The following is a 56523-nucleotide window of genomic DNA, read 5'->3' as shown; positions in this document are numbered from 1 at the left end:
GCGAACGCATGGTGCACCGGCGACCGGCGGACGTGGCCGATCTCCGTGTAGTACAGGCACGGCGCGGTCACGATCCGCTCCCGCGGAGATGCGCCGCCGCGCGCAGGCCGGATGCCGCACCGTCCTCGTGGAAGCCCCAACCGTGATATGCGCCGGCGAATGCGATTGCGGGCGTGTTCAGTTCGCCCAGCCGACCCACGGCCGACACCGACCTCGTGGTGAACGCGGGGTGTTCGTAGTCCAGCTCGGCGATGATGCTGTCGGCTGCGACGAGACCGGCGCCGCCGAGGGTCACCAGTACCCGCCTGCCAGCGCTCGGCAGGCCCATGAGCCGGGTGAGATCATAGGTCACCGCCGCTCTGCCGTCGATGCCGGAGGCCAGATAGTTCCATGCGCCGCAGGCGTTCTCGTGCCGCGGCAGAAGCGACGTGTCGGTGTGCAGCAGGCCGGGATTCGGCGTGTAGCCGATGGCGCCGAGGACGGCTCGCTCGGCATCGGTCGGCCGGTCGAGCAGGGCCAGTGCCTGGTGCGGGTGGACGGCGACGACGGCACCGTCGAAGGCGTCGACGCGTCCGGCACCGTCGGTTACGCGCACGCCCCCGTCGCCCCGGCTCAGGCGACGCACCGCGACGCCGGTGCGGACGTCGGCGACGCCGGCGGCGATCCGCTCGACGTAGCGCACGGACCCGCCGATCACGGTGCGCCACCGCGGTGAGCCGCCCACGGACAGCATCCCGTGGTTGTCGAGGAACCGGAACAGGTAACGGGCCGGATAGGATCCGACCTCGTCGGGTGGACACGACCAGACCGCGGCCACCAGGGGTCGCAGGAATCCGTACAGCAGCCGGTCGCTGAAGCGCTCGCGCCGGACGAAGCCGTCGAGGGTGGTCTCCTCGTCGGTAGTGGAGTACAGGTGACGCCGGGCGGCGCGGTGGAATCGCGGTACCTCCGCGAGCAGCCGCACGTGCTGGAGGTCGGCCGCATGCCGGGCCGTCGGGAACAGACCGCGGATCCCCCTCCCTCCCGCGAACTCGACACCGCGGGAGTCGTCGCGGATCGACATCGACATCTCGGTCTCGCGCGTCTCGACGCCCAACTCGCCGAACAGGCGCGACAGGACCGGGTAGGTGCGCTCGTTGTGGACGATGAATCCCGAGTCGACGGACACCGTCCGCCCGATACCGACATCCACGTTGTGGGTGTGGGCATGTCCCCCGAGGCGGCGGTCGCGCTCGTACAGCGTCACCTGTGAGTGTCTGCTCAGCGCGTGTGCGGCCACCAGACCGGACACACCGCTGCCCACCACCGCGAACCGTCTTCCGTCAGTCCCCATACCCGTGATTCGGAGCCGGGGGACGACGTGACGGAAAAGATTCGAAGACGACTCGAGCCCGGCATTCGTATGCCGGGCTCGGGAGTGGTACCCCCGATGGGATTCGAACCCACGCTACCGCCGTGAGAGGGCGGCGTCCTAGGCCGCTAGACGACGGGGGCCTAAAACTCTGCTTCGCTTGTCTTGCTCTGCGCCGCAGTGCATTTGAAGCTTAGCGGATGCTCTCCGTGTTTCCAAATCACCATTTCGGGCGAATCGGAGCGATGGAGATCATCGCTGGCCTACCAGGACTCGAACCTAGAATGGCTGAACCAGAATCAGCTGTGTTGCCAATTACACCATAGGCCACCGGCTCTCCACGCAGCCCCGCGCCAGGGCGGGAACCTCGTTTTGAGCCGCGATCCAGCTTACCCACCGACGTCGGATCTACAAAATCAGCAGGTCAGGTCTGCGCCCGCCCCTACGCCGCCTCCTCCGGCACCAGGTCGCGGGCCGCGCGCAGGCGGGCCAGCGACCGCTCGCGCCCGAGTAGCTCGAGGGACTCGAAGAGCGGCGGGCTGATCGCAGCGCCCGTCGCCCCGACGCGCACCGGCCCGTAGGCCTTACGCGGCTTGAGGTCCAGGCCGTCGATGAGCGCGACCTTCAGCGCGTCCTCGATCACCGGAGTGGTCCACTCCCCCACGCCCTCCAGCGCGGCGACCGTGGCGTCCAGGACCGGACCGGCGTCCGCCTTGATGTTCTTCCTGGCCGCGGCCTCGTCGACCGTGAACTCGTCCTCAGGCACGTAGAGGAACCGCAGCAGACCCCAGGCATCCCCGAGCACCTGCACGCGGGTCTGGACGAGATCGGCTGCGATGGCCCAGGCGGCGTCACCGTCGGCCTCCAGACGCTCCTCGGTCACGAGACCCCGCCCGATCAGATAGGACCGCAGGCGCGCGGCGAAGTCCTCCGGCGCTAGCGCGCGGATGTGCTCGGCATTGATGGCGTCGGCCTTCTTCTGATCGAAGCGCGCAGGGTTGGAGTTGACCCGCCCGACGTCGAAGGCCTCGACCATCTCCCCGAGGCTGAAGACGTCGCGATCCGGGCCGAGGCCCCAGCCCAGCAGCGCCAGATAGTTGAGTAGGCCCTCGGGCAGGAAGCCGCGGTCGCGGTGGTGGAAGAGATTGGACTCGGGGTCGCGCTTGGACAGCTTCTTGTTGCCCTCACCCATCACGAACGGCAGGTGCCCGAACTCCGGCGTGAACTCCGCCACGCCGATCCGCTGGAGCGCCTCGTACAGCGCGATCTGGCGCGGGGTAGAGCTCAACAGGTCCTCGCCGCGCAGGACATGCGTGATCTTCATCAGCGCGTCGTCGGTGGGATTGACGAGGGTGTAGAGCGGCGCACCGTTGGCGCGCGTCAGCGCGTAGTCCGGGATCGAACCCGATTTGAACGTGGTCTCGCCGCGGACCAGGTCGGTCCAGGTGATGTCCCGGTCGGGCATGCGCAGCCGGATCACGGGGCTGCGGCCCTCCGCCCTGTACGCGGCGACCTGCTCGTCGGTGAGGTCCCGGTCGAAGTTGTCGTAGCCCAGCTTGGGGTCGCGGCCGGCCGCGCGATGGCGCGCCTCGACCTCCTCGGGCGTCGAGTACGCCTCGTACGCCTCTCCCGCCTCCACGAGGCGCCGGACCACGTCGAGGTGCTGCTCACGCCGCTCGGACTGCCGGTACGGCGCGTACGGGCCGCCGACCTCGGGGCCTTCGTCCCAGTCCAGCCCGAGCCAGCGCAGGGAGTCCAGGATCGCGTCATAGCTCTCCTGCGAGTCCCGCGCGGCGTCCGTGTCCTCGATGCGGAACACGAACGTCCCGCCTGTGTGGCGGGCCTGCGCGAAGTTGAACAGCGCGGTGCGCACCATCCCGACGTGTGGGGTCCCGGTGGGCGACGGGCAGAAGCGGACGCGGACTGCGTTGGGCGAACTCACCCGTCACAGGGTAGTCGGCTCGGTGCCTAGCGGTCCTGCACCGGGTTGGTGAGGGTGCCGATGCCCTCGACGGTCACGGAGACGAGCTGCCCGTCCGCCATGGGCCCGACACCCTCGGGCGTGCCGGTGAGGATGACGTCGCCGGGGAGCAGCGTCATCACCGCGGAGATCCACTCGACGATCCTGCCCACGTCGTGCAGCATCGACGACGTGCGGCTGTCCTGCTTCACGGCACCGTCGAGCTCGGTAGTGAGGCGCAGGTCCTTGGGGTCCAGCTCGGTCTCGATCCATGGTCCGAGCGGGCAGAACGAGTCGTAGCCCTTGCCACGCGTCCACTGGCCGTCGTGGCGCTGCTGATCCCGGGCGGTCACATCGTTGCCCACGGTATACCCGAGGATCACGTCGGATGCCTTCTCCGCCTTGACATCACGGCACGGTTGACCGATTACGACCGCGAGCTCGCCCTCGTAGTCGACGCGGGAGGAGCTGCGCGGCAGCTTGATCGGCGCCTGGGGACCGATGATGGACGTGTTGGGCTTGATGAAGATGACCGGGTCCTCGGGCGCCTCGCCACCCATCTCGGCCGCGTGATCGGCGTAGTTCTTGCCGATGCACACCACCTTGCTGGCGAGGATCGGGGCGAGCAGGCGGACATCGTCGAGAGCCCAGCTGCGGCCCGTGTACTGCGGGCTGCCGAAGGGATGCTCGGCGATCTCCTTGACCCGGGCACCGTCGCCGGGATCCCCGTCGATGGAAGCGAACGCGACACCGTCCGCACTGGCGATTCGGGCTAGACGCATGGCGCCGAGCCTACCGCCGCCGCACCGAGCCTAGATCCTTCGATCCTCTAAAGTGCGTACCGATGACCACTGCGACCGAGATCTCCACCGCCCGCCGCTGGCTCATGCTGGTGGTGTCGATGACCGCGGCGATCACCACGACGACGGCGGTCAACTGCGCGGGCTTCCTCATCCCACAACTGCACCGCGAGGGGCTCTCGCTCGAGGCCGCGGGCCTGTTCGCGGGTGCGGCGCCGGCGGGGCTGCTGCTCACCACCATCGCGTGGGGCGCCGCGATCGACCGGTACGGGGAGCGCCGCGTCCTACTGCTCAGCCTGTCGGCGGCCACCATCGCGCAGGCGGCGACCCTCCTGCTGCTGGCGACCCATGCACCGCTGTGGGCGACCGCGGTCGGGCTCTTCCTCGGGTCGGCGGCCGCCGCCAGCGGCAACGGGGCCAGCGGCCGGATCGTCGTCGGCTGGTTCCCCGTCGAGCGCCGCGGCACCGCGATGGGGATCCGCCAGATGTCACAGCCGCTGGGTATCGCAGTCCTGTCCGTGACGATGCCGGTTCTGGCGCACCGGTTCTCGCTCGCGGCGGCGATGACGGTGCCGCTGATCGTGTCGGCCGCGGCGGTGATCCTCGTGGCCGCCTTCATCATCGACCCCGCACGCCCGACTCCACCGTCGGGCGAGAGACCCCCGAATCCCTACCGCACGAGCCGCTTCCTCCCCCGAATCCACGCCTCGAGCCTGCTGTTGCAGTTGCCGCAGTCGGCGCTATGGACGTACGGGATCACCTGGCTCATCGTCGGATTGCACTGGGACCCGGCCACCGCCGGAATCGTGGTGTCGGCGAGCCAGGTCTGCGGAGCGCTCGGCCGCATAGCGTCGGGCACCCTTTCGGACCGCGTCGGCTCGCGTACGGCCCCGATCCGGTGGATCGCAGTGGCCGCCGCCGTCTCCATGGGAGCACTGGCGTGCCTCGCGTCCACCGGATCGTTCTGGACCGTGGCGGTCTTCATAGTGGCGTCGACCGTGACCGTCGCCGACAACGGCCTCGCGTTCACCGCCGTCGCCGAGCAGGCCGGACCGTTCTACTCCGGACGGGCGCTCGGGATCCAGAACACCGGTCAGTTCGCGGTCTCCACCGCGTCGTCGCCGGTGATCGGATACCTCATCGGCGCAGCGGGATTCGGGTGGGCGTTCGCCGCTGTCGCCCTCGCACCGCTGTTCGCGCTCCCGGTGATCCCGCGGGACCGCAGCGAGTGATCGGTCCCCGTGCGCCGCGAAGGGTCAGACGAGTGCGGCGGCGATCCGGTCGCCCACCTCGGTGGTGCGGATCGGAACGTCACCCCGCGATGCGAGGTCGGCCGCGACGGCGTCCTCGATCCGCTTCGCCCCGTCCTCGTTTCCGAGGTGACGCAACAGCATCGCGCCCGACAGGATCGCCGCGGTCGGATCCGCGATCCCCCGTCCGACGATGTCCGGCGCGCTGCCGTGCACGGGCTCGAACATCGACGGGTTCGTCCGGGTCGCGTCGATATTGCCCGACGCGGCGAGGCCGATACCACCCGAGATCGCGCCGGCCTCGTCCGTGATGATGTCGCCGAACAGGTTGTCCGTGACGATCACGTCGAACCGCGACGGGTCGGTGACCAGGTAGATGGTCGCCGCATCGATGTGGCTGTATTCCACTGCGACGCCGGGGAACTCGGCCCCCACCTCGTCCACGGTGCGCTGCCACAGCCCACCCCCGTGCACCAGCACGTTGGTCTTGTGCACGAGCGTCAGCTTCTTGCGCCGGGTCGCCGCGAGCTCGAATGCGAAACGCACGACGCGCTCCGCGCCGAAGCGCGTGTTCACCGACGTCTCGTTGGCGACCTCCTGCGGGGTGCCGACGCGGATCGCGCCGCCGTTACCCGTGTAGGCGCCCTCGGTGCCCTCGCGGACCACGACGAAGTCGATCTCACCGGGGTCGCGCAGCGGGGACGTGACTCCCGGGAACAGTTTGGACGGCCGCAGGTTCACGTGGTGGTCCAGCGCGAACCGCATCTTCAGCAGCAGGCCCCGCTCCAGCACACCCGGCGGCACCTTCCGCGGGTCACCGATCGCGCCGAGCAGGATCGCGTCGTGTTCGCGCAGGGACGCGAGGTCCTCGTCGGTGAGCAGCTCACCGTTGCGCTCGTAGCGCCGCGCACCGAGGTCGTACTCCGTGGTCTCGATGTCCCCCGCGACGGCCCGCAGCACCTTCAATGCCTCGGCCACGACCTCCGGGCCGATGCCGTCGCCGCCGATGACGGCGAGCTTCACGAGAGGTCCACCTGCACCAGCGTGGTGGCTGCGACAGCCTCGCCGATCGCGACCTGGACGTCTTCGGGGACGGGCTTGCTGACGCGCAGTAACACCGTTGCACCCGAACCCTCGACGTCCTGGCTCAGCGCGGCCGCCGCGATGTCGATGCCGGCGTCGCCGAGCAGGGTGCCGATGAGTCCCAGCGAACCCGGCTTGTCGCCGTACGACACCAGCAGGTTGAGGCCCTCGGCGCGCAGGTCGAAGTTGCGGCCGTTGATGTTGGTGATCTTCTCCACGCGCTGCAGACCCGACAGCGTGCCGGACACGTTGGCGACGGTCCCGTCGCCGTACACGGCGCGGACGTCGACCAGGCTGCGGTGGTTGGGGCTCTCCGGCAGCTTCTCGAGCTCGACCGTGACGCCCCGCTCCTCGGCGAGGGCCGGGGCGTTGACGAAGGTGACCGGGTCCTCGATCACGGCCGAGAAGAGGCCGCGCAGGGCCGACAGCTGCAGGACGTCGGCGTCCTCGGCCGCCAGCTCGCCGCGCACGGTGACACCCAGCTTGTCGGGCAGTTGCTCGGGTAGTGCGCCGAGCAGCACACCGAGCTTGCGAGTGAGCTCGAGCCACGGCGCGACCTCGTCGTCGACGGATCCGCCCTTGACGTTGACGGCGTCCGGCACGAACTCGCCGGCCAGCGCCAGCTTGACGCTCTTCGCGACATCGGTGCCGGCGCGGTCCTGGGCCTCCGACGTGGACGCACCCAGGTGCGGCGTGACGACGACCTGCGGCAGCTCGAACAACGGGCTGTCGGTGCAGGGCTCGGTCTCGTATACGTCGAGGCCGGCACCGAAGACGTGGCCCGACGTGATGGCGTCGGCGAGCGCCTGCTCGTCGATCAGCCCGCCGCGGGCCGCGTTGACGATGATGACGCCCTTCTTGGTCCGCGCCAGTTGCTCGCGGCCGATGAGGCCCTTGGTCTCAGGAGTCTTGGGCAGGTGCACCGTGATGAGGTCGGCGCGTTCGAGCAACTCGTCCAGGCTCAGCAGCTCTATGCCGAGCTGCGCGGCGCGGGCCGGGCTGACGTAGGGGTCGTATGCGACGATCTTGGTCTCGAACGCGGCGAGGCGCTGCGCCACGAGCTGACCGATGCGTCCCATTCCGACGACGCCGACCGTCTTGCCGAGGATCTCGACGCCGTTGAACGAGCTCCGCTTCCACGTGTGCTCGCGCAGCGTCTTGTCGGCGGCGGGGATCTGGCGGGCGGTGGCGAGCATGAGCGCGACGGCGTGCTCGGCCGCGGTGTGGATGTTCGAGGTCGGGGCGTTGACCACGAGGACGCCGCGCTCAGTGGCGGCGGGCACGTCCACGTTGTCCAGGCCCACGCCGGCACGGGCGACGATCTTCAGCTTCGTGGCCGCGGCGAGCACCTCGGCGTCGACCGTGGTCGCGGAGCGCACCAGGAGCGCATCCGCCTCGGGAACGGCCGCGAGCAGCGCGGCGCGGTCGGGCCCGTCGACCCACTTGACCTCGACGCCGTCACCGAGCGCCTCCACGGTCGAAGGGGCGAGCTTGTCGGCGATCAGTACGACTGGGAGAGTCAACTATCTGCTCCTGTTGTGCGCGGCGCGGGCGGGGCCCGATTGCGGGCTCAGTCTAATCGCGGCCCGCGGGCGGGTTTCCCCTGGCCCGGGGGTCGCACACCGACCCTGTGCGATGTATCACACCATCGGCGCCCTGCGTAGTCTGGCGCAATGAGACGCATCCCCGCCCCGGGGCGCTGGCCGCTGCGGGTGCAGTCCGCGGTGGCGGCGGCGCTCGTCGTCGGGCTGGCACTGCTGGTCGGCGGCTCCGCACTGCTGTGGCTGCTGCGCGGCTCCCTCACCAACGGCATCGACGCAGCCGCGACGGCGCGTGCCGGCGACGTCGCCGACCAGCTGACGCGTAATCACGTCGCATCGCTGACGGCCGAGGAGTTCGCCGCAGACGGGCAGATCACCGTCGTGCAGGTGCTCGATCCCCGATGGCAGGTGTTGCGGTCGACGCTGCGGTCGTGGTCCACCCCCGTGGTCGACCGCGACGACGTCGATTCGGAGAAGCGCCGTTCCGTGACCGGCGTCGAGTCCGCGCGCCCCGGCGTGGACCTGCGCGTCGCGACGATTCGCACGCACGGCCCCGACGGCGAGGTGACGGTGGTCGCAGGAGCCAGCCGTGAGCCGGTCGAGGCCGCCGAGCACGCCGTCGCCGGGCTACTCGCGCTGGGTGGGCCGGTCATCGTCATCATCGCGGCGGGCGCTACCTACCTCCTGGTGGGCCGGTCGCTCCGATCCGTCGAGGCCATCCGGTCACAGGTCGCCGAGCTCGAGGCTTCCGACCTGTCGCAGCGGGTACCCGTGCCGCGTACCGGTGACGAGGTGGATCGCCTGGCAACCACCATGAACGCGATGCTGGCCCGGCTCGAGGATGCGCAGATCGCGCAGCGTCGGTTCGTCGGGGACGCCTCCCACGAGTTGCGGAGCCCGCTGGCCACCCTCACGGCCGCACTGGATCTCGCCCGCGACCGGCCCGAGACACTGGATCGCCGGATGCTCACCGACACGCTGCTGCCCGAGACGGACAGAATGGGCCGCCTGGTGCGGGACATGCTCACCCTGGCGCGCGCCGACGAGCACAGCCTCGTGCCGCGCGCGGCGGACGTGGACCTGGACGACCTCGCGCTCGACGCCGCGCGCGCCGTGCAGGTACGCGGCACCGCCGTCGGGACCGGCGCCGTAGAACCGGCGCGCGTCCTCGGCGACGCCGAGCAACTCGGTCGGGTCGTGCGCAACCTCGTGGACAACGCTGCGGCGCACGCGGGTTCGCGGGTCACCGTGGCGAGCGGGGTCGCCGGCTCGCTGGCATGGCTGCGGGTGGACGACGACGGCCCGGGGGTCCCCGCAGGCGACCGCGAGCGGGTGTTCCAGCGATTCGTCCGCCTGGAGGCCGACCGGTCCCGGTCCAGCGGCGGCACCGGACTGGGGCTCGCCATCGCCGCCGAGATCGTCGCCGCCCACGAGGGCACTGTGCGCGTTGAGGATTCGCCCCTCGGTGGAGCGCGCTTCGTCGTCGAACTACCCGCCGCGCCGGAATAGGCCGTCTCCCGTACCGCCCGAGCACCCGGCTCGCAGCTCCGTTACACGAAGCGCGACCTACCGAGGCCCACGGCCGTGCGCTGCGGCAGCGCTCATTCCCCGTCCGGCTGGTCCACGGGCTCCCCACCGTCTGTGCGCAGCCGGTAGCCGACTCCGCGCAGGGTGTCGATGGTGGAGCGGCCGAACGGAGCATCGATCTTTCTGCGCAGGTACCGGATGTACACCTCTACGACGTTCTCGGTTCCCTCGTAGTGCGCATCCCAGACATTGCGCAGGATGTCGGACTTCGTGACCACGGCTCCGGCATTCCGCACCAGATAGTGCAGCAGCCCGAACTCCCTTGCAGTGAGCGTGATCTCGGTGTCACCACGGAATACGCGATGGCTCTGCGGATCGACGGTGAGATCGCCGGCCGCGAGCACCGTCGGCCGCTCGGGCGCGCCGCGGCGCAGCAGGGCACGCAGCCGCGCGACGAGGACTACGAAGGAGAACGGCTTGGTGAGGTAGTCGTCGGCGCCGAGGTCGAACGCGTCCGCCTCGTCGTACTCGCCGTCCTTCGCAGTGAGCATCAGCACCGGCGTCCACACCCCGCGCGTGCGGAGGGTGCGCAGCACCTCGTACCCGCTCAGCCCCGGGAGCATGATGTCGAGCACTATGACGTCGAACGGGTCCTCGGTCGCGCGCCACAGCCCGTCGGGGCCGTTCGTCTCGCATTCGACGACGAAGCCTTCGAGCTCCAGTCCGCGACGGACGGTGTCCGCGAGCCGCTCCTCGTCCTCGACCACCAGTACCCGCATGCGCCCACCCTAGAGGGCCCGGTACTCGCCGGCGGACAGGTCCGCAGCGCACGGGATGTGCGGCGGCGACCGAGTGCCGGCTGTAGCGCCCCCCGGGACGCAGAGGCCCCGCCGAGCCGGGCGGCTCGACGGGGCCCGTGATACGCGGTGCGACTAGGCGGTCTCGGTGATGGGCCGGTCGACCCAGCTCATCAGGTCGCGCAGCTTCTTCCCGGTGACCTCGATCGGGTGCTCGGCGTTCTCCTTGCGGAGACCCTCGAGCTCCTTGTTGCCGCCCTCGACGTTGGCGACGAGGCGCTTCACGAACGTGCCGTCCTGGATGTCCTTCAGGATGTCGCGCATACGCTGCTTGGTGTCGGCGTCGATGACGCGCGGACCGGAGAGGTAGCCGCCGAACTCCGCGGTGTCGGACACCGAGTAGTTCATGCGCGCGATGCCCCCCTCGTACATCAGGTCGACGATCAGCTTGAGCTCGTGCAGGACCTCGAAGTACGCCATCTCGGGGGCATAGCCCGCCTCGACCATGACCTCGAAGCCCGTCTTCACCAGCTCCTCGGTGCCACCGCACAGGACGGCCTGCTCGCCGAACAGGTCGGTCTCGGTCTCCTCCTTGAAGGTGGTCTTGATGACGCCGGCGCGCGCGCCGCCGATGGCCGCGGCGTAGGACAGCGCGAGCGCCTGACCCTCGCCGGTCGGGTCCTGGTCGACGGCGATGAGCGCCGGGACGCCCTTGCCGTCGACGTACTGACGGCGCACGAGGTGGCCGGGGCCCTTGGGCGCGACCATCGCGACGGTGACGCCCACCGGCGCCTCGATCAGCTTGAAGTGGATGTTCAGGCCGTGGCCGAAGAACAGCGCGTCGCCGTCCTTCAGGTTCGGCTCGACGTCCTCCTTGAAGATCTTCGCCTGCGCGGTGTCGGGCGCCAGCAGCATGATCACGTCGGCCCACTCCGAGACCTCGGCGGGGGTGCCGACGGTGAGGCCCTGCTCCTCCGCCTTCACCCGCGACTTCGAGCCCTCCTTGAGGCCGATGCGCACGTCGACGCCGGAGTCGCGCAGGCTCAGCGAGTGCGCATGCCCCTGCGAGCCGTAGCCGATCACGGCGACCTTCCTACCCTGGATGATCCCCAGGTCGGCGTCGTCGTCGTAGAACATCTCCACTGCCACTTGTCTTGCTTCCCTTCGTTTTTCGATTAGTGTGCGCCGAGTCCGGCGCTCTCGAGACCCGCTAGCGGGTGGCCGTCATCGACTTGGGCCCGCGGCCCAGCGCGATGACGCCCGACTGTGCGATCTCCCGGATCCCGAACGGATCGAGCACCGTGAGCAGCGCATCGAGCTTATCGGGCGTGCCCGTCGCCTCGATGGTGACCGAGTCGGGCGACACGTCGACGATCTTCGCGCGGAACAGGTCGACGGTGGAGGTGACCTGGCCACGGGTGGTGGCGTCCGCGCGCACCTTGATGAGCATGAGTTCTCGCGCCACCGAAGCACCGTCGTCCTGCTCGACGATCTTGATGACCGAGACCAGCTTGTTGAGCTGCTTGGTGACCTGCTCGAGCGGTAGCTCGTCGACGGTCACGACGATCGTCATGCGGGACACGCCCTTGAGCTCGGTGCCGCCGACGGCGAGGGACTCGATGTTGAATCCGCGCCGCGAGAACAGGGACGCAACGCGTGCGAGCACGCCGGGACGGTCCTCGACGAGTACCGACAGGGTGTGGGTGGTGCTCATTCGCCTGCCTCCTCGGCGCGCTGCTCCATCGCCGCGTGGATGACGGCGGGCTCTTCGACCGCGTCGTCCTCGTCGAACAGCGGCCGGATGTTACGGGCCGCCATGATCTCGTCGTTGCCGGTTCCGGCGGCGACCATCGGCCACACCTGCGCGTCCGCGCCCACGATGAAATCGATGACGACGGGCCGGTCGGTGACAGCGCGCGCCTCGGCGATCGCCTCGTCGACGTCCTCGGCGCGCTCGCACCGGATGCCGACGCAGCCGAGTGCCTCGGCCAGCTTGACGAAGTCCGGGATGCGGCGCGAGTGGGTCGAGAGGTCGGTGCTGGAGTAGCGCTCCTCGTAGAAGAGGGTCTGCCACTGCCGAACCATGCCCAGGTTGCCGTTGTTGATGATCGCGACCTTGATGGGCAGACCCTCGATCGCGCAGGTCGCGAGCTCCTGGTTCGTCATCTGGAAGCAGCCGTCACCGTCGACCGCCCAGACCTCCTTGTCGGGTGCGGCGGCCTTGGCACCCATCGCGGCCGGCACGGCGTAGCCCATGGTTCCCAGGCCGCCGGAGTTCAGCCACGTGCGCGGCTTCTCGTACTTGACGAACTGCGCCGCCCACATCTGGTGCTGGCCGACACCCGCGCAGTACACGGCATCGGGCCCCGCCGCGAGACCGAGCCGCTCGATGACGAACTCGGGATTGAGCGACCCGTCGGTCGCCGGCGTGTACGCGAGCGGGTACGTGTCCCGGACGCCGTCCAGGTACTCCCACCATTCCGTGAGGTCCGGGGCGGGCACGGTCGCCCGGTCCTCGGCGATCGCGGCGAGGAGCTCGACGATGACCTCCCTGCAGTCGCCGACGATCGGCACGTCGGCGAAGCGGTTCTTGCCGATCTCCGCCGGATCGATGTCGGCGTGGATCACCTTGGCGTCGGGCGCGAACGAGTCGAGCCGCCCGGTCACCCGGTCGTCGAACCGCGCGCCGAGCGTGACCAGCAGGTCCGACCGCTGCAACGCGGCCACGGCACCGACGGTGCCATGCATGCCCGGCATACCCATGTGCTGCGTATGGCTGTCCGGGAACGCGCCGCGCGCCATCAGTGTGGTGACGACGGGGATGCCGGTCAGCTCCGCGAGTTGCAGCAGTTCCGGTGCGGCCTCGGCCTTGATGACGCCGCCGCCGACGTACAGAACCGGGCTCTTCGCAGCGGCGATGAGCCGCGCGGCCTCCCGGATCTGCTTGCCGTGGGGTTTGGTCACGGGGCGGTAGCCCGGCAGGTCGAACTGCGGGGGCCACGCGAACACGGTCTCCGCCTGCAGGATGTCCTTCGGGATGTCGACGAGGACCGCGCCCGGACGGCCGCTCTCGGCCAGGTAGAAGGCCTCGGCGATGATCTGTGGGATCTTCGCGGCATCGTTCACCAGGAAGTTGTGCTTGGTGATGGGCATCGTGATGCCGGAGATGTCGGCCTCCTGGAACCCGTCCGTGCCGATCAGTCCGCGGGCGACCTGCCCGGTGATCGCGACGACCGGCACCGAGTCCATCTGGGCGTCGGCGAGCGGAGTGACCAGGTTGGTCGCACCCGGACCGGACGTGGCCATGCAGACGCCGACCTTGCCGGAGACCTGTGCGTAGCCGGTCGCGGCGTGACCCGCGCCCTGCTCGTGCCGGACGAGAACGTGCCGCACCTTCTGCGAGTCGAGAAGCGGGTCGTACACCGGCAGGACCGCACCGCCGGGAATGCCGAAAACGGTGTCCACACCGAGCTCCTCGAGGGAGCGGACCACGGACTGCGCCCCGGTGACGCGCTCGGGAGCGATGGTGCGCGCGCCACTGAGCGTGGGGTGGACCGACTCCCCTACGTGGTTCTTGTGCGGGGCAGCGGGATTCCCGCCGGGGACTCCGGCGGAAGGCTTACGGGCCCCGGGCTTCTGCCCTGGGTGGGGCCGAGCGGTTGGTGCGCTCACGGCTGGACCTTCTCGTTGTGGACGGTGTGCGGTTGTGGTTTCGACGCCTTGTCACGCGGGCGGTCATCCGGGCAACAAAAAACCCTCGTCAGCGGATGGCTGAGCGAGGGTGGCGCGTCGAGGGGGTGTGAAACGGATGCAACCGGTTCAGGCGACGACGCGCCGACCGATTACGAGGAGCTGTTCGCTGTGCTTCACGCTGCCCAAATTAGGCCTGTGCGTCACCTCGAGTCAAACCGATGGGCCGGCCATCCCACATCGTGGGAATCACTGCCATCGTGCGACAATGCGGTCATGAGCCCCAGCCGTGCCCCACGCACCACCACCGTCACGACCGATCACACCGCGGACACCGCGGTGCCGGTGGGCAGCGGCAACCGCGTGGTGTTCAAGCACCCGGCCATCACGCTGTTGGGAATCGCTCTGTTCGCCGTCTGCTTGATCCCGGTCGCGGGCCCGTGGCTGATCGGTCAGGCGATCACTGATGGCGGCGGCGGCACCGGGGTGTCGTGGGTCGGCTGGCTCCTGCTGCTGATTCCGCTGGCGATGGCGGCCTGGATCCTGCGGGTACGCACCGTCGTCGAGCCCGGCTCGCTGAAGTCCGTCCGCCTGTTCGGGGCCACCACGATGAAGTGGGAGGACGTCCGCGGGATTAGAATCGCTCGTAACGGCGCTGTATACGCGGTACGCGTCGAAGCTCCCGAGGTCCGGCTACCCGCCGTCACCTTCGGGCAGTTGCCCCGACTGTCGATCGCCAGCGGAGGCCGTGTCCCGGACCCCACCGGCACCGCTTCGAGCGCGGAGCCCGCGGACACCCAGCCCGGTAAGAACTGATTTCTGCAAGAAGTTAAGAGGCACCATGCCACCCCTTCGTTCACGCACCACCACCGTCGGCCGCAACGCCGCAGGCGCTCGCTCGCTGTGGCGCGCCGCCGGCCTCACCGACAGCGATTTCGGTAAGCCCATCGTCGCGATCGCCAACTCGTACACACAGTTCGTGCCCGGCCACGTGCATCTCAAGGATGTCGGGGAGATCGTCGCCGAGGCCGTGAAGGCCGCCGGCGGCGTGCCCCGGGAGTTCCACACCATCGCCGTGGACGACGGCATCGCGATGGGCCACGGCGGCATGCTCTACTCGCTGCCCAGCCGCGAGATCATCGCCGACTCCGTCGAGTACATGGTCAATGCGCACACGGCCGACGCGCTCGTGTGCATCAGCAACTGCGACAAGATCACGCCCGGCATGCTCAACGCCGCGATGCGCCTCAACATCCCGACGGTGTTCGTGTCCGGCGGACCGATGGAGGCGGGCAAAGCGGTCATCGTGGACGGCATCGCGAAGGCCCCCACCGATCTCATCACCGCGATCTCGGCATCCGCCAACGACTCGATCGACGAGAAGGGCCTCGGCGAGGTCGAGCGCTCCGCCTGCCCCACCTGCGGGTCGTGCTCGGGCATGTTCACCGCCAACTCGATGAACTGTCTCACCGAGGCGCTCGGGCTCGCGCTGCCCGGCAACGGCTCGACACTGGCCACCCATGCGGCGCGGCGCGCGCTCTTCCAGCGCGCCGGCAGCGTCGTCGTCGAGGCGGCGCACCGCTACTACCGGGAGGGCGACGAGTCGGTGCTGCCCCGCAACGTCGCGACGCCGAAGGCCTTTCGCAACGCGATGGCGCTCGACGTCGCGATGGGCGGCTCGACCAACACGGTCCTGCACACTCTCGCCGCAGCGCAGGAGGGTGAGGTCGACTTCGACCTGAGCACGATCGACGAGATCAGCCGCCGCGTGCCGTGCCTGTCCAAGGTCTCGCCCAACTCCGATTACCACATGGAGGACGTCCACCGGGCCGGCGGAATCCCCGCCATCCTGGGCGAGCTGCGTCGTGCCGGGCTCCTCGACTCGGACGTCCACACCGTGCACACGCGGGATTTCGACGAATGGCTCGACACCTGGGACATCCGGTCCGGCAAGGCCTCCGACGAGGCGATCGAGCTGTACCACGCGGCCCCGGGCGGTGTGCGCACCGTTGTGCCGTTCTCGACGTCGAACCGCTGGGAGAGCCTGGACACCGATGCGGCCGGCGGTTGCATCCGTGATGTCGAGCATGCGTACACCGTCGAGGGCGGGCTGTGCGTGCTGCGCGGCAACATCGCGCTCGACGGCGCGATCCTCAAGACCGCGGGCATCGACGAGGAGTTGTTCCACTTCGAGGGCCCGGCCTTCGTGGTCGAGTCCCAGGAGGAGGCCGTGTCGGCGATCCTCGGCAAGAAGATCCAAGCCGGCGATGTCGTGGTCGTGCGGTACGAAGGCCCGAAGGGTGGCCCGGGCATGCAGGAGATGCTGCACCCGACCGCTTTCCTGAAGGGGGCCGGCCTCGGCAAGGTGTGCGCGCTGATCACGGACGGGAGGTTCTCCGGCGGGACGTCGGGCCTGTCCATCGGCCACATCTCGCCCGAGGCGGCGGCCGGTGGCGTCATCGGCCTGGTGGAGTCAGGCGATCGGATCCGCATCGACGTCGCGACCCGCGCGTTGGAGCTACTGGTCGACGATGACGAGTTGGGCCGCAGACGCGCCAAGATGGAGGCGTCCGAGCGTCCGTGGCAGCCCGTCGACCGGCAGCGGACGGTCACCACGGCACTGCGCGCCTACGCCGCGCTGGCGACCTCCGCCGACCGTGGCGCGGTCCGTCACGTGCCGTGATCGGAGCGGACTGAGAACGCGAGAACGGCGGCCGAATCCTCGGCCGCCGTTCTCGCGTCTTACCGACCTAGTGCTTGACCAGCGGGTTGGCGCCGTTGAAGAGGACCCAGATCACGATGCCCCCGGCGATGCCGAGGAGTAGCCAGAGCACCGAGCCCGCATGCGGGCGCCGTGCCCAGCCGCGCCCATAGTCGAGGGCGATGCGTCCGGGCCCGGACAGGATGACGACTGCGGCGGCGACCCCGAGCAGCAGCTCGAACTCGATTCCTCCCTGACCGGCGAAGAACTGGAAGCCGTTGCCGCCGCCGGTCAGCTTGAACAGTGACGCGACGACCATCACGCCGACGACACCGGACGCCGCTATCGGTGTGAGTACGCCGACCACGAGCATGACGCCCGCGCCGAGCTCGATGACGCCGTTGGCGATGGCCAGGATGTGCGTGTAGTGGTGGAACCCGAGCGCGGGGTTGTCGGAGTTCTCCAGCATCTGCTGCATGCCGCGGATGCCGGACCCGCCCCACACGCCGAACAGGTGCTGTGCGCCGTGGGCGCCGATGATCGCGCCGACGGCCAGCCGCAGGAGCAGCAGGCCGACGTCGGTGGTCCCCCGCTTGGACGCGCGCTTCGCGGCCTCCAGCTCGTCGGCGGGCCCCGCGAAGCGCCGGGTTCGCCGGCCGTCGGGCGCGGGCTCCGGCTCGGGGACGACGGCGCCCTCCGCCTCGGCACGGGCCTGGGCTGCGCGCTCCCGGCCGCGGCGACGGTTGTGCACGCGGCCGAACTCGTCGGGATCGACGGCCGACGCCGTGGACGCGGTCGGGGTGGCGGGGATGGCCTCCGTCGCCGCTTCGGGGCCACTGAAGGGGAGGCCGCCCGGGGACGTATCGGGGACGCTGTGTGCAGTGCCCGGACCAGCTCCGTGACCGGCGTCCGGGCCGGTAGAAGGAAGGACGGGCTCGGTGGGCTCGGACGACGGCTCCGGCGCACCCGACGGGCCGGTTCCGTAGCGCCCGAGGGCGGGCTGCGCCACCGTCGGATCCGACTGCCCGATCCCCGGCTCCTCGCCGTACGCACCCGCGGCGTCACCGTGGCCCGACGGCTGCGACTCGCCTCGGACACGCGGCAACACCGGCCCACCGATGCCGGTATCCGAGTCGTCGTGCGGGTCGAGGACCCGCCCCAGCTCGGAACTCTCGCCGAACCTCGGAAGCTCACCTGTGGGCCGGTCCATCGGTGACCCCGCGCCCCCTTCACGGGTTCCGGGGGCGCCTGATACGTCCCGCTCGGGCGGGACCTGCTGCGATCCGTCCTTGTCGCTCACGCCCACCAGGGTAGAGGGAAGGTGAGCCCAGGTTCGGGACCGAACCGCGGTCCGAGCCGATCATTAGGCGATCGGTACTGTTGCGGGCATGACGGACGGAGGACCGCCCCGGCGGCGCATGCGGCTCCCGGCCGCAGCCGCCTCCGCAGTCGCCGCCGCCCTCGTAGTGTCCGGGTGCGCCGACTTCAGCGGCAGCGAGGCCGCCCCGTTCAGCCTCGCGCCGACGGGCGAGGAGACGACCACCACGCCCCCGCCGACGTCCACCAGCTCCGCACCGAAGCCCAAGGGACCCTGCATCGACCAGGACACCGCGGTGATCGCAACGTGCCTGACCGACCCGATGACCGTGCTGTCGACCCAGACCACCGAGAACACGTACGTCGCGCAGCGCGGCGGCGACATCGTCTACACCACCACCGACGAGCCGAACGCTGTGATCGGGCACGTCGACGTCGACACCTCCACCGACGGCGGCCTCATGTCCATCGCGCTGTCGCCCTATTACGCGGAGGACCGGCTGATCTACGCCTACATCACGACGCCGAGCGACAACAGGGTCGTACGGTTCACGCCGGGCGACGCCCCGAAGCCCATCCTGACGGGGATACCGCGCGGTGCGTCGGGCAACGTGGGCTCCCTGCTGTTCACATCGAACGGCACGCTCGTCGTAGCAACGGGCAATGCGGGCGACCCGGCGGCCGCTGCCAACCCCGCATCACTGGCGGGCAAGGTCCTGGCGATCGACTCGCCGACGGCGGTGTCGCCCGCCCGGCCGCGGCAGATCGCGACCGGCGTCGGGTCGCGCGCCAGCCTGTGCCAGGAGCCGTCGGGTGGACCGGTGTTCGTCGCCGAGCGGGGCGCGGACTCGGACGTCCTGCGTGCGGTCACCCCCGGAGGCGGGGCGCCGTCGGTGGTGTGGACGTGGCCCGCCAAACCGGGACTGGACGGGTGCGCCGTCACCGGAAGCAACGTGTACGTGAGTGAGCAGTCCGGACCGCAGGTGGAGTCGGTGCGGCTCAAGCGCGGCACGACGACGGCCGACGCGGAGCCGGGCAAGGTGCTCGGAGACAAGTACGGCCGGATCGGCCGTCTCGCGACCGGCCCCCAGGGCGTGGTCGAGGGTGCCACGCGCAACAAGGCCGGCGGCAGGCCGGTCCCGACCGACGATCGTGTCGTGCTGATCCCGAGCGGCAGCTCCGCCGGCGAGAGCCCGGACTGACGCTCTAGGAGCAGGCCTCCAAGACCAGCTCGCGGACGCGGGCCGCGTCGGCCTGCCCGCGCGTCGCCTTCATGACATCACCGACGATCTTGCCTGCGGCCTGGACCTTGCCGCCCTTGATCTTCTCGACGATGTCGGGGTTGGCGGCGAGTGCGTCGTCCACAGCCTTCTGCAGGGCGCCGTCGTCGCGGACGACCTCCAGCCCACGCGCCGCGACCACCTCGTCGGGCTCACCCTCCCCGTCGAGTACTCCGACGATCACCTGCTGCGCCAGCTTGGCCGTGAGCCTGCCCTCGTCGACCAGCGCGATGACCCGCGCGACCTGCGCCGGCGTGATGGTCAGGGCGGGCAGCTCGACCTCGCGTGCGTTGGCCTGCTGCGGTAGGAAACCACCCCACCACGAACGGGCCGCATCCGGCGTGGCACCGGCGTCGACCGTGGCGATGATGGCGTCGATAGCGCCGAGGTTCACGAGGTCTCGCATGACCTCGTCGGACAGACCCCAGTCGGCCTGGATGCGGGCGCGACGCAGCCACGGCAGCTCGCCGATGGTGCCACGCAGCTCCTCGACGAGCCCGGCCGGCGGGGCGACCGGAGCAAGGTCCGGATCGGGGAAGTAGCGGTAGTCCTCGGCAGTCTCCTTGGGGCGTCCGGCGGTCGTGGTGCCGTCGCCCTCCTGGAAGTGGCGGGTCTCGAGGACGACCTCGCCGCCAGCGTCGAGCACCGCCGCCTGCCGCTGCATCTCGTAACGCACCGCGACCTCGACCGAACGCAGCGAGTTCACGTTCTTGGTCTCGGTCCGCGTACCGAACTCGCTGCGCCCCTTGGGCTTCAGCGACACGTTGGCGTCGCACCGCATCGAGCCCTGATCCATGCGCACATCCGAGACACCGAGGCCGGCGAGCAGGTCTCGCAGGGCGGTGACGTAGGCGCGGGCGATCTCGGGCGCCCTGACCCCCGCGCCCTCGATGGGGCGGGTCACGATCTCGACGAGCGGCACGCCCGCGCGGTTGAAGTCGAGCAGCGAGTGCGACGCGCCGTGGATGCGACCGGTCGCCGAGCCGATATGCGTCGACTTGCCCGTGTCCTCCTCCATGTGCGCGCGCTCGATCTCTACGCGCCACGTCGTGCCGTCCGCCAGCGGGACGTCGACGTAACCGTCGTATGCGATCGGCTCGTCGTATTGGCTGATCTGGTAGTTCTTCGGCTGGTCCGGATAGAAGTAGTTCTTCCTCGCGAAGATCGACGACGGACGGATCGAGCAGTTCAGCGCCAGGCCGATGCGGATCGCGGACTTCACCGCCTCGTCGTTCACCACCGGCAGCGCACCCGGCATACCCAGGCACGTCGGGCACACCTGCGTGTTCGGCTCGGCACCGAAGGCGGTCGGGCACCCGCAGAACATCTTGGTCGCGGTACCCAGCTCGACGTGCACCTCCATGCCCATCACCGGCTCGAAACGGTCGACGACGTCGGCATAGTCAAGAAGGTCGCTCATGCGCAACAGTCTATCCATCGGCCTCGGGCGTCCGTCGATGCGCTCGGCGGTGCCGACACACCCCACCCACACGAGGAGGGTGCCACCGACAGGGGCAGGCTACTTCCGCGCGGAGCAGCCAGACTCGAAGCCATGAGCAACGAAACCGCGCCCACCCTCGGAGCGTTCCTGCGGTCCCGCCGGGCCGCGATGGACTCAGGCGAGCTGGGGCTCGCGAGTCACGGCCGCCGGCGAGTCCCTGGTCTGCGTCGCGAGGAGTTGGCAGACCTGGCAGGCGTGTCCGTGAACTACCTGACCCGACTGGAGCAGGGTGCGGCGGTCAACGCATCCGAGTCCGTGCTGACCGCGCTCGCGCGTGCGCTCCGACTGTCCGAGGTCGAGCGGCTGCATCTGCTCGAGCTGGCGCGCCCGTCCGGCGAACGCGCAGCCCCGCACGACCGTCACGGCGTCGGGTTCACCGGGGTGCGACAGTTGGTGGATGCCATGGACGTACCCGCTGTCGTGCTCTCGCGGAACCAGGACGTCCTGGCATGGAATCGCCTGGGGCACGCCGTTATCGCGCCGCACACCGACTTCGATGCGGTCGACTCCGTCACACCCCCGAACAAGGTCCGCCAAACGTTCCTCGACCCCGAGGTGCGGTCACTGTACGTGGACTGGGAATTCGAGGCCGAGCTCGCGGTCGCATCCCTGAGGTGGGTCGCCGCTCAATTCCCCGACGACGAGGCGCTGCGGGGACTGCTCGGCGAGCTGGCGCTCGACCGCGACTTCGCGCGACTGTGGGCCCTACACGCCGTCGAACTCTGCACCAGCGGCCCGAAGTCCTTCAACCATCCGTGGGTGGGACGAATGGTGCTGTGCTACCAGATGCTTCATCTCCCCGAGTCGGACGGTGCTCGGATGATCGCGTTCAGCGCCGCGCCCGGGAGTCCGGACCACGACGCCCTCGCCCTGCTCCGCCGCAGGGTGGCGCCCTGACCCGCCGCGCCTGACCGCCCGGGTCCGGTCCCGGAACCCAGTCACCAGGGAAATACGCCCCTGGCACCCCGTTGTGCCCGAAACACGTTCGGGCACAACGATCAACGCAGATGATATCCAATAGAGAGAAAGAGTGAACATGCCCCTGCATCCGCAGGCCGCCGCCCACCTGGCCGCCACGGCGGGCGCGCCGCCCGTCGATACCATGTCTGTCGAGGAGGTGCGCCGCGCGATCCGCGGGTACCTGACACTGCAGCACCCGGCGCCGTCCGTGACCGAGGTCCGGCACACCTACATCGTCGGGCCCGGATCGTCGCTGCCGCTGCGGATCTACCGCGACGGGACGCCGGGAGGCCCGGTCGTCCTGATGCTGCACGGCAGCGGTTTCGTGGCCGCCGACATCGAGGTCAGCGACGAACCCGCCCGTATCCTGGCGCGCGACACCGGGTACACGGTGGTGACCCTCGACTACCGGAAGGCGCCGGAGAACCCCTACCCCGCGGCGCTCGACGACGCATGGGCCGCTCTCGAGTGGCTGGCGTCGGGTGCCCTCGACGCGCCCGCGGCACCTCACCTCGAGGTGGAACCCACTCGGATCGTCGTGGTGGGTGACAGTGCCGGCGGGACGCTCGCAGCGAGCCTCGTGCAGCGCGCGCGGGAGCGGGGCGGACCGACGATCGCTGCGCACGCGGTCCTCTATCCACCGCTGCGGCGGGGCGGCTACGTCGATCTCGATCCGGCAGAGGTCGCCCTCGCGCCCGCGGAGATGGACTGGTTCTGGGATCGTTACCTGCCGCCGGGCGCACCCGACGGCGCGGTTCCACTGGAGGGCAGGGACTTCACCTGCCTGCCACCGGCTTTCGTAGCCACCGCCGAGTACGACGTGCTGCGCGCCGACGGCGAACGCTACGCGGAGGTCCTGCGGGCGGCGGGCGTCCCGACCCGGCACGTCGAGTACCCCGGCACCCTGCACGGCTTCTTCTGGATGGACGCGGTGCTCGACTCCGCCCGCGATCTGCAGCGCGACCTGGCAGCGTGGATCACGGATACCATGCGTGAGCTCGGGGAGCGTGCGGCATGAGCGCATCCATGTCGTCCCGCCTGCATCCGGGCCTACTCGCACTGGCGCTGGGCGGTTTCGGGATCGGGCTCACCGAGTTCTCGATCACCGGGTTACTCACGGACGTGGCCGGCGACCTCGGCGTGAGCATCCCCGCCGCGGGCGGGCTGGTCACCGCGTACGCCCTGGCGGTAGTGGTGGGCGCGTTCACGGTGACGCTGCTACTCGTGGGCCGGCCGCCCAAGGTGGCACTAGAGATCCTGCTCGTACTCTTCGTCGTCGGCAATGTGCTGTGCGCCGTCGGCCCGACCTACGAGGCCGTGATGGCCGGCCGCGTGGTCGCGGCGCTGTGTCACGGAGGCTTCTTCGGCATCGGCGCGGTGCTCGCGGCCCGCCTCGTGACGCCCGAACGCCAGGCATCCGCGATCGCGCTCATGTTCGCCGGATTGACCGTGGCCAACGTGCTCGGCGTCCCCGCTGGTACCGCGCTCGGCCACCGGTTCGGCTGGCGCGCAACGTTCGTCGCGGTTGCGGTGGTCGGCGTGATCGCGTTGGCCGGTATCGCGCTCGCTGTGCCCGCCCTGCCCGCCGAGCCCACGTCCGTGTCCGAGCAGCTGCGCGTGCTGGCGCGGCCGGCCGTGGTGGTGGCCTGTGCCACGACAGCGCTCGTCTTCGGCGGGCTGTTCGGCGCGTTCACCTACATCGAGCCTCTGCTGCGCGACGTCACCGGCTACGGCTCGAGTGCGATCCCCTGGCTACTCGTGCTCTTCGGGCTCGGCCTGTTCGCCGGGAACCTGCTGGGCGGGCGCCTGGCGGACCGTGACGCCGATCGCGGCCTGATCACCTTCGCTTGCCTGCTGCCGTTCGCGACCGCCCTGGTGGCACTGTTCTCCGGCTCGAAACCGCTCGTCGCGCTGGCGCTCTTCCTCATGGGTGCAATCGGATTCGCAACGGTGCCCGCGCTTCAGATCCGGGTGCTGCGCCACGCCGGTACGGCAACGCTCATCGCATCGTCCGCCAATATCGCGGCATTCAACCTGGGCAACGCCGTCGGCGCACAGCTCGGCGGTGTCGGAATCGGCACCGGCGGAGGGCCCGTCAGTCCGGTCTGGATCGGCGCCGGTATCAGCGCCGTCGGCGCGCTCGTCGCGGCGATCAGCATCGCGGGCGAGCGCCGCCGCCGTGCGCCCCGAGCCGGCCTCGCCGTACGCACGGAGCCGTCTGAGACCCGCTAGAGAAGGCCTTCCGCCCGCCGAAGCGTCCGTGCGCCCGGATCAATCACGGACGAACTGCGTGCAGTCCGGGCAGTCGTCGAGGTAGCGATGCCGACACTCCGCAGCATGCCGCAGGAAGGTGATCGCCTGCAGCCGCTGGGCGATCTCGCCTTCGAGAACGGCGATCTTCTCGTGCACCACCGACTGGGCCGCCTCCTTCTGTGGCGCCATCGCGGCGATCACCTCGGGAAGCGACAGCCCGACTCGCCGCAGCTTCTGCACGGTGCGCGCGTGCTCGACGGCGCGATCGTCATAGATGCGGTATCCGTTGGCATCCCGCGGCACAACGAGCGCTCCCACGTGCTCCCAATGCCGGAGCACGTGGGTCTCGACGCCTAGAGATGTCGCGACTTGGCCGATGGTCAGCATCACACTTCCTTGCCTTCACGTCGACCTTAATCTCTAGTCTCGCGGTTATGCCCGACCCCATCGAGACCGAAGTCCCCTCCCGGCCGTCGATCCTCGTCACCGGAGCGACAGGAACCCTCGGACAGGAGGTGGTCCACCGGCTCGTGCGACGCGGCGTCCCCGTTCGCGGCCTGAGCCGGGCACAGCCCGAACGACGGCCAGGAGTCGAATGGACGGTCGGCGATCTGACGGATCCGGTGGACATGAGCAGGGCCCTAGCCGGGGTGGATGCCGTGTTCCTGGTATGGCCGCTGCTCGATCCGGCGCCTGCGCGCGAGGTCGTGAAAGTGCTCTCCGGAGCGGACCGTCGGGTGGTCTACGTCTCCTCGACCGCGATCGATGACAACGCCGCCAGGCAGAGCGATCCGATCGTCCAGACGCACGCCGACATGGAGGCGATGCTGAGCCAGGCCGGTCTGCGTCCCGTCGTGCTGCGCAGCGACACCCTGGCGGCCAACGCTCGCGGGTGGTCGGCGCAGCTGCGCGACGGAGACGACGTGTACGGCCCGGACATCGCGCGGACGGCCGTCGTCGACGAACGGGACGTCGCAGACGCTGCCGAGGCCGTGTTGCTCGCGCCGCCGGACCGTCTCGATCGCGGACCACATCTGCTGACCGGCCCCGAGCTCATCACCCGCGCAGAACAAGTCCATCGTCTCGGCGCCGCGCTTGGGCGCCCACTGAGATTCCACCCGTCGACGGCGAACGCGACGAAGCAACGGATGCTCGCGGACGGCCGTCCGGAACCTCTGGTACAGGCCCTGATCACCGCCTCGACGCACAGGCCCGACTCGGATCTGGTCACCGACCACCTGGAACGGTTGACAGGTCACCCCGCGGGAACGTTCGCGCAGTGGGCCGCCGACCACGCCGCCGAGTTCACGCCTCCGAACACCGACCGCGGGACGGATCAGCCGAAGAACGCCGCAGCGTCGTCGTAGCGTTCCCTGGGCACCCGCTTGAGCTGGCTGACCGCTTCGCCCAGCGGCACGAGGCCGATGTTCTGGCCCTGCAGCGACACCATCACGCCGTGGTGCCCCGCATGTGCGGCGTCGGCGGCGTTGACGCCGAAACGGGTCGCCAGGACCCGATCGAACGCGGTCGGGGTGCCCCCGCGCTGGACGTGGCCCAGCACCGTCGTCCGCACCTCCTTGTTGATGCGCTTCTCGATCTCGACGCCGAGCTGATGCGCGACCCCCGTGAAGCGCTCGTGTCCGAATTCGTCGACGCCACCCACGCGCAGCTCCATCGAGCCCTCGGCCGGCTTGGCCCCCTCGGCGACGACCACGATGAAGCTCGAGTGTCCGCGCTGGAAGCGGCGCTTGATGCGCCGGCACACCTCCTCGACGTCGAACGGCACCTCGGGTATGAGGATCATGTGCGCGCCGGCAGCGAGACCGGAGTTCAACGCGATCCAGCCCGCATGCCGACCCATAACCTCGACCAGCATCACGCGCTGATGGGACTCCGCCGTCGAGTGCAGCCGGTCGATCGCGTCCGTCGCGATCGTCAGCGCAGTGTCGAAGCCGAAAGTCACGTCGGTGCGGTCGATGTCGTTGTCGATGGTCTTCGGGACCCCCACCACCGGAACGCCCTCCTCCGCGAGCCACGACGCCGCGGTGAGCGTGCCCTCCCCGCCGATGGGGATGAGCACATCGATCCCGTTCTCGTCGAGGGTCTCCTTGATCTGGTCGAGGCCCGCGCGCAGCCTGTCCGGGTGGGTGCGGGCGGTGCCCAGCATCGTCCCACCCTTGGTGAGCAGGCGATCGTTGCGCTCGTCGTCGTCGAGCTGGATCCGGCGGTTCTCCAGCAGCCCGCGCCACCCGTCCTGGAAGCCGACGACCGACGACCCGTAGCGCGACGCGGATGTGCGCACCACGGCGCGGATGACGGCGTTCAGCCCCGGACAGTCGCCGCCGCCGGTGAGGACTCCGATTCTCGAGCTCATGAGAGACCATCTTCCCGGGCCGCGCTCACCGTGTCATCGCGAACACGCGTCATCGCTGGTCAGCTCGGGCGCACGACGCCCGTCTCGTACGCGTAGACCACGGCCTGCGCGCGATCGCGCAGGCCCAGCTTGGCGAGGACCTTGCTCACGTGTGTCTTCACCGTCTGTTCGGACACGAACAGCTGCTCCGCGATCTCGAGGTTGGACCGCCCGGCCGCAACGGCCTCGAGCACCTCCCGCTCGCGCGGGGTGAGCGAGTCGAGCTCGGGTGGCGGGGTACGTCGACGCGATCGCGCGGCGGTTACCTCGGTGATCAGGCGCTTGGTCACCGACGGCGCGAGCAGGGCCTGCCCCTCGTGGACCACGCGGACGGCCCGGACCAGTTCCTCGGCCGGCGCGTCCTTCAGCATGAACCCCGACGCGCCGATACGCAGCGCCTCGTACACGTAGTCGTCGATGTCGAACGTGGTGAGCATCAGGACCCGGGTCTCGGGGTGACGCTGCAGAATCGTCGCCGCCGCCTCGAGGCCGTTCATAACCGGCATGCGCACGTCCATGAGCACCACATCGGGCCGCAGGCGCGCGACCTCTCCGACGGCGATCTTCCCGTCCGGGGCATCACCGATGACGGAGATGTCGGTCTGCGCGGCGAGCAGCGCCCCGAAACCCTGGCGCACCATCGCCTGGTCGTCTGCGATGAACACGGTGATGGCCACGCGGTCGACCCTAGTGGGCCGGACCCGCGACCGGGAGCACGGCACGCACTGCGAATCCGCCGTCGGGCCGGGGCGTGGCGACGAGCGATCCGCCGGCCGCGTGCGCTCGCTCCACCATTCCGGGGATCCCATGCCCGAGCCCGGGGCCTCCGAGGTCGGCGGTCGAGACGGCGGGACCGTTCTCGATACGGACGTTGAGCTGGTCACCGTCGGTGGTGAGCGCGACAGTGATCGCCGAGCCCTGTGCGTGCCGCGTCGCATTCGCGATCGACTCCTGGACGATGCGGTATGCAGCGAGCGCCGTGGCCTCGGCGACGTGGGCGCCGCCCGGCACGGGGAGATAGTCGACGGAGATCCCGGCCGCTCGGGTGCCCTCGATCATGTCGTCGATCGCCTCCAGCCCGGGAGCGGGGGCGTGCTCGGCCCGCTGGTCCTCGAGCCGCAGGACCCCTAGCAGGCTGCGTACCTCGCCCAGCGCTTCGCGGGCCGACGTAGCGATGCCGTCGAACTCGGCCAGAGCTGCGGGCGCGAGCCCGGGCACGCGGTAGCGCGCGGTCTGCGCCTGGACCACGACCAGCGACATCCGGTGCGCGACGATGTCGTGCAGGTCTCGGGCTATCCGGGTGCGCTCCTCGAGGACTGCGCGGCGGGCACGCTCGAGATCGGTCACCTCCTCCTGCTCGGCGAGCCGCGAGCGGGACGCGAGGACCAGACGCAGCAGCATACTCACCACGAGCATCGCCGAGAGCCCGGCGACCCAGCCCCCGCCCGTTCCCGGCTCGGCGCACCAATAGAACAGCATGCACGTCGCGGCCCACGCACCCAGCGCCTCGGCCACCGGCCTGCGGACGTACATGAAGAAGGTCAGCACCAGCAGCACGATGATGTGCGGCACCTGCAGGTGCCAGTGCCAGTCGGGCATGGGGTCGAATACGACGGACACCACGGCCGCCGTGGCTGCCGAGACGCCCCAGCCGATGCGTGGCTCCTGCCACGCCAGCGCCACGGGCAACACCGACAGCCCGCTCACGATCGGGAGCAGCGCCGCGGAGACCTGTAGCTGGAACGGCAGGGTCGGCCACGCCACCGCGAAGAGGATCAGGGCGGCGACGAGGAAGAGCCAGTTGGACTTCCGCGCAAGATATGCACCCAGCAGGGTCTGGTGCAGCGCGCTGCCCGGCGCGTCGGCGCGAGCCTCGAGGTAGCGCCCGACGCGGTGCGCGTCCTTGGCGAGGTGGACCATCTTCATGGCAAGAACCGTATGCCGCCGCGCCGCGGTGCGTCCTCATACTTTCGAGGGAGATACCTCCGGGTGAGCCGCCGCACCCCGTGGGGGCGGGCTACGGGCCCCCGGTTCGCTCCCACGATGGATCCGCCCGTGGTAGCCGTGTTCATAGCGTTCGAGGCATGCGAAAGACACTGCCTCTCACAGCAGCCGCCGTCCTGGCAGCAGGCCTCGCCACCGCGACACCGGCCGCCGCCGATTCGATACGCGGCGTAGTGGCCGAGGATCCGGGTGCCGCGGCAGCTGTCCGCGCCGTGTCCGCCACCGGGGTGCCGGCCGCGTCGCAGCTTGCGGCGTTACCAGCGGATTTCGCCGCAAAGGAGGGGTACACCCCGGTCGCACGCCGATTCGTGCTTCGTGCCGACGGCGGGTGCTCGGCTCCGTTCGGCACGATCGCCCTCATTCCCGCAGCTCTCGACGATCCCTGCCGCGCACATGATCTCGGCTACGACCTACTGCGGTATGCGGACGCGAGGGGGCACCCGCTGGGCGCGTGGGCGCGCCGAGCGGTCGACGACGCCTTCGCTCGGCGTGCTCGCGCGGCATGCGCTTCCATGCCCGACGGTGAGCACGCCACCTGCCGACGGGCCGCCGCCGTCGCCGTGGCAGCCGTGCGTGTGAACTCCTGGCGTCAGCGCGACGCCGCGCCTCGGCCGGAATCCGCTGCGGGACTTGTCGCGAGCTGGCTCACGGGAGGCGGGAGATGGTGAGCGAGCGCCGAGAGGGCGCGAGCCCGCTCCCCCGCGCGGGTACGAGCCTCGGCTACGCAGCAGGCGCGCTGGCCGCTCTCTACCCGGGCATGCTGCCACGTCCGGTATGGATTCAGTGCGTGCTGATCCTGATCCTCGGTGGGATCGGAGCCGCCACGGTCGGATCGGTTCGCCACGTGTGGCGACGTACGGGGATACAGATGCGCACAACGGCTTTCGCCCTTTCTACGGTCGCCGTGACCGCGGCCGCCGCCGGGTGGACCGGGTGGCAGGACAGCTTGCGCGCGGTCGCCGGCCTAGCGCACGTATCGGTGCTCGACGGTCTCGGCGTGTGGTTCTGCGCAGCGGTGATCCCCATCGGCGCCCGCCTGACCGCGTCCCGTCTGACCGAGATCGCACAGCGCCGCAGGAGTTCGCATCCGCCGATGTCGCTGTGGGGCCGCGATCTCCGCCACCGCGTCGTCGTCGTGGCACTGGCGACCGCGGTCGTGGCGTGGCCGGCGGGCGCGGTATCGTCCGCGGCGCGGGCCGATACCACCACTCCCACCTCTCCGGGCTCCCGGTTCGCGGCCATCTCCTCGGCCGAACCCGGTGTGCGAGTGTATATCCCGCTGGATGCGGGCGCCACGCCGCAGGCCAGAGCGGACCTCGCGGTCACGCATCTCATCGCCGCGGGCGGCCTTACCCGGCGCGCCGTCGTGATCGCGGTGCCGACCGGTTCGGGCTGGGTCGATGCGCATGCGGTGACCGGGACGGAGTCGGTGCTCGGTGGCGACGTCGCCGTCGTCGCGGTGCAATACGCGGCGATGCCCAGCTGGCAGGCCTTCCTACTGCATCGAGATGCAGCGACCGCGACCTCGGATGCGTTGGTGGAAGCCCTCGCTCGTCGCCTCCCGCCCGGCCACCCGCCGGTCTACCTGTTCGGCCAGAGCCTCGGCGCCGTCGGTGCGCTGGCGGCTGCTGAGCGGGCGCGCGTCGTCGGGCTGTCGATTGCGCGGGTCTTGGTGTCCGGTCTTCCAGCGTCCTCCGGGTCCCACCCGGAGCGACGAACTCTGCTACAGGCCAACGACTCCGACCCCGTGGCGATCTGGAAGCCGGCGCTAGCGTGGACGCCTGCGCACGCCGATGTCAGCCGCGGACTCGGCGGCGCGCCTCTCCCCCGACCGGCATGGGTGCCGGGCCTGTCGTTCCTGCAGACGACTGTCGACCTGCTCGGGGCGACCGCGCAGCCGGTCGGTGTCGGTCATCGCTACGACGAGCGCCAGGGTTCAGCCCTCGTGGCACCTGTTGCACCTACCCTCTAACCGGGATATCGTCTATCCGGGTTAATGAGGAGGGCTCGGCATGCGGATGAGCGAGGGGGTCGAATGGGCGGCCCACGTATGCGTTCTGCTGGACTGGCTGAATCAGGGAGAGCTCACCCCGGTCCCCGCCGGCAGGCTGGCCGAGGCATACGACCTGCCCGCCGCGTATCTGGGCAAGCAACTGCAGGCACTCACCCGCGCTGGGATCACCGAGTCGGTTCCGGGAAGATACGGCGGCGTCCGCCTCGCCCGGCCCGCCGCATCAGTCACGCTCATGGACGTGGTCGCGGCGATCGAAGGCCCCGAGGATGCGTTCTCCTGCACCGAGATCCGGCAGCAGGGAATGAATTCGGGTAACCCGCCGAGGGACTTCGCGCAACCATGTGGCATCGCCCACGCGATGCGCTCGGCCGAACTCGCCTGGCGGCGGGAACTCGCGGAGACCTCGATCGCCGACCTCGTCGCGGCAACGCCGACACGCGTAGCCGACGGCGCGCGCCACTACTTCCAGCGCGCCTGACGCTGCGATACGGCCGTTGTGGACCAACCCTGTTCAGCAATTCTGATACGCGAGTAACCAAGGAGAAGTCATGGCCCGCACTTCCGGATTCACGTCCTCACCCGACACCTACCGCGCGCTCGTCGAACTGGACACGCGCCTCGGGGAATCCCTGGGCGCCGTGCTCTACGACCTCGTCAAGCTGCGAGCTTCGCAGATCAACGGCTGCGCCTTCTGTGTCGACATGCATTCCACCGACCTGGGTAAGCAGGGTGTCCCAGTCCGCACGATCAACGGCGTCGCCGCGTGGCGCGAGACCCCGTTCTTCGACGAGACCCAGCGCGTCGCGCTGGATTTCGCCGAGCGACTGACGGGCGGTGTCGACGAGATCCCGGCCGACCTGTGGGACGAGGCGGGTCGCCTGCTGGGCGAGACCAGGCGTACCGACCTGATCGTCGCCGTCGGTGCCATCAACACCTGGAACATGCTGGGCATCACGACACATCTGCAGCCCGCACCCTGAGTCGCGGCGGCGAGCGCTCGCGGGGCGCCTGTCCCAGGCCGGCTTACGCGACGGGACCGCGCGCGGCCTCGTAGGCGGCGCCGACCCGGTAGAGTCTGTCGTCCGCCTGCGCGGGCGCCAGGATCTGCAGACCGACGGGCAGACCGTCGTCGGCGGACAGGCCCGACGGGACCGACATGCCGCAGTGCCCGGCGAGGTTGGTGGGTAGCGTGAACAGATCGAACAGATACATCGCCAGCGGATCGTCCACCTTCTCCCCCAGGACGAATGCCGTGGTGGGCGTGGTCGGCGAGACGATGACGTCCACCTTCTCGTACGCGGCGGCGAAGTCTCGCGAAAGCAGGGTCCGTACCTTCTGCGCACTCCCGTAGTAGGCGTCGTAGTAGCCGGAGCTCAGCGCATACGTGCCGATCATGATGCGGCGCTTGACCTCCGGGCCGAACCCCGCCTCGCGCGTGAGCGCCATGACCTCCTCGGCGGAGTGCGTGCCGTCGTCACCGACCCGCAGGCCGTAGCGCATGGCGTCGAAGCGCGCCAGATTGGAGGAGACCTCGGAAGGCAGGATGAGGTAGTACGCCGCGAGGGAGTACGCAATGGTCGGCAGGCTCACCGGGACGACCTCCGCGCCCAGCTCGCGCAGCTGCGCGACGGCGGCGTCGAACGACGCCTGCACGCCCGCGGAGACGCCCTGCCCCTCGGCGAACTCCTTGACCAGGCCGACCCGGACGCCGGCCAGGTCGCCGGTCGCGCCCGCGAGCGCGGCGGCGACCACGTCCGGCGGGGCCGCGTCCAGCGAGGTCGAATCCTTGGGGTCGTGCCCAGCGATGACGGTGTGCAGCAGCGCCGTGTCGAGCACGGTACGGGCGCACGGTCCGCCCTGGTCGAGGGACGACGCACACGCCACCAGGCCGTAGCGGCTGACCGCGCCATACGTGGGGCGGACACCGACGGTGGCGGTCAACGATGCCGGCTGCCTGATGGATCCGCCCGTGTCCGTGCCGATCGCGAGTGGTGCGGTGTACGCGGCGAGCGCCGCCGACGAACCGCCACCCGAACCTCCCGGCGTGCGGGAGGTGTCCCACGGGTTGCGGGTCGGACCGTAGGCGGAGTTCTCCGTCGAGCTGCCCATGGCGAACTCGTCCATATTGGTCTTCCCCAGGATGGGAATGCCGGCGGCGCGCAGCTTGGCCGTCACGGTCGCGTCGTACGGCGGCTTCCATCCCTCGAGAATCCTCGACCCGCACGTGGTGGGTGCATCAGTCGTCGCGAAGACGTCCTTGAGCGCGAGCGGGACACCGGCGAGCGGCGACGGTGTGTCGCCGCTCGCGATCGCGGCGTCGGCGGCACGCGCAGCCTTCAGTGCGGCCTCGGATGAGACGTGCAGATAGGCGTTCAGGTCGCCGTCCACCTCACCGATCCGGTCGAGGTGCGCCTGTGTGACCTCCTCGGAGGAGACCTCGCGGGACGCGATCTTGGCGGCCAGATCGGATGCGCTGAGGGCCGTGAGCCCGGCGGGGGTACGCAGATCGGTCACGTTCACTCCTCGCCCAGGATGCGCGGCACGGCGAAGCGATCCCCCTCGACGGCGGGCGCGCCGGACAGCGCCTGCTGCGGAGTGAGGCCGCCGGCCGGAACGTCGGGGCGCCCTGCGTTGACGTTGCCGACGGGCAGTGTGAGCGGCTCGACGTCGGCGTCACCGAGCTCGGTCACCACCTTCACGTGCTCGAGGATCGAATCGAGCTGGCCCGCAAAGGTGTCCAGCTCCTCTTCGGTGACGGCGAGGCGCGAGAGTCGCGCCAGGTGCGCGACCTCGTCCCGGGAGATGGCAGACATGACTGCCAGTCTATGGGACGAGGTAGCGACGGATGCGATGCAGTGGGCGGCCCAGCCGTGGGCGCCTAGGTGGTCAGCACTACGCGGCCGCGGCCGCCAGGGCGTCCCGCCTCTTCGAGCGCGTCCGCGAACCGCTCGAGCGGCACCGTCGACCGCACGCGGGCCGCAAGCACGCCGTCGGCGACGAGGCCGAGCAGCTCGCGGGTACGCGCACCGTCGGGCACCACGGAGACCGCCGCGACCCGCACACGGTCCGACGTGGGCGTCGCCGAGGGGAGCACACCCACATAGACGCCGCCGTCGGCCACCGCCGCCACAGCCGGGTCACCGAGCGCAGCGGCGTCCAGAACGGCGGCGTAACCGTCCCCGACCCCGCCCGGGGCCGACGCCGCGCCCGCGGCGAGCACCACCTCTCTGTCCGAGGGCCGGGCGTAGGCCGCGACCCGCCAGCCGGCACGCGCGGCGAGGGTCACGGCATAGAGCCCGACGGCGCCGGCCGCGCCGGTCACGAGGAGCTCGCCGTCCGGTTCCCCGAGCAGGTCGACCGCCTGCGCGGCGGTGAGTGTGTTCAACGGCACACTGCCCGCCGCGACGACGTCCAGGCCCTTGGGTACCGGGGCGACCGCCGCTTCGGGGACTGCGACGTACTCGGCGAACGAGCCGCGCTCGGTCCCCGGGACGAGCCCGGCCACCGTCGTACCCGCGGCGATCGACGTATCCGGTGCGGTTGCGACGACCTCGCCCGCGAAGTCCCAGCCGAGCTCGAGCACGGCGTCCGGCGCGGTCCAGCCGATCCGGCGTGGCAGTCCGTCCGCGGTCTGCACGTCGATGGGGTTCACGGCAGCCGCCGCTACGCGGACCACCAGCTCGCCTGCCCCGGCTTCGGGGATCGGGCGGTCGAGGAACTCTGGGACGTCCTCGGTCATCACCACTGTCTTCATGTGCAGCCTCCCTTGCGATCGATGTTGTCGCACCAGCATCGTGGCGCTACTCTCCATTGGGAAGTAGGCACTCAAAAGTGCGTAACACACCGGGAGGCACGATGGCGACAGCGACCGCAGCCGAGATCCGCGACGAGCAGAAGCGCGAGTACAACGCCTACCTGCGGCAGTGCCCGAGCCGTGCCCTGCTCGATCAGCTGTCCAACAAGTGGGTGACGTTGGTCATCGCCGCACTTGCGAACGGGCCGAAGCGATACTCCGAGATCGCGCGCATAGTGGCCGGGGTGAGCCAGAAGATGCTCACCCAGACCCTGCGGACGCTCGAACGCGACGGCCTCATACACCGCGAGGTCGAGCCGACGGTGCCGGTCACGGTCACATACTCCCTGACCGACCTGGGCTGGTCGCTGCGTGAGGTGGTGTTGCAACTCAAGGTATGGGCGGAGGCCAACATGCCCGAGGTGGATGCTGCGCGGGTGGCATACGACACGGCGAGCGGCTGAGCGGAGCAGGACGACAACCCGCGTGACCTCGCGTGGATGGTCTCCGTCGGGCTGCACCCGAGACCGGATGCGACAATCGACCGCGTGTCATACCTGCTCCGTGTCCGCCTGACGGATCGCCCCGGCAGCCTGGGGTCCCTCGCCGTCGCCCTCGGCTCCGTGGGCGCCGACATACTCTCGCTGGACGTCGTCGAGCGCGGCCAGGACTTCGTGGTCGACGACCTCGTCGTAGACCTCGGGGAACGCTCCCTCCCGGACACGCTCATCACGGCTGCGGAGGCCCTCGACGGCGTCCGCGTCCAGTCGATCCGCCCGTACGCCGACATGCTCGACACGCATCGCGAGCTCGAGCTCATCGACCACGTCGCGACCGCCGGCCGCGATCAGTTGCAGATGCTCGTCGACCAGGTCCCGCGCACACTCCGCGTCGGCTGGTGCGCGGTCGTAGCGAACACGACGGGGGCGAAGTGGCCGCTGTTCGGCTCGTCCGGACTGCCCGAGACGCCGCCTGCATCGCTCGAATTCCTGCCGCTGCCCGGCCCACTCGCCCTCGACGGTGACGCGGACTGGGTCCCGGCGCCATGGCGCGATATGGACACGACGCTCGCCGGTGCACCGCTCGGCGCGATCGGCAAGGCCGTCATCGTCGGGCGGCCCGGCGGACCCGACTTCCGGCCGTCCGAGGTCGCCCGGCTCGGCTACCTCGCAGGGATCGTCGCGACCGTCCTGAGCTGACGACCGCGCCACCGCCGCGGTTCGCGCCTCCCGCGGCCGTCTGCACCGCCCGCGGCCGCGCGTAGGGCCACGCTCAGGACGGACGGCTGCGGGACGTTGCCGGCGCAGAGCGCCCGGGCAGTGCCGCGAGTCCGACGACGGCCGCCGCGAAGCAGAGCACGGCCACCACGACACATGCGGCCGACAGTCCACCGAGGAACGCGTCCTGGGCGGCGACGACGAGGGACGCGTCCCGACCGGCGACCGTGAATGCGAGCGTGGGTGACTCCGCCGCCGGTCCGGCATGCGGGGTGCCGGCGAACGCGCTGCCCGACAGGCGATCTCCGAAGATCGAGGCGAAGACCGAGCCGATGACCGCGACTCCCAGAGTCGACCCGAGTTCGCGGGTGGCATCGTTGACCGCTGACCCGACACCGGCCCGCGCTGCTGGCAGGACGAGCATGATCGACTCCGTCGCCGGGGTGGAGACGAGCCCGATCCCGGTCCCCATCAGCAGCATCTGCGGGACGATGACACCCCAGTAAGGCGTGGCGGCGCCGAGGGCGCCGGCGATCCAGGCCATCGCGATACCGAAGGACGTCAGGCCGGCCACCACCACAGCGCGCGTGCCGACCCGCGGCGCGAGCAGACCGCCGATCATCGATGCCGCAGCGATCGCGCCGGCAACCGGCAGGATGCGCGCGCCGGTCGACAGCGGGCTGAACTCGCGCAGGACCTGGAAGTACTGGGTGACGAGGAAGATGAATCCGGACAGCGCGAAGAAGGTGACGGCAACGGCACCGCTCGCCGCGCTGAACCGTCTATCGGCGAACAGTGCGACATCGAGCATGGGGTTCGCCGCCCTCCGCTCGACGGCGACGAATACGGCCGCCACCACGACGCATGTCGCGAAACCGAGCAGGCTCTCGGGGCTCGACCAGCCGCGGCCCGGCGCCTCGATGACGGTGTAGACCAGCGCGCCCAGAAGCGCGATCGAGAGCGCAAGCCCGGGGATGTCGAGAGCCGGGACGCCGTCTTCGCGCGATTCCGGGACCACGAGGTACGCCGCGGCAGCGGCGACCACGGCGACCGGAGCCAGGGCCCAGAACACGCTCGCCCAGTAGAAGTGGTTCAGCAGCAGGCCGCCGGTCACCGGACCCGCTGCGACGCCGAGCCCCACGACCGCGCCCCACCCGCCGAGCGCGGCGGCTCGCTGCGCCCGATCCGGGAACGCGTTGGTGATGATCGACAGCGTCGTCGGGAACACGAGCGCCGCGAAAGCACCCATCGCGAAGCGCGCCGCGATCAGCTCGCCCGTGCCATGCGCCATCGCGCCGGCCACGCTCGCGGCCGCGAAACCGAGGAGCCCGACGATCAGCGCGGGCCGACGTCCATACCGGTCGGACAGGCTGCCGAAGGCGAGGACCAGCGCCGCGAACGCCAGGTTGTAGCCGTCCGCGATCCACTGCAGCCCACGGGTGTTCGCGTCCAACTCGGTCGCGATACTCGGTAGCGCGACGTTGACGATGGTGACGTCGAGGTTGATGACCAAGACGGCGACATAGACAGCCGCCAGGACCGCCAGCTTCTTCGAGCCCGCCACCGACGGGACGGACACCCGTGCCTGCCCCATGTCTCACTCCTCCGGCTGCCGATATACAGCTTGAGGATCACATGTAAACTTGACAATATCAAGCTCTACTGTCCGGTGGTCCTCACGGCAACACCTCTGCGATGGTCGCGACGGCGTCGAGAGCTTCGGCGAACGATGTCGAGAGCGGGGCCAACCCCAGCCGGATGCCGTCGGGATTGCGGAAGTCCGGCACGACATCGAGCTCCCAGAGGCGTGCGACGACCTCCCGGAAGCCCGGGTGCGCGAGTGTCACGTGCCCACCGCGACGCTCGTCGTCCCGCGGCGAGACGACCCGGACTCCGCGACCTGCGAGCAGCCGGTCGGCGGCGTCGATCACGAAGCGGCCCAGCAGAATCGACTTGTCGCGGATCGGGACGATCCCCACGCGCTCGATCAAACCGATCGCCTCGGCGAGCGGCACCATCCCCAGGATGGGAGGCGTCCCGGAGATGAAGCGGCGCATGCCGGCCGCAGGCGTGTAATGCAGTCCCATCGCGAACGGATCGGCGTGCCCCATCCACCCCGGAATCGGCTGCACTATCGCGCCCTGCAACCGCCGGGCCACGTAGCCGAAGGCGGGTGCGCCCGGACCACCGCACAGGAACTTGTAGGTGCAACCCACGGCCAGATCGACCCCGGCGGCGTCGAGTTGCACGTCGAGCACGCCCGCCGAGTGGCACAGATCCCAGAGGACTAGCGCCCCATGACTGTGCGCGAGTTCCGTGACAGCCGCCAGGTCCGCGACGAAACCCGACTTGTAGGACACGTGGCTCAGTAGCACGACCGCGACGTCCGGCCCCAGCGCTGCAGCGACATCGTCGGCGGTCACCCCCGCGGCGGGGTCGGGGTCGATCCACCGCACCGTCAGGCCTGCCTCGGCGGCGACGCCGTCCACGACGTAACGATCCGTGGGGAAGTTCTCCCGGTCGGCGACCACGACGTCCCGCCCACGCGGGGCCGCACCCACCGCGGCCCGCAGAAGCTTGTAGAGCATGACGGTCGTCGAGTCGGCTACCACGGTCTGCCCGGGGGCGGCACCGAGCACCGACGCTCCCAGCCGGTCGCCGAGCACCAGCGGCATCTCGAACCACTGCTCGTCCCAACTCCGGATCAGGCGGGTGCCCCACGATCCGTCCACGAGGTCGGCGAGGGCCGGCCCGGCCGCACGAACAGGCCGCCCGAGGGAGTTGCCGTCGAGGTACGCGCGCACGCCACCGGCGAACTCGGCTCGACACCAGGCGAGCGGATCGGCTGCGTCGAGTTCCGCCGCGCGCGATCGCAGCTCGGCGAGGGCATCGGAGCCGGTCACCCGTCATCGCCGTCCGGCAGCACGGATTCGGGGCCCTCGGCGAGCAGCTTCGTGAAACCGTCCTCGTCGAGGACCGGCACGCCGAGCTGCTCGGCCTTGTCTGCCTTGGAACCGGGAGCGTCGCCGACAACGACGAACGCGGTCTTCTTCGAGACGCTGCCCGCGGCCTTGCCGCCACGGGCGAGGATCGCCTCCTTCGCCTCGTCGCGCGAGTAGCCCACCAGCGAGCCGGTGACCACGATCGACATCCCCTCGAGCGTGCGGCCTATCGACTCGTCGCGCTCGTCCTCGAGGGAGACGCCTGCGGCGCGCCATTTGTCGACGATCTCGCGGTGCCACGCTGCGCCGAACCATTCGATGACGGCGTCGGCGATCGTGCCGCCGACGCCGTCGGCACGCGCGAGATCCTCCGCGGACGCCGTGGCGATCGCATCGAGGCTGCCGAACTCCCGCGCCAGCGCTCGCGCGGCGGTAGGGCCGACGTGCCGGATGGACAGCGCGACCAGCACCCGCCACAGCGGCTTCCGCTTGGCCACTTCCAGATTCGCGAGGAGACGCTGCGCGTTGGCGGACAGGGCCCCGTCGTCGTTGCGGAACAGCGCCACCTGCGCGAGCTCGGTCGAGGTGAGCGAGAAGACGTCGCCCTCGTTATGCAGCACGTCCGACGCGGTGAGCGCGGAAGCCGCCTCATACCCGAGTCCCTCGATGTCGAACGCGGCACGGCTCGCGAGGTAGAAGAGGCGCTCACGCAGCTGCGCGGGGCAGGACTCGGTGTTGGGACAACGGATGTCCGCGTCACCCTCCTTGGACGGGGCCAGCGCCGTGCCGCACTCCGGGCACTGCGTGGGCATCACGAACGCCTGCTCGCTGCCGTCGCGCAGCTCGACGACCGGGCCGAGCACCTCGGGGATGACGTCGCCCGCCTTACGAATGGTGATGGTGTCGCCGATCAGCACGCCCTTGCGCTCCACCTCCGAAGCGTTGTGTAGCGTCGCGAACTCGACGGTCGACCCGGCGACGGTGACCGGCGCCATGTAGGCGTACGGCGTCACGCGCCCGGTCCGGCCGACGTTGACGCGGATCTCCAGGAGCTTGGTGGTGACCTCCTCCGGGGGATACTTGTACGCGATCGCCCAGCGCGGAGCCCGGGAGGTGGAGCCGAGGCGCCGCTGGAGCGCGATCCGGTCCACCTTGACGACCAGTCCGTCGATCTCGTGCTCCGGATCGTGACGGTGCTCGCCCCAATAGAGGACGCGGTCCACGATCGCGTCAGCGCCCGTGACCTTCTTGGTGTGCGCCGACACCGGCAGCCCCCACTCGCCGAGGGCCAGGTACGCCTCGTGCAGCGACGACGGCGCCCACTCCCCGTCTATGCGCCCCAACCCGTGGCAGATCATCCCCAGCCGACGACGAGCGGTGATCTGTGGATTCTTCTGCCGCAGGGAGCCAGCCGCAGAGTTGCGCGGGTTGGCGAACGGCGGCTTACCCTCGGCTACGAGGCCCGCGTTGAGCTCCTCGAAATCCGAGAGCCGGAAGAACACCTCGCCGCGCACCTCGAGCACGCGCGGGATCGGGTAACCCTCGACCTCGGTGAGCCGGTGCGGCACATCCCGCAACGTCTTCGCGTTGAGCGTCACGTCCTCGCCCGTGCGCCCGTCGCCCCGCGTCGCCCCGCGCACCAGCACCCCGTCCTCGTACACCAGGTTGAGCGCGACGCCGTCGATCTTGAGCTCGGTGAGGAACTCGACGTCCGAACCCACCTCCTTGGCCACGCGCGTGACCCAGTCCCTCAGCTCGCCCTCGTCGAAGACGTTGTCCAGCGACATCATCCGCTCGAGGTGGTCGACGGCCGTGAACTCGGTGGAGAACCCTCCACCGACCAGCTTGGTGGGTGAGTCCGCAGCTGCCAGCTCGGGAAGAGCCCGCTCCATCTCCTCCAGCCGCCGCAGGAGCGCATCGAACTCGCCGTCCGAGACGATCGGGGCGTCCTGGACGTAGTAGCGGAACTGGTGCCCGCGCACCTCGTCCGCGAGTTCCGCCCACGCCCGGCGGTCATCGTCGGTCGCCTGCTCGCCCTGCGCATACTCGTCGGTCATGCGCACGAGATTAGTCGAGGCCACCGACATGTCTCCCCGCCGCGGACGAACCACTCTCGCCGCCACGGCCTTCGGTGCAGGCAGGGGCGTAGCGCGGAAAGCGGGTACCGAGTTGAAAGCCCGACTAAGCTGGCGCAACGTGGACGCCCGCTGAACCGAACGTAAGGCCCCGAACCGTGCCTCACCCGATCATGTACCGCGACGACGATCCGTACCTCGTCCGCCTGCGCACGGTTGCGCTTGCATTCCCCGATGCCATCGAGAAGGTCGCGCACGGAAGGCCTACCTTCCGATGCGGCAAGATATTCGGGATGTACGGCGGCGGTACGAAGCGGACCGATACGGCGGCGGCCCGACGTGTGGACGAGTGCGTCCTGTTCAAGCCCGACGAGTCGGACTCGATTGCGCTGCAGCAGGACCCGCGCTTCTTCGTGCCCGCGTACGTGGGCGCGTACGGCTGGCTCGGCCTCGACCTGACGGTGGCCGATGTGGACTGGGGCGAGGTCGCGGAGCTGCCGGACGCGAGCTTCCGGCAGTTCGCCCCGAAGCGCGCGGTCGCCCGCCTCGACGGCGGGGAGGGCCCGGCAGAGCTCTCCTGACCTAGGGCACCTCGGCCCAGGGCCGGACGGCGTCCGCGAGACGACCGAGGTATTCGGTTGCAGCCGACACACTCTCGTCGACGGCAGGGTAAAGCACCAGGTCGACCCCCGCCTCGTCCCAGCGCGCCAGCCGGTCCAGGGCCGGGACACCGTCGAGGGCGACGACATAGGGGCTGCCATCGCGCTCCTCCTCGGCCCACAGCTGCTGCAGTCGTAGGCATGCGGCAGCGATGCCGCGATCCCGGGGCGTCGTGATCCAGCCGCGCGCGTTGCGCGCGATCCATCGGAAGTTCTTATCCGTTCCGCCCGCGCCGAGCAGCGTCGGGAGCGGACCGATCGGCTTCGGCCACGCCCAACTGGGCCCGAACCGAACTAACTCGCCATCATAGGCGGCCACATCGTCCGTCCAGAGCGCACGCATCGCCTCCAGATACTCGCGCAGCATCGTCCGCCGGCGCCCCGCCGGCACACCGTGGTCCCCCAGTTCGTCTGTGTTCCAGCCGAATCCGACGCCGAGCGTCACGCGGCCGCCCGATATGTGATCGACGGTGGCGACCGCCTTCGCGAGCGTGATGGGGTCCGACTGCACCGGTAGCGCCACGGCGGTGCCGAGCGCGACGCGGGAGGTCACCGCCGCTGCCGCCGCCAGCGACGCCCATGGATCGAGCGTGCGCATGTAGCGGTCGTCAGGGAGTTCGGGCCCACCGGTCCCCGGATGAGCGGCGTCGCGTCGCACCGGGATGTGGCCGTGCTCCGGCACGTAGTAGGCCGCGAGCTCTGCGGACTCGACGAGCGGGGCGAGCGCAGCGGGCCCGATCCCGCGATCACTGGTGAAGTGGACGATCCCTATCTGCACAGATCACACTGTAGAACACGTTCTCGTCCTGCGGGTGTCACCGGCCGAGATCGACGCGCCCGCCCCGAGCCACGTGGAAGTCGTACGCCGACTCGGCGTGCTCGGCGTCGTCGATACCGTCCATCTCGTGCTGGGGATGCGCGCGCAGGCCCAGCGTGAATTTCAGCGCGAACGCGATCACGGCCGTGACCGCAGCCGAGTACCCGAGCACCGCGAGGACGGCGACGGCCTGCCGCCACAGTTGGTCCACGCCACCGCCGTACAGGAGTCCCGCCACCCCCGTCGGCGCCGCCTTGCTGCCGACGATGCCGATCATCAGGGTGCCGACCACGCCGCTGACGAGGTGCACACCGACCACGTCGAGAGAGTCGTCGTAGCCCCACTTGTACTTGAGCTCGATCGCGTACGAGCTCACCGCGCCGGCGATCGCGCCGATGGCGAGCGCACCGATCGGCGTCACCGACGCACACGACGGCGTGATCGCGACAAGCCCGGCGACGACACCCGACGCGGCGCCGAACGAAGTGGGACGGCCGTGCCGCACGCGCTCGACCGTCAGCCAGGTGACGATCGACATCGCCCCCGCCCCGAGGGTGTTCGCGGCGACGACGGCGGCGCTGCCGTCAGCCGCTAGGGCCGAACCCGCGTTGAAGCCGAACCACCCGAACCACAATAGACCCGCGCCGAGCATGACGAACGGCAGGTTGTGCGGACGCATCGGATCGCGTGGCCAGCCACGGCGCCTGCCCAGGATCAGCGCCATCATCAGGGCCGCCGCACCCGAGTTGATCTCGACCGCGGTGCCGCCCGCGTAGTCGATCGCTTTCAGATGCGAGACGATCCACCCCCCGTGTTCCGCCGTGAGCCCTGGTGCCGCGAACACCCAGTGCGCCACCGGGAAGTAGACGAGGACACACCAGAAGCCCGCGAACAGCAGCCACGACGTGAACCGCATACGGTCCGCGACCGCGCCCGCGATGAGCGCGACGGTGACCATGGCGAAACCGGCCTGGAAGAACACGAACGCCATGGCCGGGACCGTGCCGACCAGCGGCAGCGTGCCGTGCACGGAGAACAGGCCATGCAGCCCCAGCCACGTGAACGGGTTGCCGAACAGCCCGGCGACGTCGGGCCCGAACGCCAGCGAGTAGCCGGACACGACCCACAGCACCCACACGATCGGGATAGCCGTGAGGCACATCATCATCATGTTGAGCACGCTCTTCGAGCGCACCATACCGCCGTAGAACAAGCCCAGCGCCGGCGTCATCAGCAGCACCATGGCCGCAGCCGCCAGTACCCACGCGGTGTCCGCGCCGTTCAGGACTCCATGCACGGGTCCACCTCTCGGAAGAAAAGAATCGCCGGGAAGTGTATTCCCTGCGCACGGCGCCGCGTCCGAGGGCGCCGCACGTAGGTCCGTTTCGCCGGGCTAGAGCCCCGGACCCTCCGCGCGCAGGTCGTCTACCGTCGTCATCGCCTCACGCAGCTTCGCGAGCCACTCGTCGGCGTGCTCGCCGACGAGCCGCACGCACCACGCGAGCGCGTCGGCACGCGAGCGTGCGACGCCCGCATCGACAAGAGTGTCCAGCACCAGCCGATCCGGCTGCCTCAGCCTGGTCATCACGGGGACCGCCTGATGCGTGAACAGCATTCGCTCACCACCGGCCTCGACGCCCCACGAGACCCGCCTGCCGTAACGCTCCTGGGCCTCGTCGGCGATGCGCATGCGGTCGTGGCGCGTCTCCTCGCGGAACCGCGCGGCCCGGCCCTCGGCCTGCGCGGCCTTCTGGTCCGCGTCCGGCAGGCGTCCGACGACCACGACCTCGTCGCGGTCGACGGTGACCTGAGGCGGCCCGTCGAACCATCCGTCCGGGAGCCTCCCGACGAACCAGTCGCCCGCATCGGACGCGTCGGGCAGGGGCCCGCGCTGCCAACCGGCTGCTCGTCTGCTGTTCATGTCTGCCTCCTCGATCGAGGTGATTACATGATTACAGTGTTACTCCGATAACAACGGGCTGTCGAGGACACGGTTCTGGTACTCAGAGCGCAGCAGGGTCGGCGTACAGCGCTTCGGCCGCACGGGTCGCGAGCGCGAGCGCCGGCCTGACGTACGCATCCGGCGCGCCCGCGAGACCGCACGCGGGCGATACGACCGTGCGCGCGAAGGCGGCGCGGGGCAGACCGACGGCGTCGTACAGCCGCACTGCGGGCTCGAGCACCGTCTCGAGCACGGGTGCCCGCCCGGCCGGGACGGCCGGCACCAGGCCGAGTGCGAGCAGCCGGCTGGACTCGACGAACTCGCCGATCCCGTCGTAGTCGCGTTCGCTGAGGCGCGTTACGTCGACGCAGACGCCGTCTACGTGCGTGCCACGGACCACCGCCCAGTCGACGTCGCCGCACACGTGCAGCAGCGTCGTCTCTAGGCCGTCCACCACGCGGTTGAGCAGATCCGTCGCATCCGGCACGGGCAGAGCCGGGATGGGATCGAGCCGGGTCAGTGCGGGGATCCGGCCGGTCAGGACGGTGCCGAGCATGGGTTCGTCGAGCTGCACGACGACGCTGGCCCCGCACCGCCCAGCAACGTCTGCGGCGTACCCCCGCAGCCCCTCCGCGAGCGACTCGGCGATGTCGCGACGTGCCCCCGGGTCGCGTGCGGCGCGATGCCCGTTCACGAGCTCCAGGGACGCGGCGAGAGTCAGCGGGCCCGCCGCCTGCACCTTGACGACGCGGCCGGTGCCACGCAGACCCGCCACCTCGTACGCCTCCTCGAACGCGTCGACGTCACGGCGCAGCAGGTCCGAGGCCTTCTGTCCGACAGCACCTTTCGGCCCGCCTATCCGGTAGCCGGTGGTCGACACGTCGAGCGGGACGTCGACGAGCAGCCCCGCCCCGCGCCCGATCATGTCGGCGCCCAGTCCGCGCGCGGGCAGCTCGGGAACATAGGGCAACGCCACCTCGCCGACCACGATCTCCGCCGCCGCGCGGGGATCGGTACCCGGGTGCGAGCCGATACCGGTTGCTGCCCCGGCCAGGTCGAGATCAGGCATGGACCACCGAGTCGGTCGCACTGATGGTGCCCGATCCCAGTACGAGGTCGCCCCGTTCGGCGTCCGGAAGATACAGCACGGCGGCCTGCCCGCGGGCGACACCGCGTAGCGGTTCCGCGAGGTCCATGACGATCGTGTCGCCCTCGGCGCGCGCGGTCACCGGCGCCAGGCCGCCGTGCGCGCGTACCTGCACCATCGCCTCCACCGAGCCCGACGGTGCGCTCCCGGCGGTCCACACGGCTCCGTCGGCGACGATGCGGGTGACCTCCAGCCGCTCCGCCCGTCCGACCTCGACGGTGCCGGACTCCGCGTCGATCGAGGTGACGTACCGGGGCTGTCCGTCGCGCGCCGGGCCGGGCAGCCCGAGGCCCTTACGCTGCCCGACGGTGAACTCGTGCACTCCCCCGTGCTCGGCGAGCCGCTCACCGGTATCCGCGTCGACGACCGCCCCCGGCCGCATCCCGATCCGCGCACCCAGGAACGCCTGGGTATCGCCGGAGGGGATGAAGCAGATGTCGTGGCTGTCGGGTTTCTCGGCGACCGCGAGCCCACGCTCGGCGGCCTCGGCGCGGATCAGCGGCTTCGGCGTGTCCCCGACCGGGAACATCGCGCGCGTGAGCTGGTCAGCGGTCAGCACCCCGAGAACGTAGGACTGGTCCTTATCGGCGTCGACGGCGCGGCGCAGCTCGCCGCCGGACAGCCGCGCGTAGTGACCCGTCGCGACGGCATCGAAACCCAGGGCCTGCGCGCGGTCCGCGAGCGCGGAGAACTTGATCTTCTCGTTGCAGCGCAGGCACGGGTTCGGGGTCTCACCCGCGGCATAGCTCGCGACGAAGTCCTCGATGACGTCCTCGCGGAACCGCGCTGCGAAATCCCATACGTAGAAGGGTATTCCGAGCACATCCGCGGCGCGGCGGGCATCGCCCGCGTCCTCCTTGGAGCAGCAGCCCCGCGAGCCGGTGCGCAGCGTTCCAGGTGCTTCGGACAACGCCAGGTGAACACCGACGACATCGTGTCCGGCCTCGACCGCGCGGGCCGCGGCCACCGCCGAGTCGACACCGCCGCTCATCGCCGCCAATATCCGCATCTATCGGCCCTCCGCAACCGTCGTGAGTCCTGCAGCGCGCGCACGGGCGACGACCTGGTCCAACTCCGCGAGCACCGCGTCGATATCCGATTCGGTGGTGTCGTGCCCGAACGAGAACCGCAGGGATCCGCGCGCAGAATCCGCGTCGGCGCCCATCGCCTGGAGCACGTGGCTGGCCTGTGCGACGCCCGCGCTGCACGCGGAGCCCGTGGCGCATTCGATGCCCTTGGCGTCGAGCAGCATGAGCAAGGAGTCGCCCTCGCAACCCGCGAACGATACGTGCGCGATGTTGGGCAGAGCCGGTCCACCGCTCGCGGCGGCGCCGTTGGCGACGGCACCATCGAGGGCCCGGGCGCCCGCCAACAGCCGGTCGCGCAGTGCCGCCTGGCGAGCCGAGTCCACGACGAGGCGCGCCGTCGCGACGCGCAGTGCGGCGGCCATACCCGCGGCGCCCGCGACATTGGGGGTGCCGGACCGCAGATCCCGCTCGTGCCCGCCACCGTGCGCGAGGGGCGTGCACGGCACAGTCCGTCCGATGAGCAGGGCGCCGACGCCCTGTGGGCCGCCGAACTTATGCGCGGCGAGCGTCATGGCGGACAGCCCGCTGGCCTCGAAGTCGACGGCGACGTGCCCTGCCGCCTGCACTGCGTCCGAGTGCATGGGAACGCCTGCGGCGACGCACGCTGCGGCCAGCTCGGCGATGGGTTGCACGGTGCCCACCTCGTTGTTCGCCCACATGACGGTCACTACGGCGACGGTGTCGGCATGCTCGTCGAGCGCCGAACGCAGCACGGCCGGGTCGACGCGCCCGGCACCGTCGACGGGGAGCCAGACGACGCGCGCCCCCTCGTGCACCCGCAGCCAATCGACGGCGTCGAGGACGGCGTGGTGCTCGATCGCCGACGCGATCACCGTGGTGAGTGCCGGGTCCGCGGCCCGGCGTGCCCAGAAGATCCCCTTGACCGCGAGGTTGTCGGCCTCCGTGCCGCCGCCGGTGAGGACGACCTCGGATGGGCGGGCGCCGAGATCACGCGCGATGGACTCACGAGCCTCCTCGAGCAGCCTGCGTGCGCGGCGCCCGGAACCGTGCACCGACGAGGCGTTGCCCGGCCGCGCCGCTGCTTCCGCCATCGCGACGACCGCCTCCGGCACCATCGGGGTGTCGGCGGCGTGGTCGAGGTACACGACGTCGCGCTCGGGCTGCTTCATGATCACACTGGAGGATAACGCCCGACATCCGCACGGACTTCCCATCGGGCATTTAATCAGGATATGTAGTATCCAGGTTATGAGAATCGCCGTCATCGGAGCAACTGGAACCGCGGGCTCGCTCACCACCGCGGCAGCACGACGAGCCGGACACGAGGTCGTCGAGATATCGCGCTCGACCGGGGTGGATCTGCATACCGGCGCCGGGCTGGCTGCGGCGCTCGAGGGAGTGGACGCGGTGATCGACGCCTCCAACGCCTTCCCCACCGATCCCGACCAGGACGTCGTCGAGGCGTTCGCGATCGCCACCAGTCACGTCGTCGCAGCATGTGCCGCAGCCGAGGCCCATCTCGTGCATCTGTCGATCGAGGGAATCGACCTTCCCGACTTCGACGGCTTCGCCTACTACCTGGCGAAGCGCGAGCAGGAACGGATCATCCGCGAGAGCGGTGTCTCCTCGACCATCGTGCGGTCTGCGCAGTGGTTCGAGTTCGCTACCAATCCCGCGGCCGTGTCGTTCACCGATGACCGCGTCACGGTCCAGGACTGGCTGGTGCAGCCGATCGCGGCCGAGACCGTGGCGCGGGTGCTGGTCGACGAGTGCGGCACACGCGGCGCCGCCCGCTCGATCGCCGGCCCCGAGGCGATCGCGCTGCCCGAGCTCACCGCGCGGGTCCTCGCCGCCCACGGCGACGAGCGCCCTGTCGAATCGGTGCCTGCCGCGCTGCCCGGCCTGAGCCGCGGCATCCTGCTGGCACGCGACGGTGCCGAACTCCTCGGCCCGGACCTCGACGCGTGGCTCGCGGCGTGATCGGTTGCAGTAATGGCAGCCGATCCGCCTCGATCCGGCTGCCATTACTGCAACCGGATGTCAGGCGCGCGCGGCCATCGCCGTGCGCACGCGCCGCAGCAACGTCGCACGGTCGTTCGTCAGCGGACCGGCGGTGACAAGCACCAGGTCCCAGCCCAAGTCGTACTGCAGCACGTTCCACCGCTCGACGTCCGCTGCGTGCTGATCCGCGTCGCGGTGGTAGGCGCCGTCGTAGTCGACGCCCACCCTGCGATCCTCGTCGGCCAGATCGAGGCGGTAAGTGCCGCCCAGCACCGGGACCTGCGGGACGAAGGATGTCAGGCCCCCGCGATGCAGGGTCAGACGCGTGAACGTCTCCCACGGCGACTCCGCGCGGCCGTCGGCCTCGGCCAGTACCTGCAGGACCCGGGTGCCACGCCACGGGCGGTGCTCGCGGATGTAACCGGCGATGAGATCTTCGGTCACGTCCGCGCGGTAGCCCCGCCTGCGCCGCAGACACTGGTCCAACGCGGCGATCGCCTCGTCACCCGCTTCGTAACGTGCCAAGTCGATCGCGGTGCGCAGCGCGTTCGTACACGGCAGACCTCGACGAACGGTCGTGTCACCGCTGGGGAGTTCGGCCGCGCGCCGCACGACGCCGGCGCGCCGCATCTGACGCGGCGTCCACACCTCGAGCCGGTCGCGAGAGCCGGCCATCGGATGGTTCAGCAGACGCGCAGCACTCCACCCGCACAGCACGGCCTGCGGGCAGACGGTGACGATCGCCTCGGCCAACTGCTGCCATTCGCCTGAGGCGTGCGGGTCTTCGAGGAGCGGGCCGCGGACGCCGTAGGTGACGCTCCGGAATCGGGTCCGAGCGGAATAGCGTCCCACCTCAGCCACCAGCCGGCCGGTCGCCGTGACCGCATGCACTTCCTCCACATCAGTTAGACGCACCATCCCCGTGCCCGGATCCCTCGAACCGGGGTATGTGCAGTAATGGCAGCCGATCCGCCTCGATCCGGCTGCCATTTCTGCACACGAACGCCGAACCCCCGGCCTCGGGGCGAGGTCGGGGGTTCGGCGTCGAGGTGTCGGCTAGCCCTTGTGGGCCTTGACCGCCTCGGTCAGCTGCGGGGCGACGTCGAACAGGTCACCCACGATGCCGTAGTCGGCGATCTCGAAGATCGGAGCCTCGTCGTCCTTGTTGACGGCGATGATCGTCTTCGAGGTCTGCATGCCGGCGCGGTGCTGGATCGCACCCGAGATGCCCAGCGCGATGTAGAGCTGCGGCGAGACCGTCTTACCGGTCTGGCCGACCTGGAACTGGCCGGGGTAGAAGCCCGAGTCGACCGCGGCACGCGATGCACCCACGGCGGCACCCAGGGAGTCGGCGAGCTCCTCGACCACGGAGAACTTCTCCGCCGAGCCGACACCGCGGCCACCGGAGACGACGATCGACGCCTCCGTCAGCTCCGGGCGGGAGCCGCCCTCGATGGGCTGCTTCGAGGTGATCTTCACCGCGTTCTCGCGAACCTCGGGGAACGTGACGTCGACGATCTCGCCGGCACCGGCGACACCGTCGGCCTCGACCGCACCGGGGCGGAGCGAGTACACCGGCACATCGCCGCCCGCCTGCGCGTCCACGGTGAACGCGCCGCCGAAGATCGAGTGCACACCGGCGCCGCCGGGCTTGACCTCGATGACATCGACGAGCAGGCCCGAACCGAGGTTGTACGCGAGTCGGCCCGACACCTCCTTGCCCTCCACGTTCGCCGCCGTCAGCACGGCCGCAGCGCCCTGGTTCTCCACCAGCTGCTGCAGGACGTCGACCTTAGGCGTCACCAGGTACGACTCGGCGTCGTCGGACTCGGCGCGGTAGATCTTCGCCGCGCCCGCAGCCTTGAGCTGATCCGCCAGCTTGTCGGTGGTGCCGGGTGCGGCGACCACCACCGCCGCCGGCTCACCGAGCACCTTGGCGGCGGTCAGTAGCTCGGCCGTGATCTTCTTGAGCGTCCCGTCGACCTGCTCGACGAGGACCAAAACATCTGCCATGGTCGGTAAATCCTCCTTGGATTACAGGGGTCGAGTGGTCTTAGATGATCTTCTGGCCGATGAGGAACTGCGCGACCTTCTGGCCGCCGTCACCCTCGTCGACGACCTTCTCGCCCGCCTGCTTCGGCGGCTTCGGGGTCACGCCCGTCACCGAGGTGCTCGCGTTCGCGCCGCCAACGTCCGTCGACTCCAGGTTGATGTCCGCGAGGGACAGCACCCGGATCTCCTTCTTCTTCGCGGCCATGATGCCCTTGAACGACGGGAACCGCGGCTCGTTGATCTTCTCGTTCACCGAGACGATCGCAGGCAGCGACGCCTCCAGCTCGAAGATGCCCTCGTCGGTCTCCCGCTCTCCACGCACGGTGTCGCCGTCGACGACCAGCTTGCGCATGTGCGTCAACTGCGGCAGTCCCAGCGCTTCGGCGATGATGGCGGGCACGGCGCCGACTCGGCCGTCCGTGGCCTCGTTACCGGCGATCACCAGGTCCACACCCTCGATCGCTCCGAGCGCGTAGGTCAGGAGCAGACCGGTCTGCACCGCATCCGAACCGCCGATCGCGTCGTCCTGCACGTGTACAGCCCGGTCGGCACCCATCGACAGAGCCTTACGGATCGCGTCGGTGGTCGACGCCGGACCGGCCGTCAGCACGGTGACCTCGCCGCCGTTGGCCTCTTTGATCTTCAATGCCTCCTCGACCGCGCGCTCGTTGATCTCCTCGAGCCACGGATCGATCGACCGATCGATGGTGAAATCGTCGGACAGCTTGCGCTCGGACCCGGGGTCGGGAACCTGCTTGATGAGTACGACAACGTTGGTCATTGGTCTTCGTCGACCCTCCTGCATCTGTGGATACTCTCCAGGGACATTCTCACACCGCACGGCCCGGGCAAAGCAGGGTGGTGCGGCTGACCCGCCGCGTGCCGCCCCACTGCCGGGCACATCGTCTTACCGCAGAGTAAGTTACCAGTTAGTAGCTGTCCAGGCCCGTGTGATCGACGGCGCATGAACGTTAGGCTTCCCAGAATGTGCGAATCGTTGCCCCTCACCGGCGAGCGGACCGTCCCCGGCATCCCCGAGGAGAACTATTGGTTCCGTCGGCACGAGATCGCGTACCTCGCGATCACCGAACGCTATGCGGGAAAGTCCCTGTTGGAGGCGGGTAGCGGCGAGGGTTACGGCGCGGCGATGCTGGCCGGTGCCGGCGCGAACGTGACGGCACTCGACTACGACGAGCAGGCTGTGGCGCACGTCCGCGCCGCCTACCCCCAGGTGCGCATGCTGCACGGCAATCTCGCCGAGCTTCCGTTGCCCGACGACGCCGTCGACGCGGTGGTCAATTTCCAGGTCATCGAACACCTATGGGATCAGTCACAATTCCTGGCCGAGGTCGCCCGCGTGCTGCGCCCGGGCGGCGAACTCGCGATCTCGACGCCCAACCGCGTCACCTTCTCCCCCGGTCGCGACACTCCCCTGAATCCGTTCCATACCCGCGAGCTGAACTCCGACGAGCTCGCCGAGTTGCTCGACGACGTCGGACTCACCGTCACCGAGAAGCTCGGCGTCTTCCATGGATCGCGGCTATGCGACCTCGACGCCCGGCACGGCGGCTCGTTCATCGACGCTCAGATCGAGCGCTCCCTGGCAGGCGAGCCGTGGCCTGACGACCTCTCGCGCGACGTCGCCGATGTGATCGCCGCCGACTTCGACATCCGGGCCGACGCTCCGGACAGCCTCGACCTGCTCTTCTACGCACGCAAGGCCGACGGGTGAGCACATCGCGCGAACCCGGGATGCTGGCTTTCGTCCTGCACTCCCATCTCCCCTGGCTCGCGCACCACGGCGCGTGGCCGGTCGGCGAGGAATGGCTCTACCAGTCGTGGGCAGCGTCGTATCTGCCTGTCGCCGAGATGCTCGGGCGCCTCGCCGACGACGGCCGCGCCGACCAGCTCACCCTCGGCGTCACGCCCGTCCTCGCCGCCCAGCTCGACGATCCCTACTGCCTGCGCGCGATGCATCACTGGCTGGGCAACTGGCAGCTCCGGGCCCACGAGGCCGCGTTGTCGCCGGACCCCGTCGTGCAGGATGTGGGCACGCGCGAGCACCGCGCGTCCGCGCACGCCCTCGAGTTGTTCGAGCGCGACTGGCGCCACGGCGGCAGTCCTGTGCTTCGCGGCCTGGCCGACGCCGGCACCGTCGAGCTGCTCGGCGGGCCGCTCGCGCATCCCTTCCAGCCCCTGCTGCACCCACGACTGCGGGAGTTCGCGTTGCGCGAGGGACTGCGGTACGGGTCCGAGAGGTTCGGCACACGCTCCGGCGGGATCTGGGCGCCCGAATGCGCGTACAAGCCGGGTATGGAGGACGATTACCGGGCCGCCGGGGTGACGCACTTCATGGTCGACGGGCCGACGCTCGGCGGGGACACCGCGCTTGCACGGCCCGTGGGCGGTTCGGGTGTGCTGGCGTTCGGCCGCGACCTCCCGGTCAGCTATCGCGTCTGGTCGCCGCGCTCCGGCTACCCCGGCCACTCCGCGTACCGCGACTTCTACGCGATCGACCACGCGACGGGGCTCAAGCGCAGCCGCGTCACGGGCAAGAAGGTCGCTCAGGACCGCAAGGCTCCCTACGACCCCGAGCGTGCCGACCGCGCGATCGACAGGCATGTAGCGGACTTCGTCGACACGGTGCGCAGGCGGATCCGCGATGAGAGCGCACGCATCGGCCGCGACGCGCTCGTCGTCGCCGCGTTCGACACGGAGCTGTACGGGCACTGGTGGTACGAGGGCCCGATCTGGCTCGAACGCGTGCTGCGCGCCCTACCCGAGGCCGGCGTCGAGGTCGGGACGCTACGTTCCGCGGCGGAACGCGACTACGTCGGCGCCCCTCGCGAGATCCCTTCGAGCTCATGGGGTTCGGGGAAGGACTGGCGGGTCTGGGAAGGGCCACAGGTGCGCGAGTTCACCTCGCTCAACGAGGATCTGACGACCACGGTGCTGCGCGTCCTGGACAAGCGGGACAGCGCGGCGGGACGTGACCGCGTCGCCGATCAACTGCTGGTCGAGGCGCTGCTCGCGCTCCAGAGCGACTGGCCGTTCATGGTCTCCAAGGACACCGCAGCCGGGTACGCCCGCGATCGCGCGTACAAGCACGCACACGCTCTGCGCGAGATCGCGGACGCGGCCGAGCGCGGCGACGAGCACCGGGCGGCGACGCTCGCGACCGCGTGGCGGCACGCCGACAACCCGTTCCCCGGGCTCGACGCCCGGCTCCTGGCAGGAGATCGTGCATGAAGGTTCTGCTCGTGTCGTGGGAGTATCCGCCGGTCGTCGTCGGTGGGCTGGGTCGACACGTACACCACCTCGCGCTCCAACTCACCGCACAGGGGCACGAGGTGGTCGTCCTGTCCCGGCAGCCCACCGGCACGGACCCACAGTCGCATCCGACCTCGGACACCGTCGTCGACGGTGTCCGAGTCATCGCCGCAGCGGAGGATCCCCTGCACCTCGAGTTCGGCACCGACATGATGGCCTGGGTGCTGTCGATGGGTCACTCGATGCTGCGGGCCGGGTTGCGGCTCACGGGCCTCGGGGCGAGCGCAGCGGGTGTGAGCGACCTCGACCGCACGGGGGCCGGTTCGGTGCACCGCCCGTGGGTACCCGACGTGGTACACGCCCACGACTGGCTCGCCGCGCACGCCGCCGTCGGGCTCGCAGAGACCTTCGACGCCCCGCTCGTGTCGACGATCCACGCCACCGAGGCCGGCCGGCACAGCGGATGGGTGTCCGGGCCGGTCAACCGGCAGGTGCACTCGGCGGAGTGGTGGCTCGCGCGGGAGTCGGACGCGGTGATCACGTGCTCGCGCTCGATGTCCGACGAGGTAGCCCGGCTCTTCGGGCCGGGCCTCGCGCAACTGCACACGATCGCCAACGGCATCGACGCGACGCTGTGGCCGGTCCGGCCCGGGCCGCGCGGCACCGATCGTGCGCGCCTGCTGTACGTCGGTCGGCTCGAATACGAGAAGGGCGTGCAGGACCTCATAGCGGCGCTCGCCCGGGTGCGGCGCTCGCACCCGGGCACCACGCTGGCCGTCGCCGGCGACGGGACGCAGGCCGCGTGGCTGCGCGGGGTCGCGCGCGAGCACCGCGTCCTCCGGGCCGTGGACTTCCTCGGTTCCCTGGGCCACGAGGAGCTGATCGCGCTCATGCACACCGCGGATGCGCTGGTGATCCCCAGCCGGTACGAGCCCTTCGGCATCGTCGCGCTCGAGGGGGCCGCTACCGGTGTACCCCTGGTCGCGTCGACGGCGGGCGGGCTCGCCGACTTCGTTCGCACGGGCGAGACAGGGTTGTCCGCCCCGCCTGCCGATGTTCCGGCGCTCACCGCGGCGATCCGGGAGGTGCTCGACGACCCTGCAGCGGCCCGGGCCCGTGCCGTCACGGCGCGAGCCGAGGTCGAGAGCCTCACCTGGGAGGCTGTGGCCCGCGAGACGGCCGCCGTGTACCTCGCCGCCAAGCGACGCCCTCGGGATCCATTGGGACGCAGGATCATCGACGAGCGCCCACTCCCGGAACGGGATCCGACCAATCCGATGGCCTGAGGCTTCCTGCCCGGACGGGCTCCGCAACCGGTCGCTGCGAGCGACGCCTCATGCCGCTCGCCGCCTCCCACGCCCGAGGTCACGGACCTACTCTGGGAGCCCCTTCGCACCCTGCTTCTTGCGCTCGATGTCGGCGAGCGCCCGCTCGAGCTCGGCGCGCTGGTCGGCAGCCTCGTCCCACATGTCCTTCCGGTTCTTGATGACCTTGGCCGGCGAGCCCACGGCGATCGAGTACGGCGGGATCACGCCGCGGACGACGGCGTGGGCCCCGAGCACGCTGCCGTGGCCGACGATGGTGCCGCGCGTGACGGTGACCTTGGTGCCCACCCAGGTGTCGCCTCCGATCCGCACGGGGCCCTTCACGATGCCCTGGTCCTTGATGGGGATGTTGATGTCGTCCATCTTGTGGTCGAAATCGCAGATGTAGCACCAGTCCGCAACGAGCGAGGCCGCGCCGAACTCGATGTCGATGTAGCAGTTGATCACGTTGTCGCGACCGAAGACCGACTTGTCCCCGATGCGCAGCGACCCCTCGTGGCAGCGGATCTTGTTGTCGTCGCCGATATGCACCCAGCGGCCGATCTCGAGGCGTCCGAGTCCCGGCGTCGCATGGATCTCGACGTTCTTCCCGAGGAACACCATGCCTTTGAGGACCACGTGCGGGTTCGCCAGCCGGAACTTCGCGAGCCGGAAGTACCGGACCAGGTACCAGGGGGTGTAGGCCTTGTTCTTCAGAACCCAGCGCAGCGACGCGGGACTGAGGAAACGCGCCTGATCGTCGGCCTGGTCGGCATGACGCCACCGGGTCCGGTACGGCGAGTTCCACATGCTCGTCATGGGCATCAACATTAGGCGACGCCGCACCGGGGCCGTGGCGCGCCTGGGGGGACGGCCGGGCTGTCGCGATAGTGTCTAGGGCGCTGACGCGAAGAAGGAGTGTGATGGTGGTGAGACCGTGGGCGCGCGGCCGCGTGGCGGTGGCGATCGCCGCCGCGGCTGCGGTGCTGGCCGCATGCAGCCCGGACACCTCCTGGGTCGACGCGAACGACTCCGCCGTCTGGCCCGGCATGGGCGGCAACGGCCACAACTCGTCGTATGCCGACCTGAACGCCGCCAAGACGTTGGTGCCCGCTTGGACGCGCCCCCTGGGCGGAACCAATCTGGCACCCCCTTCGATCACCAACCGCGGCTACACCTCGGTCACGGCGAAGACCCCGAGCGGCTGCACGACCTTCATGCTGGAGATCACCGTCGGGCGCAAGGTCTACTGCCGGCGCGACGGTGTGGGTGTCGAGCTGCAGACGCCCCTGGTCGACCAGTTCGACTACAGCTACATGGGCAATCCCGGCTGGGTGATCTCCCCCGACTCGGCGAACCAGATCCGCTGGCGCCGCCCCGTATCGGGCGATCCACTGTGGCTGAAGTTCGGTGGGGCCCGCGAGCTACTGGTCGTCACGCACATCGGGCAGGTCCTGGTGCTCGACACACACAGCGGCGAACCACTCGGCCCGTCGTACGGGCTGGTCCCGAACAAGACGGTCACGGATAACGCAGACGGCCTCGGAGACTGCCCCGACGCCGGACCCGGCTGCCCGGTCTCCGCGCCCCCCGCGGTCGACACGGCGCGCAGCCGCGCCTATGTCGTCGTTCGACGGGACGGCGCCAAGCGCTCCGACCTGGTCGCATTCGACTACGGAAAAGTGAACGGGCTCAATACGATCCGTATCGCATGGGAGCGCACGGATATCGATGACGACCCGTGGGGTTCGCCGGTCCTGTCCGCAGACTCGCGGACGCTCTACGTCAACACCCGCGGCGGGAAGCTGCTCGC

General features: G+C 70.0%; 53 protein-coding genes and 2 tRNA genes (2 of these 55 only partly in view). 21 read left to right on the top strand and 34 right to left on the bottom strand.

The annotated features are described in order from the left end of the window. The 6 genes from P0W64_RS04925 to P0W64_RS04900 form a co-directional block, all read right to left on the bottom strand. On the bottom strand, nt 1–71 hold the beginning of the coding sequence (locus P0W64_RS04925) for a DUF1365 family protein (RefSeq protein WP_275478948.1). It extends 703 nt beyond the left edge of the window; only the first 71 of its 774 coding nucleotides appear in the window; the start codon lies at nt 69–71; its stop codon lies off the left edge, out of view. Beyond that, nucleotides 68–1333 (bottom strand): FAD-dependent oxidoreductase, encoded by a 1266-nt coding sequence (locus P0W64_RS04920; protein ID WP_275478947.1) that lies wholly within the window; start codon nt 1331–1333, stop codon nt 68–70. Before P0W64_RS04920 ends, P0W64_RS04925 begins: the two co-directional genes overlap by 4 nt. Nucleotides 1334–1418: 85 nt before the next feature. Continuing rightward, nucleotides 1419–1494 (bottom strand) — tRNA-Glu (locus tag P0W64_RS04915). 115 nt (nt 1495–1609) lie between these two features. Continuing rightward, nucleotides 1610–1681: transfer RNA gene (locus P0W64_RS04910), tRNA-Gln, on the bottom strand. A gap of 112 nt (nt 1682–1793) precedes the next feature. After that, on the bottom strand, nt 1794–3293 hold the full coding sequence (gene gltX, locus P0W64_RS04905; RefSeq protein WP_275478946.1) for a glutamate--tRNA ligase: 1500 nt from the start codon (nt 3291–3293) through the stop codon (nt 1794–1796). A 26-nt stretch (nt 3294–3319) separates the two neighbouring features. Further along, nucleotides 3320–4093: a fumarylacetoacetate hydrolase family protein gene (locus P0W64_RS04900; RefSeq protein ID WP_275478945.1), complete on the bottom strand. Its 774-nt coding sequence runs from the start codon at nt 4091–4093 to the stop codon at nt 3320–3322. A gap of 62 nt (nt 4094–4155) precedes the next feature. On the opposite strand from P0W64_RS04900, the gene P0W64_RS04895 reads away from it, so the two are divergent. After that, nucleotides 4156–5343: an MFS transporter gene (locus P0W64_RS04895; protein WP_275478944.1), complete on the top strand. Its 1188-nt coding sequence runs from the start codon at nt 4156–4158 to the stop codon at nt 5341–5343. Between the two features lie 24 nt (nt 5344–5367). Here the strand turns inward: P0W64_RS04895 and P0W64_RS04890 are convergent, their stop codons facing one another. Then, complete coding sequence (locus tag P0W64_RS04890) at nt 5368–6384, bottom strand: 3-isopropylmalate dehydrogenase (RefSeq protein ID WP_275478943.1); 1017 nt, start codon at nt 6382–6384, stop codon at nt 5368–5370. After that, on the bottom strand, nt 6381–7967 hold the full coding sequence (gene serA / locus P0W64_RS04885; RefSeq protein WP_275478942.1) for a phosphoglycerate dehydrogenase: 1587 nt from the start codon (nt 7965–7967) through the stop codon (nt 6381–6383). Before serA ends, P0W64_RS04890 begins: the two co-directional genes overlap by 4 nt. A 150-nt stretch (nt 7968–8117) precedes the next feature. Between serA and P0W64_RS04880 the strand changes: the two genes are divergently transcribed. Next, the gene (locus P0W64_RS04880) at nt 8118–9494 is read left to right on the top strand and encodes a HAMP domain-containing sensor histidine kinase (RefSeq protein WP_275478941.1); all 1377 of its coding nucleotides are present in this window, start codon (nt 8118–8120) and stop codon (nt 9492–9494) included. A gap of 92 nt (nt 9495–9586) precedes the next feature. Here the strand turns inward: P0W64_RS04880 and P0W64_RS04875 are convergent, their stop codons facing one another. The 4 genes from P0W64_RS04875 to P0W64_RS04860 all read right to left on the bottom strand — a co-directional run bounded on the left by P0W64_RS04875 (nt 9587) and on the right by P0W64_RS04860 (nt 13981). Then, nucleotides 9587–10291: a response regulator transcription factor gene (locus P0W64_RS04875; protein WP_275478940.1), complete on the bottom strand. Its 705-nt coding sequence runs from the start codon at nt 10289–10291 to the stop codon at nt 9587–9589. Nucleotides 10292–10444: 153 nt separating this feature from the next. Then, a complete protein-coding gene (gene ilvC, locus P0W64_RS04870; protein WP_275478978.1) occupies nt 10445–11446 on the bottom strand; it encodes a ketol-acid reductoisomerase in 1002 nt (333 codons plus the stop codon). A 73-nt stretch (nt 11447–11519) separates the two neighbouring features. Next, the gene (gene ilvN, locus P0W64_RS04865; RefSeq protein ID WP_275478939.1) at nt 11520–12023 is read right to left on the bottom strand and encodes an acetolactate synthase small subunit; all 504 of its coding nucleotides are present in this window, start codon (nt 12021–12023) and stop codon (nt 11520–11522) included. Further along, nucleotides 12020–13981, bottom strand: a complete 1962-nt coding sequence (locus tag P0W64_RS04860) for an acetolactate synthase large subunit (RefSeq protein WP_275478938.1) — start codon at nt 13979–13981, stop codon at nt 12020–12022. Before P0W64_RS04860 ends, ilvN begins: the two co-directional genes overlap by 4 nt. Nucleotides 13982–14275: 294 nt before the next feature. Between P0W64_RS04860 and P0W64_RS04855 the strand changes: the two genes are divergently transcribed. Together P0W64_RS04855 and ilvD are read left to right on the top strand one after the other, a co-directional pair. After that, entirely contained in the window at nt 14276–14815 is a 540-nt protein-coding gene (locus tag P0W64_RS04855; protein WP_275478937.1) for a PH domain-containing protein, read from the top strand. Between the two features lie 25 nt (nt 14816–14840). Then, the gene (gene ilvD / locus P0W64_RS04850) at nt 14841–16682 is read left to right on the top strand and encodes a dihydroxy-acid dehydratase (protein ID WP_275478936.1); all 1842 of its coding nucleotides are present in this window, start codon (nt 14841–14843) and stop codon (nt 16680–16682) included. A gap of 67 nt (nt 16683–16749) precedes the next feature. On the opposite strand, the gene P0W64_RS04845 is transcribed toward ilvD, so the two are convergent. Continuing rightward, nucleotides 16750–18000 (bottom strand): DoxX family membrane protein, encoded by a 1251-nt coding sequence (locus tag P0W64_RS04845; RefSeq protein ID WP_275478935.1) that lies wholly within the window; start codon nt 17998–18000, stop codon nt 16750–16752. Between the two features lie 88 nt (nt 18001–18088). Here P0W64_RS04845 and P0W64_RS04840 point away from each other — a divergent pair, with 88 nt between their 5' ends. Further along, complete coding sequence (locus P0W64_RS04840) at nt 18089–19219, top strand: PQQ-dependent sugar dehydrogenase (RefSeq protein ID WP_275478934.1); 1131 nt, start codon at nt 18089–18091, stop codon at nt 19217–19219. 4 nt (nt 19220–19223) lie between these two features. Here the strand turns inward: P0W64_RS04840 and gatB are convergent, their stop codons facing one another. After that, entirely contained in the window at nt 19224–20717 is a 1494-nt protein-coding gene (gatB, locus tag P0W64_RS04835) for an Asp-tRNA(Asn)/Glu-tRNA(Gln) amidotransferase subunit GatB (protein ID WP_275478933.1), read from the bottom strand. A 132-nt stretch (nt 20718–20849) separates the two neighbouring features. Between gatB and P0W64_RS04830 the strand changes: the two genes are divergently transcribed. From P0W64_RS04830 to P0W64_RS04820, 3 genes are all read left to right on the top strand, one after another. Further along, nucleotides 20850–21695, top strand: coding sequence for a helix-turn-helix transcriptional regulator (locus tag P0W64_RS04830; RefSeq protein WP_275478932.1), 846 nt, complete (start codon nt 20850–20852; stop codon nt 21693–21695). Between the two features lie 139 nt (nt 21696–21834). Continuing rightward, nucleotides 21835–22776, top strand: coding sequence for an alpha/beta hydrolase (locus P0W64_RS04825; protein ID WP_275478977.1), 942 nt, complete (start codon nt 21835–21837; stop codon nt 22774–22776). Continuing rightward, complete coding sequence (locus P0W64_RS04820) at nt 22773–23990, top strand: MFS transporter (RefSeq protein ID WP_275478931.1); 1218 nt, start codon at nt 22773–22775, stop codon at nt 23988–23990. Before P0W64_RS04825 ends, P0W64_RS04820 begins: the two co-directional genes overlap by 4 nt. Before the next feature lie 39 nt (nt 23991–24029). Here the strand turns inward: P0W64_RS04820 and P0W64_RS04815 are convergent, their stop codons facing one another. Continuing rightward, complete coding sequence (locus tag P0W64_RS04815; protein WP_275478930.1) at nt 24030–24398, bottom strand: MerR family transcriptional regulator; 369 nt, start codon at nt 24396–24398, stop codon at nt 24030–24032. Nucleotides 24399–24445: 47 nt separating this feature from the next. Here P0W64_RS04815 and P0W64_RS04810 point away from each other — a divergent pair, with 47 nt between their 5' ends. Then, the gene (locus tag P0W64_RS04810) at nt 24446–25378 is read left to right on the top strand and encodes an NAD(P)H-binding protein (RefSeq protein WP_275478929.1); all 933 of its coding nucleotides are present in this window, start codon (nt 24446–24448) and stop codon (nt 25376–25378) included. On the opposite strand, the gene P0W64_RS04805 is transcribed toward P0W64_RS04810, so the two are convergent. Genes P0W64_RS04805 through P0W64_RS04795 form a run of 3 tightly spaced genes read right to left on the bottom strand, consistent with a single transcriptional unit; the run spans nt 25348 to nt 28350 of the window. Next, nucleotides 25348–26385: an ATP-dependent 6-phosphofructokinase gene (locus P0W64_RS04805; RefSeq protein WP_275478928.1), complete on the bottom strand. Its 1038-nt coding sequence runs from the start codon at nt 26383–26385 to the stop codon at nt 25348–25350. The genes P0W64_RS04810 and P0W64_RS04805 overlap by 31 nt on opposite strands. A gap of 59 nt (nt 26386–26444) precedes the next feature. Continuing rightward, nucleotides 26445–27101 carry a response regulator transcription factor gene (locus P0W64_RS04800; protein WP_275478927.1) on the bottom strand — a complete coding sequence of 219 codons (657 nt, stop codon included), beginning with the start codon at nt 27099–27101 and terminating at the stop codon, nt 26445–26447. 10 nt (nt 27102–27111) lie between these two features. Then, entirely contained in the window at nt 27112–28350 is a 1239-nt protein-coding gene (locus tag P0W64_RS04795) for a histidine kinase (protein ID WP_275478926.1), read from the bottom strand. A gap of 158 nt (nt 28351–28508) precedes the next feature. On the opposite strand from P0W64_RS04795, the gene P0W64_RS04790 reads away from it, so the two are divergent. From P0W64_RS04790 to P0W64_RS04775, 4 genes are all read left to right on the top strand, one after another. Continuing rightward, entirely contained in the window at nt 28509–29096 is a 588-nt protein-coding gene (locus P0W64_RS04790; protein WP_275478925.1) for a hypothetical protein, read from the top strand. Next, on the top strand, nt 29093–30400 hold the full coding sequence (locus tag P0W64_RS04785) for an alpha/beta-hydrolase family protein (RefSeq protein WP_275478924.1): 1308 nt from the start codon (nt 29093–29095) through the stop codon (nt 30398–30400). The genes P0W64_RS04790 and P0W64_RS04785 overlap by 4 nt, the downstream gene beginning before the upstream one ends. A gap of 40 nt (nt 30401–30440) precedes the next feature. Then, the gene (locus P0W64_RS04780) at nt 30441–30920 is read left to right on the top strand and encodes an Rrf2 family transcriptional regulator (protein WP_275478923.1); all 480 of its coding nucleotides are present in this window, start codon (nt 30441–30443) and stop codon (nt 30918–30920) included. Between the two features lie 70 nt (nt 30921–30990). Then, the gene (locus tag P0W64_RS04775; protein ID WP_275478922.1) at nt 30991–31422 is read left to right on the top strand and encodes a carboxymuconolactone decarboxylase family protein; all 432 of its coding nucleotides are present in this window, start codon (nt 30991–30993) and stop codon (nt 31420–31422) included. Nucleotides 31423–31465: 43 nt separating this feature from the next. Here P0W64_RS04775 and gatA read toward each other — a convergent pair whose 3' ends face one another. The 3 genes from gatA to P0W64_RS04760 form a co-directional block, all read right to left on the bottom strand. After that, entirely contained in the window at nt 31466–32956 is a 1491-nt protein-coding gene (gatA, locus tag P0W64_RS04770; protein WP_275478921.1) for an Asp-tRNA(Asn)/Glu-tRNA(Gln) amidotransferase subunit GatA, read from the bottom strand. Between the two features lie 2 nt (nt 32957–32958). Next, entirely contained in the window at nt 32959–33255 is a 297-nt protein-coding gene (gene gatC, locus P0W64_RS04765) for an Asp-tRNA(Asn)/Glu-tRNA(Gln) amidotransferase subunit GatC (protein WP_275478920.1), read from the bottom strand. 65 nt (nt 33256–33320) lie between these two features. Then, a complete protein-coding gene (locus P0W64_RS04760) occupies nt 33321–34196 on the bottom strand; it encodes a zinc-binding dehydrogenase (RefSeq protein ID WP_275478919.1) in 876 nt (291 codons plus the stop codon). A gap of 101 nt (nt 34197–34297) precedes the next feature. On the opposite strand from P0W64_RS04760, the gene P0W64_RS04755 reads away from it, so the two are divergent. Then, a complete protein-coding gene (locus P0W64_RS04755) occupies nt 34298–34699 on the top strand; it encodes a helix-turn-helix domain-containing protein (protein ID WP_275478918.1) in 402 nt (133 codons plus the stop codon). A gap of 84 nt (nt 34700–34783) precedes the next feature. Continuing rightward, nucleotides 34784–35434 (top strand): amino acid-binding protein, encoded by a 651-nt coding sequence (locus P0W64_RS04750; RefSeq protein WP_275478917.1) that lies wholly within the window; start codon nt 34784–34786, stop codon nt 35432–35434. A gap of 73 nt (nt 35435–35507) precedes the next feature. Here the strand turns inward: P0W64_RS04750 and P0W64_RS04745 are convergent, their stop codons facing one another. The 3 genes from P0W64_RS04745 to ligA all read right to left on the bottom strand — a co-directional run bounded on the left by P0W64_RS04745 (nt 35508) and on the right by ligA (nt 40451). Further along, entirely contained in the window at nt 35508–37046 is a 1539-nt protein-coding gene (locus P0W64_RS04745; protein WP_275478916.1) for an MFS transporter, read from the bottom strand. Between the two features lie 82 nt (nt 37047–37128). After that, nucleotides 37129–38355 (bottom strand): aminotransferase class V-fold PLP-dependent enzyme, encoded by a 1227-nt coding sequence (locus tag P0W64_RS04740; protein ID WP_275478915.1) that lies wholly within the window; start codon nt 38353–38355, stop codon nt 37129–37131. Next, nucleotides 38352–40451 carry an NAD-dependent DNA ligase LigA gene (gene ligA / locus P0W64_RS04735; protein WP_275478914.1) on the bottom strand — a complete coding sequence of 700 codons (2100 nt, stop codon included), beginning with the start codon at nt 40449–40451 and terminating at the stop codon, nt 38352–38354. The genes P0W64_RS04740 and ligA overlap by 4 nt, the downstream gene beginning before the upstream one ends. A 176-nt stretch (nt 40452–40627) precedes the next feature. On the opposite strand from ligA, the gene P0W64_RS04730 reads away from it, so the two are divergent. Then, nucleotides 40628–41050 carry an MmcQ/YjbR family DNA-binding protein gene (locus tag P0W64_RS04730; protein WP_275478913.1) on the top strand — a complete coding sequence of 141 codons (423 nt, stop codon included), beginning with the start codon at nt 40628–40630 and terminating at the stop codon, nt 41048–41050. A gap of 1 nt (nt 41051) precedes the next feature. On the opposite strand, the gene P0W64_RS04725 is transcribed toward P0W64_RS04730, so the two are convergent. The 6 genes from P0W64_RS04725 to P0W64_RS04700 all read right to left on the bottom strand — a co-directional run bounded on the left by P0W64_RS04725 (nt 41052) and on the right by P0W64_RS04700 (nt 47252). Beyond that, complete coding sequence (locus tag P0W64_RS04725) at nt 41052–41906, bottom strand: TIGR03619 family F420-dependent LLM class oxidoreductase (RefSeq protein ID WP_275478912.1); 855 nt, start codon at nt 41904–41906, stop codon at nt 41052–41054. Nucleotides 41907–41943: 37 nt separating this feature from the next. Beyond that, complete coding sequence (locus P0W64_RS04720; protein WP_275478911.1) at nt 41944–43242, bottom strand: ammonium transporter; 1299 nt, start codon at nt 43240–43242, stop codon at nt 41944–41946. A 96-nt stretch (nt 43243–43338) separates the two neighbouring features. Next, nucleotides 43339–43866, bottom strand: a complete 528-nt coding sequence (locus tag P0W64_RS04715) for a hypothetical protein (protein WP_275478910.1) — start codon at nt 43864–43866, stop codon at nt 43339–43341. 82 nt (nt 43867–43948) lie between these two features. After that, on the bottom strand, nt 43949–44956 hold the full coding sequence (locus P0W64_RS04710; protein WP_275478909.1) for a methionine synthase: 1008 nt from the start codon (nt 44954–44956) through the stop codon (nt 43949–43951). Further along, a complete protein-coding gene (gene mnmA, locus P0W64_RS04705; RefSeq protein WP_275478908.1) occupies nt 44949–46043 on the bottom strand; it encodes a tRNA 2-thiouridine(34) synthase MnmA in 1095 nt (364 codons plus the stop codon). Before mnmA ends, P0W64_RS04710 begins: the two co-directional genes overlap by 8 nt. Next, complete coding sequence (locus tag P0W64_RS04700; RefSeq protein WP_275478907.1) at nt 46044–47252, bottom strand: cysteine desulfurase family protein; 1209 nt, start codon at nt 47250–47252, stop codon at nt 46044–46046. A gap of 79 nt (nt 47253–47331) precedes the next feature. On the opposite strand from P0W64_RS04700, the gene P0W64_RS04695 reads away from it, so the two are divergent. Continuing rightward, complete coding sequence (locus P0W64_RS04695; protein ID WP_275478906.1) at nt 47332–48063, top strand: NAD(P)H-binding protein; 732 nt, start codon at nt 47332–47334, stop codon at nt 48061–48063. A 60-nt stretch (nt 48064–48123) separates the two neighbouring features. Here P0W64_RS04695 and P0W64_RS04690 read toward each other — a convergent pair whose 3' ends face one another. The 3 genes from P0W64_RS04690 to P0W64_RS04680 form a co-directional block, all read right to left on the bottom strand. Next, entirely contained in the window at nt 48124–48984 is an 861-nt protein-coding gene (locus tag P0W64_RS04690) for a hypothetical protein (protein WP_275478905.1), read from the bottom strand. Between the two features lie 156 nt (nt 48985–49140). Beyond that, on the bottom strand, nt 49141–50097 hold the full coding sequence (locus P0W64_RS04685; RefSeq protein ID WP_275478904.1) for an electron transfer flavoprotein subunit alpha/FixB family protein: 957 nt from the start codon (nt 50095–50097) through the stop codon (nt 49141–49143). Between the two features lie 40 nt (nt 50098–50137). After that, nucleotides 50138–50917, bottom strand: coding sequence for an electron transfer flavoprotein subunit beta/FixA family protein (locus tag P0W64_RS04680; protein WP_275478903.1), 780 nt, complete (start codon nt 50915–50917; stop codon nt 50138–50140). A 204-nt stretch (nt 50918–51121) separates the two neighbouring features. Between P0W64_RS04680 and P0W64_RS04675 the strand changes: the two genes are divergently transcribed. The 3 genes from P0W64_RS04675 to P0W64_RS04665 are packed head-to-tail and all read left to right on the top strand — an operon-like array spanning nt 51122 to nt 54692. After that, nucleotides 51122–51868, top strand: coding sequence for a class I SAM-dependent methyltransferase (locus P0W64_RS04675; protein WP_275478902.1), 747 nt, complete (start codon nt 51122–51124; stop codon nt 51866–51868). Between the two features lie 20 nt (nt 51869–51888). Continuing rightward, entirely contained in the window at nt 51889–53385 is a 1497-nt protein-coding gene (locus tag P0W64_RS04670) for a glycoside hydrolase family 57 protein (protein ID WP_275478976.1), read from the top strand. Then, nucleotides 53382–54692, top strand: coding sequence for a glycosyltransferase family 4 protein (locus tag P0W64_RS04665; RefSeq protein WP_275478901.1), 1311 nt, complete (start codon nt 53382–53384; stop codon nt 54690–54692). Before P0W64_RS04670 ends, P0W64_RS04665 begins: the two co-directional genes overlap by 4 nt. 87 nt (nt 54693–54779) lie before the next feature. On the opposite strand, the gene P0W64_RS04660 is transcribed toward P0W64_RS04665, so the two are convergent. Then, nucleotides 54780–55529, bottom strand: coding sequence for an acyltransferase (locus P0W64_RS04660; RefSeq protein WP_275478900.1), 750 nt, complete (start codon nt 55527–55529; stop codon nt 54780–54782). A 104-nt stretch (nt 55530–55633) separates the two neighbouring features. On the opposite strand from P0W64_RS04660, the gene P0W64_RS04655 reads away from it, so the two are divergent. After that, nucleotides 55634–56523 carry the 5' portion of a PQQ-binding-like beta-propeller repeat protein gene (locus P0W64_RS04655; RefSeq protein WP_275478899.1) on the top strand. 448 nt of this gene lie beyond the right edge of the window, so only the first 890 of its 1338 coding nucleotides appear in the window; the start codon lies at nt 55634–55636; its stop codon lies off the right edge, out of view.

The sequence above is a fragment of the Tsukamurella sp. 8F genome (genome assembly GCF_029167375.1).
GTDB lineage: Bacteria > Actinomycetota > Actinomycetes > Mycobacteriales > Mycobacteriaceae > Tsukamurella.
This window is presented reverse-complemented; position numbering and strand designations above follow the sequence as displayed.

Coding starts and splice junctions, on each gene's coding strand:
- P0W64_RS04920 (WP_275478947.1), bottom strand. CDS start 1,333: ATGGGGACTGACGGAAGACGGTTCGCGGTGGTGGGCAGCGGTGTGTCC.
- P0W64_RS04855 (WP_275478937.1), top strand. CDS start 14,276: ATGAGCCCCAGCCGTGCCCCACGCACCACCACCGTCACGACCGATCAC.
- P0W64_RS04775 (WP_275478922.1), top strand. CDS start 30,991: ATGGCCCGCACTTCCGGATTCACGTCCTCACCCGACACCTACCGCGCG.
- P0W64_RS04880 (WP_275478941.1), top strand. CDS start 8,118: ATGAGACGCATCCCCGCCCCGGGGCGCTGGCCGCTGCGGGTGCAGTCC.
- P0W64_RS04680 (WP_275478903.1), bottom strand. CDS start 50,917: ATGACCAACGTTGTCGTACTCATCAAGCAGGTTCCCGACCCCGGGTCC.
- P0W64_RS04900 (WP_275478945.1), bottom strand. CDS start 4,093: ATGCGTCTAGCCCGAATCGCCAGTGCGGACGGTGTCGCGTTCGCTTCC.
- ilvN (WP_275478939.1), bottom strand. CDS start 12,023: ATGAGCACCACCCACACCCTGTCGGTACTCGTCGAGGACCGTCCCGGC.
- gatC (WP_275478920.1), bottom strand. CDS start 33,255: ATGTCTGCCATCTCCCGGGACGAGGTCGCGCACCTGGCGCGACTCTCG.
- P0W64_RS04830 (WP_275478932.1), top strand. CDS start 20,850: ATGAGCAACGAAACCGCGCCCACCCTCGGAGCGTTCCTGCGGTCCCGC.
- ilvD (WP_275478936.1), top strand. CDS start 14,841: ATGCCACCCCTTCGTTCACGCACCACCACCGTCGGCCGCAACGCCGCA.
- ilvC (WP_275478978.1), bottom strand. CDS start 11,446: ATGTTCTACGACGACGACGCCGACCTGGGGATCATCCAGGGTAGGAAG.
- P0W64_RS04820 (WP_275478931.1), top strand. CDS start 22,773: ATGAGCGCATCCATGTCGTCCCGCCTGCATCCGGGCCTACTCGCACTG.
- P0W64_RS04815 (WP_275478930.1), bottom strand. CDS start 24,398: ATGCTGACCATCGGCCAAGTCGCGACATCTCTAGGCGTCGAGACCCAC.
- P0W64_RS04840 (WP_275478934.1), top strand. CDS start 18,089: ATGACGGACGGAGGACCGCCCCGGCGGCGCATGCGGCTCCCGGCCGCA.
- P0W64_RS04745 (WP_275478916.1), bottom strand. CDS start 37,046: ATGGGGCAGGCACGGGTGTCCGTCCCGTCGGTGGCGGGCTCGAAGAAG.
- P0W64_RS04795 (WP_275478926.1), bottom strand. CDS start 28,350: ATGAAGATGGTCCACCTCGCCAAGGACGCGCACCGCGTCGGGCGCTAC.
- mnmA (WP_275478908.1), bottom strand. CDS start 46,043: ATGCGGATATTGGCGGCGATGAGCGGCGGTGTCGACTCGGCGGTGGCC.
- P0W64_RS04695 (WP_275478906.1), top strand. CDS start 47,332: ATGAGAATCGCCGTCATCGGAGCAACTGGAACCGCGGGCTCGCTCACC.
- P0W64_RS04660 (WP_275478900.1), bottom strand. CDS start 55,529: ATGACGAGCATGTGGAACTCGCCGTACCGGACCCGGTGGCGTCATGCC.
- P0W64_RS04670 (WP_275478976.1), top strand. CDS start 51,889: ATGCTGGCTTTCGTCCTGCACTCCCATCTCCCCTGGCTCGCGCACCAC.
- P0W64_RS04875 (WP_275478940.1), bottom strand. CDS start 10,291: ATGCGGGTACTGGTGGTCGAGGACGAGGAGCGGCTCGCGGACACCGTC.
- P0W64_RS04790 (WP_275478925.1), top strand. CDS start 28,509: ATGCGAAAGACACTGCCTCTCACAGCAGCCGCCGTCCTGGCAGCAGGC.
- P0W64_RS04675 (WP_275478902.1), top strand. CDS start 51,122: ATGTGCGAATCGTTGCCCCTCACCGGCGAGCGGACCGTCCCCGGCATC.
- ligA (WP_275478914.1), bottom strand. CDS start 40,451: ATGACCGACGAGTATGCGCAGGGCGAGCAGGCGACCGACGATGACCGC.
- P0W64_RS04810 (WP_275478929.1), top strand. CDS start 24,446: ATGCCCGACCCCATCGAGACCGAAGTCCCCTCCCGGCCGTCGATCCTC.
- P0W64_RS04715 (WP_275478910.1), bottom strand. CDS start 43,866: ATGAACAGCAGACGAGCAGCCGGTTGGCAGCGCGGGCCCCTGCCCGAC.
- P0W64_RS04755 (WP_275478918.1), top strand. CDS start 34,298: ATGGCGACAGCGACCGCAGCCGAGATCCGCGACGAGCAGAAGCGCGAG.
- P0W64_RS04805 (WP_275478928.1), bottom strand. CDS start 26,385: ATGAGCTCGAGAATCGGAGTCCTCACCGGCGGCGGCGACTGTCCGGGG.
- gatB (WP_275478933.1), bottom strand. CDS start 20,717: ATGAGCGACCTTCTTGACTATGCCGACGTCGTCGACCGTTTCGAGCCG.
- P0W64_RS04825 (WP_275478977.1), top strand. CDS start 21,835: ATGCCCCTGCATCCGCAGGCCGCCGCCCACCTGGCCGCCACGGCGGGC.
- P0W64_RS04895 (WP_275478944.1), top strand. CDS start 4,156: ATGACCACTGCGACCGAGATCTCCACCGCCCGCCGCTGGCTCATGCTG.
- P0W64_RS04700 (WP_275478907.1), bottom strand. CDS start 47,252: ATGAAGCAGCCCGAGCGCGACGTCGTGTACCTCGACCACGCCGCCGAC.
- P0W64_RS04710 (WP_275478909.1), bottom strand. CDS start 44,956: ATGCCTGATCTCGACCTGGCCGGGGCAGCAACCGGTATCGGCTCGCAC.
- P0W64_RS04665 (WP_275478901.1), top strand. CDS start 53,382: ATGAAGGTTCTGCTCGTGTCGTGGGAGTATCCGCCGGTCGTCGTCGGT.
- P0W64_RS04780 (WP_275478923.1), top strand. CDS start 30,441: ATGCGGATGAGCGAGGGGGTCGAATGGGCGGCCCACGTATGCGTTCTG.
- P0W64_RS04760 (WP_275478919.1), bottom strand. CDS start 34,196: ATGAAGACAGTGGTGATGACCGAGGACGTCCCAGAGTTCCTCGACCGC.
- P0W64_RS04685 (WP_275478904.1), bottom strand. CDS start 50,097: ATGGCAGATGTTTTGGTCCTCGTCGAGCAGGTCGACGGGACGCTCAAG.